The organism is Pseudomonas sp. W15Feb34, from assembly GCF_023127765.1.
Lineage (GTDB): Bacteria > Pseudomonadota > Gammaproteobacteria > Pseudomonadales > Pseudomonadaceae > Aquipseudomonas > Aquipseudomonas synxantha_A.
Genome location: NZ_SPKN01000003.1, coordinates 285,600 through 340,586 on the forward strand (window position 1 = coordinate 285,600; position 54,987 = coordinate 340,586).

The 54,987-nt window shown below is 60.6% G+C and carries 55 protein-coding genes and 1 pseudogene (1 of these 56 cut by a window edge); 28 read left to right on the forward strand and 28 right to left on the reverse strand.

Annotation, left to right across the window (positions count from 1 at the left end; all coding sequences use genetic code 11):
* A protein-coding gene (locus E4O97_RS02010) for a YicC/YloC family endoribonuclease (RefSeq protein WP_005792488.1) crosses the window boundary here: on the reverse strand, positions 1-338 show its 5' portion. Its footprint begins 526 nt before the window's first position; only the first 338 of its 864 coding nucleotides appear in the window; the start codon lies at positions 336-338; its stop codon lies beyond the left edge, outside the window.
* Between the two features lie 214 nt (positions 339-552).
* On the opposite strand from E4O97_RS02010, the gene rph reads away from it, so the two are divergent.
* Positions 553-1,275 (forward strand): ribonuclease PH, encoded by a 723-nt coding sequence (gene rph / locus E4O97_RS02015; protein WP_005792487.1) that lies wholly within the window; start codon positions 553-555, stop codon positions 1,273-1,275.
* Positions 1,276-1,297: 22 nt separating this feature from the next.
* Positions 1,298-1,666 carry a DUF4870 domain-containing protein gene (locus E4O97_RS02020; RefSeq protein ID WP_005792486.1) on the forward strand — a complete coding sequence of 123 codons (369 nt, stop codon included), beginning with the start codon at positions 1,298-1,300 and terminating at the stop codon, positions 1,664-1,666.
* A gap of 59 nt (positions 1,667-1,725) precedes the next feature.
* On the opposite strand, the gene E4O97_RS02025 is transcribed toward E4O97_RS02020, so the two are convergent.
* Entirely contained in the window at positions 1,726-2,505 is a 780-nt protein-coding gene (locus E4O97_RS02025; RefSeq protein ID WP_003195493.1) for an exodeoxyribonuclease III, read from the reverse strand.
* Positions 2,506-2,587: 82 nt separating this feature from the next.
* Here E4O97_RS02025 and pyrE point away from each other — a divergent pair, with 82 nt between their 5' ends.
* Entirely contained in the window at positions 2,588-3,232 is a 645-nt protein-coding gene (gene pyrE, locus E4O97_RS02030) for an orotate phosphoribosyltransferase (protein WP_003195489.1), read from the forward strand.
* Positions 3,233-3,398: 166 nt separating this feature from the next.
* Here pyrE and argB read toward each other — a convergent pair whose 3' ends face one another.
* From argB to coaBC, 4 genes and pseudogenes are all read right to left on the reverse strand, one after another.
* Positions 3,399-4,304 carry an acetylglutamate kinase gene (gene argB / locus E4O97_RS02035; protein WP_003213275.1) on the reverse strand — a complete coding sequence of 302 codons (906 nt, stop codon included), beginning with the start codon at positions 4,302-4,304 and terminating at the stop codon, positions 3,399-3,401.
* Positions 4,305-4,324: 20 nt separating this feature from the next.
* Positions 4,325-5,737, reverse strand: a pseudogene (locus E4O97_RS02040) (phosphomannomutase/phosphoglucomutase); the annotation flags it as partial.
* Between the two features lie 248 nt (positions 5,738-5,985).
* The gene (gene dut, locus E4O97_RS02045) at positions 5,986-6,441 is read right to left on the reverse strand and encodes a dUTP diphosphatase (protein ID WP_005792483.1); all 456 of its coding nucleotides are present in this window, start codon (positions 6,439-6,441) and stop codon (positions 5,986-5,988) included.
* Between the two features lie 5 nt (positions 6,442-6,446).
* On the reverse strand, positions 6,447-7,655 hold the full coding sequence (gene coaBC / locus E4O97_RS02050; protein WP_015886530.1) for a bifunctional phosphopantothenoylcysteine decarboxylase/phosphopantothenate--cysteine ligase CoaBC: 1,209 nt from the start codon (positions 7,653-7,655) through the stop codon (positions 6,447-6,449).
* 143 nt (positions 7,656-7,798) lie between these two features.
* On the opposite strand from coaBC, the gene radC reads away from it, so the two are divergent.
* Entirely contained in the window at positions 7,799-8,473 is a 675-nt protein-coding gene (gene radC, locus E4O97_RS02055; protein ID WP_216090481.1) for a DNA repair protein RadC, read from the forward strand.
* A 57-nt stretch (positions 8,474-8,530) separates the two neighbouring features.
* Here radC and E4O97_RS02060 read toward each other — a convergent pair whose 3' ends face one another.
* Positions 8,531-10,123, reverse strand: a complete 1,593-nt coding sequence (locus E4O97_RS02060; RefSeq protein WP_248160795.1) for an ABC transporter substrate-binding protein — start codon at positions 10,121-10,123, stop codon at positions 8,531-8,533.
* Between the two features lie 458 nt (positions 10,124-10,581).
* On the opposite strand from E4O97_RS02060, the gene rpmB reads away from it, so the two are divergent.
* Both rpmB and rpmG read left to right on the forward strand, forming a co-directional pair.
* Positions 10,582-10,815: a 50S ribosomal protein L28 gene (gene rpmB, locus E4O97_RS02065; protein ID WP_003176907.1), complete on the forward strand. Its 234-nt coding sequence runs from the start codon at positions 10,582-10,584 to the stop codon at positions 10,813-10,815.
* An 11-nt stretch (positions 10,816-10,826) separates the two neighbouring features.
* A complete protein-coding gene (gene rpmG / locus E4O97_RS02070; protein WP_003176906.1) occupies positions 10,827-10,982 on the forward strand; it encodes a 50S ribosomal protein L33 in 156 nt (51 codons plus the stop codon).
* A 71-nt stretch (positions 10,983-11,053) separates the two neighbouring features.
* Here rpmG and E4O97_RS02075 read toward each other — a convergent pair whose 3' ends face one another.
* Entirely contained in the window at positions 11,054-11,416 is a 363-nt protein-coding gene (locus tag E4O97_RS02075; protein WP_032878723.1) for a cupin domain-containing protein, read from the reverse strand.
* A gap of 230 nt (positions 11,417-11,646) precedes the next feature.
* Here E4O97_RS02075 and E4O97_RS02080 point away from each other — a divergent pair, with 230 nt between their 5' ends.
* A complete protein-coding gene (locus E4O97_RS02080) occupies positions 11,647-13,140 on the forward strand; it encodes an aldehyde dehydrogenase (RefSeq protein WP_032878725.1) in 1,494 nt (497 codons plus the stop codon).
* 150 nt (positions 13,141-13,290) lie between these two features.
* Complete coding sequence (locus E4O97_RS02085; protein WP_032878726.1) at positions 13,291-14,433, forward strand: MFS transporter; 1,143 nt, start codon at positions 13,291-13,293, stop codon at positions 14,431-14,433.
* An 11-nt stretch (positions 14,434-14,444) separates the two neighbouring features.
* Here the strand turns inward: E4O97_RS02085 and E4O97_RS02090 are convergent, their stop codons facing one another.
* The gene (locus tag E4O97_RS02090) at positions 14,445-16,013 is read right to left on the reverse strand and encodes a phospholipase D family protein (RefSeq protein ID WP_081883358.1); all 1,569 of its coding nucleotides are present in this window, start codon (positions 16,011-16,013) and stop codon (positions 14,445-14,447) included.
* Between the two features lie 62 nt (positions 16,014-16,075).
* On the reverse strand, positions 16,076-17,500 hold the full coding sequence (locus E4O97_RS02095; protein ID WP_103734160.1) for a PLP-dependent aminotransferase family protein: 1,425 nt from the start codon (positions 17,498-17,500) through the stop codon (positions 16,076-16,078).
* Between the two features lie 166 nt (positions 17,501-17,666).
* Here E4O97_RS02095 and E4O97_RS02100 point away from each other — a divergent pair, with 166 nt between their 5' ends.
* Positions 17,667-17,891, forward strand: coding sequence for a DUF1127 domain-containing protein (locus tag E4O97_RS02100; protein ID WP_078822630.1), 225 nt, complete (start codon positions 17,667-17,669; stop codon positions 17,889-17,891).
* Here the strand turns inward: E4O97_RS02100 and E4O97_RS02105 are convergent, their stop codons facing one another.
* Positions 17,892-19,184, reverse strand: a complete 1,293-nt coding sequence (locus E4O97_RS02105; RefSeq protein ID WP_216090479.1) for an FAD-binding oxidoreductase — start codon at positions 19,182-19,184, stop codon at positions 17,892-17,894. It abuts the gene before it with no gap.
* A gap of 115 nt (positions 19,185-19,299) precedes the next feature.
* Here E4O97_RS02105 and E4O97_RS02110 point away from each other — a divergent pair, with 115 nt between their 5' ends.
* Complete coding sequence (locus E4O97_RS02110; RefSeq protein WP_005792472.1) at positions 19,300-19,653, forward strand: YkgJ family cysteine cluster protein; 354 nt, start codon at positions 19,300-19,302, stop codon at positions 19,651-19,653.
* A 5-nt stretch (positions 19,654-19,658) separates the two neighbouring features.
* On the opposite strand, the gene E4O97_RS02115 is transcribed toward E4O97_RS02110, so the two are convergent.
* The gene (locus E4O97_RS02115) at positions 19,659-20,147 is read right to left on the reverse strand and encodes an Lrp/AsnC ligand binding domain-containing protein (protein ID WP_003176896.1); all 489 of its coding nucleotides are present in this window, start codon (positions 20,145-20,147) and stop codon (positions 19,659-19,661) included.
* Positions 20,148-20,303: 156 nt separating this feature from the next.
* On the opposite strand from E4O97_RS02115, the gene dadA reads away from it, so the two are divergent.
* From dadA to E4O97_RS02145, 6 genes are all read left to right on the forward strand, one after another.
* A complete protein-coding gene (dadA, locus tag E4O97_RS02120) occupies positions 20,304-21,605 on the forward strand; it encodes a D-amino acid dehydrogenase (protein ID WP_248160796.1) in 1,302 nt (433 codons plus the stop codon).
* Positions 21,577-21,930, forward strand: coding sequence for a RidA family protein (locus tag E4O97_RS02125; protein WP_248160797.1), 354 nt, complete (start codon positions 21,577-21,579; stop codon positions 21,928-21,930). The genes dadA and E4O97_RS02125 overlap by 29 nt, the downstream gene beginning before the upstream one ends.
* Positions 21,931-22,008: 78 nt before the next feature.
* Positions 22,009-23,082: an alanine racemase gene (gene alr, locus E4O97_RS02130; protein WP_005792469.1), complete on the forward strand. Its 1,074-nt coding sequence runs from the start codon at positions 22,009-22,011 to the stop codon at positions 23,080-23,082.
* A gap of 116 nt (positions 23,083-23,198) precedes the next feature.
* The gene (locus E4O97_RS02135; RefSeq protein ID WP_005792468.1) at positions 23,199-23,747 is read left to right on the forward strand and encodes a cupin domain-containing protein; all 549 of its coding nucleotides are present in this window, start codon (positions 23,199-23,201) and stop codon (positions 23,745-23,747) included.
* A 181-nt stretch (positions 23,748-23,928) separates the two neighbouring features.
* Entirely contained in the window at positions 23,929-24,339 is a 411-nt protein-coding gene (locus tag E4O97_RS02140; protein WP_032878737.1) for a c-type cytochrome, read from the forward strand.
* Between the two features lie 138 nt (positions 24,340-24,477).
* Positions 24,478-26,400: an acetyl-CoA hydrolase/transferase C-terminal domain-containing protein gene (locus E4O97_RS02145; RefSeq protein WP_248160798.1), complete on the forward strand. Its 1,923-nt coding sequence runs from the start codon at positions 24,478-24,480 to the stop codon at positions 26,398-26,400.
* A gap of 147 nt (positions 26,401-26,547) precedes the next feature.
* On the opposite strand, the gene E4O97_RS02150 is transcribed toward E4O97_RS02145, so the two are convergent.
* On the reverse strand, positions 26,548-27,120 hold the full coding sequence (locus E4O97_RS02150; protein ID WP_043046890.1) for a xanthine phosphoribosyltransferase: 573 nt from the start codon (positions 27,118-27,120) through the stop codon (positions 26,548-26,550).
* A gap of 58 nt (positions 27,121-27,178) precedes the next feature.
* The gene (rep, locus tag E4O97_RS02155; protein WP_032878742.1) at positions 27,179-29,188 is read right to left on the reverse strand and encodes a DNA helicase Rep; all 2,010 of its coding nucleotides are present in this window, start codon (positions 29,186-29,188) and stop codon (positions 27,179-27,181) included.
* Positions 29,189-29,453: 265 nt separating this feature from the next.
* Here rep and E4O97_RS02160 point away from each other — a divergent pair, with 265 nt between their 5' ends.
* The gene (locus E4O97_RS02160; RefSeq protein WP_005792463.1) at positions 29,454-31,118 is read left to right on the forward strand and encodes a bifunctional diguanylate cyclase/phosphodiesterase; all 1,665 of its coding nucleotides are present in this window, start codon (positions 29,454-29,456) and stop codon (positions 31,116-31,118) included.
* Between the two features lie 139 nt (positions 31,119-31,257).
* On the opposite strand, the gene E4O97_RS02165 is transcribed toward E4O97_RS02160, so the two are convergent.
* Positions 31,258-32,661, reverse strand: coding sequence for a NorM family multidrug efflux MATE transporter (locus E4O97_RS02165; RefSeq protein ID WP_248160799.1), 1,404 nt, complete (start codon positions 32,659-32,661; stop codon positions 31,258-31,260).
* 151 nt (positions 32,662-32,812) lie between these two features.
* On the opposite strand from E4O97_RS02165, the gene E4O97_RS02170 reads away from it, so the two are divergent.
* Together E4O97_RS02170 and E4O97_RS02175 are read left to right on the forward strand one after the other, a co-directional pair.
* Positions 32,813-33,733 carry a LysR substrate-binding domain-containing protein gene (locus tag E4O97_RS02170; protein ID WP_248160800.1) on the forward strand — a complete coding sequence of 307 codons (921 nt, stop codon included), beginning with the start codon at positions 32,813-32,815 and terminating at the stop codon, positions 33,731-33,733.
* Between the two features lie 177 nt (positions 33,734-33,910).
* A complete protein-coding gene (locus E4O97_RS02175) occupies positions 33,911-35,887 on the forward strand; it encodes a methyl-accepting chemotaxis protein (RefSeq protein ID WP_248160801.1) in 1,977 nt (658 codons plus the stop codon).
* 3 nt (positions 35,888-35,890) lie between these two features.
* On the opposite strand, the gene E4O97_RS02180 is transcribed toward E4O97_RS02175, so the two are convergent.
* Entirely contained in the window at positions 35,891-36,805 is a 915-nt protein-coding gene (locus E4O97_RS02180; RefSeq protein WP_179119857.1) for an ABC transporter six-transmembrane domain-containing protein, read from the reverse strand.
* 112 nt (positions 36,806-36,917) lie between these two features.
* On the opposite strand from E4O97_RS02180, the gene E4O97_RS02185 reads away from it, so the two are divergent.
* The gene (locus E4O97_RS02185; RefSeq protein ID WP_032878749.1) at positions 36,918-37,493 is read left to right on the forward strand and encodes a TetR family transcriptional regulator C-terminal domain-containing protein; all 576 of its coding nucleotides are present in this window, start codon (positions 36,918-36,920) and stop codon (positions 37,491-37,493) included.
* A gap of 6 nt (positions 37,494-37,499) precedes the next feature.
* On the opposite strand, the gene E4O97_RS02190 is transcribed toward E4O97_RS02185, so the two are convergent.
* Both E4O97_RS02190 and E4O97_RS02195 read right to left on the reverse strand, forming a co-directional pair.
* On the reverse strand, positions 37,500-38,996 hold the full coding sequence (locus E4O97_RS02190; protein ID WP_005792457.1) for a YifB family Mg chelatase-like AAA ATPase: 1,497 nt from the start codon (positions 38,994-38,996) through the stop codon (positions 37,500-37,502).
* Between the two features lie 215 nt (positions 38,997-39,211).
* A complete protein-coding gene (locus E4O97_RS02195) occupies positions 39,212-39,475 on the reverse strand; it encodes an accessory factor UbiK family protein (protein WP_005792456.1) in 264 nt (87 codons plus the stop codon).
* Between the two features lie 422 nt (positions 39,476-39,897).
* Here E4O97_RS02195 and glnK point away from each other — a divergent pair, with 422 nt between their 5' ends.
* The 4 genes from glnK (at position 39,898) to sutA (ending at position 42,678) form a co-directional block, all read left to right on the forward strand.
* Positions 39,898-40,236, forward strand: coding sequence for a P-II family nitrogen regulator (gene glnK, locus E4O97_RS02200; RefSeq protein ID WP_002555808.1), 339 nt, complete (start codon positions 39,898-39,900; stop codon positions 40,234-40,236).
* 34 nt (positions 40,237-40,270) lie between these two features.
* Complete coding sequence (locus E4O97_RS02205) at positions 40,271-41,608, forward strand: ammonium transporter (RefSeq protein WP_032878752.1); 1,338 nt, start codon at positions 40,271-40,273, stop codon at positions 41,606-41,608.
* Between the two features lie 209 nt (positions 41,609-41,817).
* Positions 41,818-42,243, forward strand: a complete 426-nt coding sequence (locus E4O97_RS02210) for a secondary thiamine-phosphate synthase enzyme YjbQ (RefSeq protein ID WP_005792453.1) — start codon at positions 41,818-41,820, stop codon at positions 42,241-42,243.
* 102 nt (positions 42,244-42,345) lie between these two features.
* The gene (sutA, locus tag E4O97_RS02215) at positions 42,346-42,678 is read left to right on the forward strand and encodes a transcriptional regulator SutA (RefSeq protein WP_032878753.1); all 333 of its coding nucleotides are present in this window, start codon (positions 42,346-42,348) and stop codon (positions 42,676-42,678) included.
* A gap of 194 nt (positions 42,679-42,872) precedes the next feature.
* On the opposite strand, the gene E4O97_RS02220 is transcribed toward sutA, so the two are convergent.
* The 6 genes from E4O97_RS02220 to E4O97_RS02245 are packed head-to-tail and all read right to left on the reverse strand — an operon-like array spanning position 42,873 to position 47,455.
* Positions 42,873-43,568, reverse strand: a complete 696-nt coding sequence (locus E4O97_RS02220; RefSeq protein ID WP_248160802.1) for an HAD-IA family hydrolase — start codon at positions 43,566-43,568, stop codon at positions 42,873-42,875.
* Positions 43,565-44,464, reverse strand: coding sequence for a tyrosine recombinase XerC (xerC, locus tag E4O97_RS02225; RefSeq protein WP_032878757.1), 900 nt, complete (start codon positions 44,462-44,464; stop codon positions 43,565-43,567). Before xerC ends, E4O97_RS02220 begins: the two co-directional genes overlap by 4 nt.
* A gap of 2 nt (positions 44,465-44,466) precedes the next feature.
* Positions 44,467-45,183 (reverse strand): DUF484 family protein, encoded by a 717-nt coding sequence (locus E4O97_RS02230; protein WP_005792447.1) that lies wholly within the window; start codon positions 45,181-45,183, stop codon positions 44,467-44,469.
* Positions 45,184-45,196: 13 nt separating this feature from the next.
* On the reverse strand, positions 45,197-46,027 hold the full coding sequence (dapF, locus tag E4O97_RS02235) for a diaminopimelate epimerase (protein WP_078822621.1): 831 nt from the start codon (positions 46,025-46,027) through the stop codon (positions 45,197-45,199).
* 3 nt (positions 46,028-46,030) lie between these two features.
* Positions 46,031-47,278 carry a diaminopimelate decarboxylase gene (gene lysA / locus E4O97_RS02240; protein ID WP_032878765.1) on the reverse strand — a complete coding sequence of 416 codons (1,248 nt, stop codon included), beginning with the start codon at positions 47,276-47,278 and terminating at the stop codon, positions 46,031-46,033.
* 9 nt (positions 47,279-47,287) lie between these two features.
* On the reverse strand, positions 47,288-47,455 hold the full coding sequence (locus E4O97_RS02245; protein WP_003195417.1) for a lipoprotein: 168 nt from the start codon (positions 47,453-47,455) through the stop codon (positions 47,288-47,290).
* 238 nt (positions 47,456-47,693) lie between these two features.
* On the opposite strand from E4O97_RS02245, the gene cyaY reads away from it, so the two are divergent.
* The 3 genes from cyaY to rnk all read left to right on the forward strand — a co-directional run bounded on the left by cyaY (position 47,694) and on the right by rnk (position 48,789).
* A complete protein-coding gene (gene cyaY, locus E4O97_RS02250; protein ID WP_032878767.1) occupies positions 47,694-48,026 on the forward strand; it encodes an iron donor protein CyaY in 333 nt (110 codons plus the stop codon).
* Between the two features lie 2 nt (positions 48,027-48,028).
* A complete protein-coding gene (locus tag E4O97_RS02255) occupies positions 48,029-48,247 on the forward strand; it encodes a DUF1289 domain-containing protein (RefSeq protein WP_248133151.1) in 219 nt (72 codons plus the stop codon).
* Between the two features lie 131 nt (positions 48,248-48,378).
* Positions 48,379-48,789: a nucleoside diphosphate kinase regulator gene (rnk, locus tag E4O97_RS02260; RefSeq protein ID WP_005792442.1), complete on the forward strand. Its 411-nt coding sequence runs from the start codon at positions 48,379-48,381 to the stop codon at positions 48,787-48,789.
* Here the strand turns inward: rnk and E4O97_RS02265 are convergent.
* From E4O97_RS02265 to E4O97_RS02275, 3 genes are all read right to left on the reverse strand, one after another.
* Positions 48,786-51,626, reverse strand: coding sequence for a class I adenylate cyclase (locus E4O97_RS02265; RefSeq protein ID WP_078822618.1), 2,841 nt, complete (start codon positions 51,624-51,626; stop codon positions 48,786-48,788). The two genes, rnk and E4O97_RS02265, sit on opposite strands and share 4 nt — an antisense overlap.
* Positions 51,627-51,794: 168 nt before the next feature.
* On the reverse strand, positions 51,795-52,049 hold the full coding sequence (locus E4O97_RS02270; RefSeq protein WP_003195403.1) for a TIGR02647 family protein: 255 nt from the start codon (positions 52,047-52,049) through the stop codon (positions 51,795-51,797).
* Between the two features lie 95 nt (positions 52,050-52,144).
* A complete protein-coding gene (locus E4O97_RS02275; RefSeq protein ID WP_032878776.1) occupies positions 52,145-52,429 on the reverse strand; it encodes a hypothetical protein in 285 nt (94 codons plus the stop codon).
* Between the two features lie 126 nt (positions 52,430-52,555).
* On the opposite strand from E4O97_RS02275, the gene E4O97_RS02280 reads away from it, so the two are divergent.
* The gene (locus E4O97_RS02280) at positions 52,556-53,215 is read left to right on the forward strand and encodes a glutathione S-transferase (protein WP_248160803.1); all 660 of its coding nucleotides are present in this window, start codon (positions 52,556-52,558) and stop codon (positions 53,213-53,215) included.
* Between the two features lie 97 nt (positions 53,216-53,312).
* On the opposite strand, the gene argH is transcribed toward E4O97_RS02280, so the two are convergent.
* Positions 53,313-54,707, reverse strand: a complete 1,395-nt coding sequence (gene argH / locus E4O97_RS02285; protein ID WP_005792438.1) for an argininosuccinate lyase — start codon at positions 54,705-54,707, stop codon at positions 53,313-53,315.
* Between the last annotated feature and the right edge of the window lie 280 nt (positions 54,708-54,987).

Consider the following 54,987-nt stretch of genomic DNA (forward strand, 5'->3'; position numbering starts at 1 on the left):
GGCCAGGCCAGGACTTCCAGAGGGTTCAGCGCGGCCGGTTGCTTGATCAGGCCGGCGATGGTTTCGGCGGCGGCAACCAGTTGTGCGGCGCGGTCGCGGTCCAGCTGCAGCGGTTTACCGGTGGTTTCTTCGGTAAAACGCAGGGTGCATTCCAGCTTGCCACGGGAAATGCCCTGGCGCAGCGCTTCACGAACGGCGCCTTCGAGGTCGCGGAACGACTCGGGCAGGCGCAGGTGTGGCTCCAGGTAACGGCTGTTGACCGAGCGCAATTCCCAGCTGAGGGTGCCTTGAACCCCGGCTTTTTCGACACGGGCGAAGGCGGTCATGCTGTGCACCATGGAGGTACCTCGTGTTGGATAGATAGAGATTGGCCAGGCCGACCTGTAGGAGCGAGCAAGCTCGCTCCTACGGTCGAGAGGCGCAGGATTGTAGCGCAGTGCGCAGGAGGCGCCCAAACATGCGCATTCGTAACCGAATTTTTAGAAGTGCCCCGAATCGGCTCGCGGCTCTATAATGCTCGGCAGTTTTTCGTCCTCAGTACAGGTATCCCCTATGAAACGTCCAAGTGGTCGCGCTGCCGATCAGCTCCGCTCGATCCGCATCACCCGCAACTACACCAAACACGCCGAGGGATCCGTACTGGTCGAGTTTGGCGATACCAAGGTGATTTGCACCGTCAGCGTCGAAAACGGCGTGCCGCGCTTCCTCAAGGGCCAGGGCCAGGGCTGGTTGACCGCAGAGTACGGCATGTTGCCGCGCGCCACCGGTGAGCGTAACCAGCGTGAAGCCAGCCGTGGCAAGCAAGGCGGGCGTACCCTGGAAATCCAGCGCCTGATTGGCCGTTCCCTGCGTGCCGCGCTGGACATGTCCAAATTGGGCGACGTGACCCTTTACGTCGACTGCGACGTGATCCAGGCTGATGGCGGTACCCGTACTGCATCCATCACTGGCGCCATGGTAGCCCTGGTCGACGCATTGAAAGTGATCAAGAAGCGCGGCGGCCTCAAGGCGGGTGACCCGCTCAAGCAGATGATCGCAGCTGTGTCGGTCGGCATGTACCAGGGCGAGCCTGTGCTGGACCTGGATTACCTGGAAGACTCGGCCGCCGAGACCGATCTGAACGTGGTCATGACCAGCACCGGTGGTTTCATCGAAGTGCAGGGCACCGCCGAAGGCGCGCCATTCCAGCCGGCTGAGCTGAACGCGATGCTGGCCCTGGCCCAGAAGGGCATGACCGAAATCTTTGCACTGCAAACCGCTGCACTCGCTGACTAAGCCCGCCCCAAGGAGAAGCGCCATGAATGACAGCCAATTGCCGGTTCCGGCACCGTCCAAGGAAGTACGCCAGTTGGCAATGCTGTGTCATTTCGCGGCGTTTGCAGGGTTGGTGTTCCCCTTCGGCAGCGTGTTGGGGCCGCTGATCCTGTGGCAGTTCAAGAAGGATGTGGACCCGCTTATCGATGATCAGGGCAAGGAAGCCCTGAATTTTCAGATCACCGTGGCCATCGCCTGGTTGGTGTGTCTGGTGCTGGGCTTCGTGGTGGTCGGCTTTTTGCTGATGACCGTACTGGTGATAGGGGCGTTGATACTGACGATCATTGCCGGGATCAAGGCCAACAAGGGCATTGCCTATCGCTATCCGTGGACTTGGCGTCTGGTCAAGTAACCGAGCGGCCACAAAAAAACCGACATTGCTGTCGGTTTTTTTGTGCCTGGAAAAAGACCTCAGATGGTCAAGGTCCAGTCGTAGTCGACGATCAGCGGCGCGTGCTGCGAGAAGCGCGGCTGGCGTGGCAGGCGAGCGCTGCGTACGAACCGGCGCAGGCCCGGGGTCAGCAGCTGATAGTCGAAACGCCAGCCCAGGTTGAGCATCTCGGCCTGTTCGTTATCCGGCCACCAGCTGTACTGATCGCCTTCGCGGCTGACTTCGCGCAGGGCATCAACATAGCCCATGTTGCCGACAATCTCGTCCATCCAGGCCCGTTCCGGCGCCAGGAAGCCCGGTGATTGCTGGCTGTCGCGCCAGTTCTTGATATCCAGCTTCTGTTGCGCCACGTACAGCGAGCCACAATAAATGTACTCGCGACGTTTGCGTCGCTGTTTATCCAGGTAACGGGCGAAGTCGTCCATTAGCTTGAACTTCTGGTTCAAGTCTTCATCGCCGTTCTGCCCCGAAGGAAGCAGCAAGGTCGCGATGCTGACCTTGTCGAAATCGGCTTGCAGGTAGCGCCCGTAGCGGTCGGCTGTCTCGAAGCCGAGGCCGCTGATGACCGCCTTGGGTTGCAACCGCGAGTACAAAGCCACGCCACCTTGGGTGGGCACTTCGGCATCGCAGGCATAAAGGAAGTAGCCATCCAGTTGGAAGGCTGGGTCGTCCAGTTCAAAGGCGGAGGCGCGGGTGTCCTGCAGGCAGATGACGTCGGCATTCTGGGCTTGCAGCCAACTGAGCAAACCACGCTCGACTGCAGCCTGAATACCATTAACGTTCACACTGATGATCCGCATAAATGGCCCCAAAAATCGCGTGCGTGTATGATACACGCCGTCCACCTAATTAGCTAAATCCGTGGTATCTGAGGCTTTTTTCATGCAGGCGTATCAACGCGATTTCATTCGTTTTGCCATCGATCGCGGCGTTTTACGCTTCGGTGAGTTCACTCTCAAGTCCGGGCGCACCAGCCCGTACTTCTTCAATGCAGGCTTGTTCAACTCGGGTTCGGCCCTGGCTCAGTTGGGTCGTTTCTACGCGGCAGCCATCGTTGAAAGCGGTATTTCCTTTGATGTGCTTTTTGGTCCGGCCTACAAGGGTATTCCCCTGGCAGCGGCGACGGCGGTCGCCCTGGCGGAGCATCACGGGCAGGACTTGCCGTGGTGTTTCAACCGTAAGGAAGCCAAGGCCCATGGTGAAGGTGGCAGCCTGGTCGGCGCGCCATTGACCGGCGATGTGCTGATCATCGATGACGTGATCACCGCAGGCACCGCGATCCGTGAAGTGATGCAGATCATCGCTTCCCAGGACGGCGCAAAAGCTGCTGGTGTGCTGATCGCCTTGAACCGCCAGGAGCGCGGCAACGGTGAGTTGTCGGCGATCCAGGAAGTGGAGCGTGACTTCGGCATCCCGGTGGTGAGCATCGTGTCGTTGAACCAGGTGTTGCAGTTCCTGGAAGATGACCCGCAGCTCAAGCAGCATTTGCCGGCGGTGCGTGCCTACCGCGAGCAGTTTGGCGTCTGACACTGAATCCTGTGGGAGCGGGCTTGCCCGCGATAGCGGTGTGTCAGGCGGTGCATTTTTGCATGTACTGCCGTCATCGCAGGCAAGCCAGCTCCCACATGTGAACTGTGTACAAACAAAAGGCCCCGTTCGATTGGATCGAGCGGGGCCTTTTTATTTGCAGCGGTTAAGGACGCTTGCGGTTACTGATCAGCGTGCCCACACCGGTATCAGTGAAGATTTCCAGCAGGATTGCATTCGGCACACGGCCATCCAGGATCAGCGAGCTGCCTACACCACCTTGCACTGCTTCCAGCGCGCAACGGATCTTCGGCAACATGCCGCCGTAGATGGTGCCGTCGGCGATCAGGTCGTCTACCTGCTGGGTGGTCAGGCCGGTGAGTACCTTGCCTTCCTTGTCCATCAAACCGGCGATATTGGTCAGTAGCATCAGCTTTTCAGCCTTCAGTGCTTCCGCCACCTTACCGGCTACCAGATCGGCGTTGATGTTATAGGACTCGCCATTGGCGCCCACGCCGATCGGCGCAATCACCGGGATGAAGTCGCCCTTGACCAGCAGGTTGAGCAAATCGGTGTTGATGCCGATCACTTCGCCCACCTGGCCGATGTCGATGATTTCCGGCTGGGTCATCTCCGGCGTCTTGCGGGTCACGGTAAGTTTCTTGGCGCGGATCAGCTCCGCATCCTTGCCGGTCAGGCCGATGGCGCTGCCGCCGTGGCGGTTGATCAGGTTGACGATGTCTTTGTTGACCTGGCCGCCGAGGACCATCTCCACCACGTCCATGGTCTGCGCGTCAGTGACACGCATACCATCGATGAAGTGACTCTCGATCGACAGACGCTTGAGCAGGTCGCCGATTTGCGGGCCGCCACCGTGGACGACCACCGGGTTGATCCCCACGGCTTTCATCAGCACGATGTCGCGGGCAAAGCCGGTTTTCAGCTCGTCGCTTTCCATGGCATTGCCGCCGTACTTGATCACCAGCGTCTTGCCGACGTAGCGTCGAATATAAGGCAACGCTTCGGACAGGACCTTGGCGGTGTTGGCAGCGGCTTCGCGTTCGAGGGTCATTCAGGGCTCCGGGCAAAAAATCAGAACGGTAATTGGAGATCAGGGGCAACACGTTTCAACTGGGCGTGGAACACGTCCTTGATGCGCTGCAACTCGGCCTCGGTATCCGCCTCGAAACGCAGGACCAGCACCGGTGTGGTGTTGGACGCGCGAACCAGGCCCCAGCCTTTGGCGTAATCGACTCGCACACCATCAATGGAGGTCAGGTTGGCGCCTTCACCCCATTGCGCATCGTGCAATGCGTCAATGATGCTGAATTTGCTCTCCTCGGTCACATGGATATTGATCTCTGGCGTAGAAATATCATTCGGGAAGGTCTGAAACAGTTCTTCGGCGGTGGATTTTTCCTTGCTGAGGATCTCCAGCAGACGAGCGGCGCTGTAAATGCCGTCGTCAAACCCGAACCAGCGCTCCTTGAAGAACACGTGGCCGCTCATTTCGCCGGCCAATAGTGCGCCGGTTTCCTTCATTTTCTTTTTGATCAACGAATGACCGGTCTTCCACATTAGCGGGCGACCGCCGTACTCCTTGATCAGTGGCGTCAGGCGGCGGGTGCATTTCACGTCGAAGATGATCTCGGCGTTGGGGTTGCGCGCCACGACGTCACGGGCAAACAGCATCAGCAGGCGGTCGGGGAATACGATCTCGCCGGTTTCGGTCACCACGCCTACGCGGTCACCGTCGCCATCGAAGGCCAGGCCGACGTCGGCGCCCACTTCCTTGACCTTGGCGATCAGGTCCTCCAGGTTTTCCGGCTTGCCCGGGTCCGGGTGGTGGTTGGGGAAGTTGCCGTCGACGTCGCAGAACAGCGGGATTACTTCGCAGTTCAGCGCTTCGAGCAATTGCGGGGCTATCACGCCAGCCGCGCCGTTTCCGCAATCCACCACCACTTTGAGGCGGCGCGCGAGTTTGACGTCGCGGGTGATTTCATCGGAGTAGCGCTGCAGGATGTCGACCTTGGTGATGGTGCCGGTGCCGCTGGTCAGGTCGTTGGTTTTCAGGCGGGTGTGCAGGGCCTGGATCTGTTCATTGGCCAGCGTATCGCCAGCGATGACGATCTTGAAGCCGTTGTAGTCCGAAGGGTTATGGCTGCCGGTGAGCATCACCCCGGATTTACCGGCCAGTACGTTGGCCGCGTAGTACAACGCGGGTGTCGGCACCAGGCCGACGTCGCTGACGTGGCAACCGCTGTCGGCCAGCCCCTGGATCAGTTGCTCGACCAGCTCGGGGCCGGACAAACGGCCGTCACGACCCACCGAGACGTTGGGTTCGCCCTGGGCAAGGCTCTGCGAACCGATGGCGCGGCCGATCCAGTAGGCGGTTTCGGCGGTCAGGGTCTTGGGTACCACGCCACGAATGTCATAGGCGCGAAAAATGCTGTCGGGAAAGGTCGGGGCTACGCGGGCTGCGGTACTCATCGCGGGGGAAACTCCATCTGAAAGGGGGCAAGGCGGGCCTGATGTGGCTGGCCGGCAGGCTCAAACTGAAGGGTATGACGGCGTTTTCGGCAGAGAGTTCGTGGTGTAAAAATGCCATCGGCGCATTGGCGCTAGCATTATTTTTACGTAGTCCTTTGATTTCATTGGAGAAATCTCGATGATTATTTCCGCGCATTCTTCATCCTGAAAAGCCGGGCGGTGGCGCGTGGCCGGACGATTGCATCCGGCCACGTTCAGCTTAGTCAGTGACTGCCGGAATGCCCAAAACCGCCTGCGCCGCGCTGGGTTTCGTCGAATTCCTGCACCAATTCAAAATGCGCCTGCACCACCGGCACCAGGACCAGTTGGGCGATGCGCTCGCCGACGGCGATGTTGAAAGCAGTCTGGCCACGGTTCCAGCACGACACCATCAGCTCGCCCTGGTAGTCGGAGTCGATCAGGCCGACCAGGTTGCCGAGCACGATGCCGTGTTTGTGGCCCAGGCCGGAGCGCGGCAGGATCAGCGCCGCCAGGCCCGGGTCGCCGACATAGATCGACAGGCCGGTCGGGATCAGGATGGTCTGGCCCGGCTCAAGGATGGTGTCTTCCTTGAGCATGGCGCGCAGGTCCAGGCCGGCGGAGCCTGGTGTGGCGTAGGCCGGCAGGGGGAATTCGTTGCCGATGCGGGGGTCGAGGATCTTGGCTTGCAAAGCGTGCATGAAAATTAAACCTGGTTCAGCCGTTGGGCGATAAAAGAGATCAGTTGGCGGGCAATCTTGCCCTTGCTGGTCTGGGCGAAAAGGGTGGCGTGCAGCTCGCGGTCGATCACGCTGCAGGCATTTTCCTCGCTGTTGAAGCCGATGCTCGGGTTGGCGACATCATTGGCAACGATCAAGTCGAGGTTTTTGTCTTTCAGTTTGCGCGCGGCGTAGTCCAGAAGGTGCTCGGTCTCGGCAGCGAAACCGACACTGAACGGACGGTCCGGACGGGTGGCGATGGTGGCCAGAATGTCCGGGTTGCGCACCATTTGCAGGAGCAGGCCGTCGCCGCTTGTAGGGTCTTTCTTGAGCTTTTGCGGGGCTACGACTTCCGGGCGGTAATCCGCCACCGCTGCCGAGGCGATGAACAGGTCACAGGGAATGGCGGCTTCACAGGCCGCCAGCATGTCCCGGGCGCTGACTACGTCGATTCGCGTGACGCGATCAGGGGTCGGCAAATGCACGGGGCCTGTGATCAGGGTCACCCGTGCGCCTGCCTCGACCGCAGCTTCTGCCAACGCAAAGCCCATTTTTCCTGAGCTATGGTTGGTGATGTAGCGCACCGGGTCGATGTTTTCCTGGGTCGGGCCTGCGGTGATCAGCACGTGCTTGCCGGTCAGGGCCAGGTGCTGGAAGCACTCGGCGGCGCATAGCGCAAGGTCGGTGGCTTCGAGCATCCGGCCCATGCCGACGTCGCCACAGGCCTGGCTGCCGGATGCGGGGCCAAACACCTTGAGGCCGCGGCTTTGCAGGAGTTGGGTATTGGCTTGGGTGGCCGGGTCGCGCCACATGGCCTGGTTCATGGCCGGGGCGATCGCGACGGTGGCGTCGGTGGCCAATACCAGGGTGGTCAGCAGGTCATCGGCGATGCCCTGGGCCAGGCGGGCGATCAGGTCGGCGGTGGCCGGGGCGATCAGCACCAGGTCGGCCCATTTGGCCAGTTCGATATGGCCCATGGCGGCTTCGGCCGCCGGGTCCAGCAGGTCGAGGTGAACCGGGTGGCCGGACAGGGCCTGCATGGTCAACGGGGTGATGAACTCACTGCCACCACGGGTCATGACCACGCGCACTTCCGCGCCCTGGTCCAGGAGCCTGCGAACCAACTCTGCGCTCTTGTAGGCGGCAATGCCGCCGCCGACGCCGAGAACGATGCGTTTCCGATACAGACGCTGCATTGGTTTGCCTTTCCAGTTCAGTGATGCCAGTTCAGTGACGCCTGCGATGACCCCTCCCCAGGTGAAATCGCATGCAAAAAAGAGGGCCTACGATAACACAGCGTCTGCCGCGCAACAGCGCAGCAGATACAGACGGAGGTGGGATGAGTATTCGTGATTGGCCCGTGGCGGAGCGTCCACGGGAGAAGCTGTTGGAAGGTGGCGCGGCGAGCCTGTCCGATGCCGAATTGTTGGCGATCTTCCTGCGTACTGGCGTTTCCGGTCGAAGTGCGGTGGATCTGGCGCGTGATCTGCTGGTGCAGTTTGGCGGCCTGCGCCCGCTGTTGGAGGCCAGCCAGGCGCTGTTCAGCCAGCATATGGGGCTGGGGCCGGCGAAGTTCGCCCAATTGCAGGCGGTGCTGGAAATGTCCCGGCGCCATCTGGCCGAACGCTTGCGCGACGACTCGGTAGTGGAGAGCCCGCTGGCTGTGCGTCAATACCTCAAGGCGCTGTTGCGCCATGAGCCTCATGAGATATTCGGCTGTCTGTTCCTGGACTCAAAGCATCGTGTACTGGGGTTCGAGGCGTTGTTTCAGGGCACCATCGACACTGCGATTGTTTACCCGCGGCAGGTGGTCAAGCGTGCCTTGGCTCATAACGCGGCAGCGGTGATTTTGTGCCACAACCATCCCTCCGGGAATGCGGAGCCCAGTGCATCTGATCGCAGATTGACCAAAATGCTGCAAAAGGCGTTGGAAGTGGTGGATGTGCGGGTGCTGGATCACATCATTGTGGGAGATGGTGATCCGCTGTCGATGGCTGAATACGGATGGGTATAGCCACCTCTGTTCCTGTAGGAGCGAACAAGCTCGTTCCTACAGGGAAGGGGTTGCGCCCTAGGGCTTGAGGCTGATTTTCGAATAATCCTGGCGGCCGAACGGGCTTACCTGGTAACCCTCGACATTCTTGCGCGTCAATGCAAACGCCGTCGGGTGCGCCAGCGGCAGCCACAGCGCCTGCTGCTGGATCTGCGCCTGGGCCTGCTGGTACAGCTTGGTGCGTACGCCTTGCTCGCTGGTGGTCTTGCCGGCGCTGATCAACTTATCCAGAGCGGGGTCGCAGTAGCGGGCGAAGTTGGTGCCGGATTTCAGCGCTGCGCAGGAAAATTGCGGGGTCAGGAAGTTGTCCGGGTCGCCGTTGTCGCCGGCCCAGCCCATGAACAGGAGGTCGTGTTCGCCGGCCTTGGCGCGGCGAATCAATTCGCCCCATTCGATCACACGAATTTCAGCCTGGATGCCAACCTTGGCCAGGTCGGCCTGTAGCAGTTGGGCGCCGAGGTTCGGGTTGGGGTTCAGCAGGCTGCCGGTAGGGCGCGTCCATATTGTGGTCTTGAAACCGTCCTTGAGCCCGGCACGTTCCAGCAGCGCCTTGGCCTTGGCCAGATCCTGTGGGTAGCCTGGCAAATCCTTGGCATAGCTCCAGGTATTGGGCGGGTACACACCGTTGGCTGCTTCGGCGGTGCCCTCGAAGACGGCCTTGAGGTAGCTAATCTTGTCAAAGGCCAGGTTGATCGCCTGGCGTACTTCGGGTTTGTCCAGCGGTGGGTGCTGGCTGTTGATGGCGACGAAAGCGGTCATGAAGGCAGCGGTTTTTTCCACCTTCAGCGCCGGGTCTTTTTCGGCTTCGCCTACATCCAGGGGCTTGGGCGACAGGGCAATCTGACATTCGTTGCGATGCAGTTTCTGCAACCGTACGTTGGCGTCCGGGGTGATGGCAAAGATCAAGTTATCCACAGCCGGTTTGCCCGCGAAATAGTCCGGGTTGGCCTTGTAGCGCACCACGGCATCTTTCTGGAAGCGCATGAATACGAACGGGCCGGTGCCGATGGGCTGACTGTTGAGTTTCTCAGGCGTGCCGGCCTTGAGTAGTTTGTCGGCATATTCAGCCGGGTAGATCGAGGCAAAGCCCATGCTCAACGCCGGGAGAAAGGTGGAGTCGGCGTGGTCGAGGGTGAAACGCACCGTCAGCGGATCGAGGGCATCGATCTTCTTGACCAGTGCCGGCAATTGCAGGGACTGGGCGTGGGGGAAGCCGCTCTGGGCGATCTTGTGCCACGGGTTGGCCGGATCGAGCATGCGCTCGAAGCTGAAGCGCACGTCTTCGGCGGTCAGCGTGCGGCTTGGGCTGAAATAATCGGTACGGTGAAATTTCACGCCCGGGTGCAGCTTGAAGGTGTAGGTCAGACCATCGGGGGAAACTTCCCAACTGTCTGCCAGGCTCGGTACCAGCTTGCCGCTGGCCGCATCAAAGTCCACCAGGCGGTTCATCAGCACGTCCGCCGAGGCGTTGGTGGTGGTCAGCGAGTTGTACTGCACCACATCGAACCCTTCGGGGCTGGCCTCGGTGCAGACGCTCAAGTTGGTGGCTGCAACGGCCATCGGTGCGATAAAGAAGGGGGCAAGCAGTAGTGGTAGGGCAGCGAGGCGCATATTCGGTTTCCTGTGCAGATCGAAGGCCCATCTGCGAGTGCAGTCTGGAAAAAGACTACCGTAGAGGTCTGATTGATAAATGACTAGCCCATTTTTGCCTGTGCTTTTGGCCAAAATGCTGTTTTGATGGCGCCTCAGCGCGTTTCGCCGTGCACTTCTCTGTGCCTGCGAGCGCTGTAAATCATTCTGTGCGACGAGCGGTCGGCTGTTACAGCGGCCCCTCCTGGCAGCGGTTCGGGCGTCCGGCACCAAGATTTACGCTGGTAAAAACACACGGGCTGTTGTTGCACTGGGGTCTTTCTGGTATAAAGCAGCGCTCTTTTCTAGGGGCCCGGTTCCTTCGCTTGTAGGTGTAGCCGGTAAGACCCTAAAGAAACGCGGCGCCTGGCGCCAAATGACTGAGAGATTAAGCGGCCAACCCATGCCGGGTTGGGCATGTGGTTTTAGAGGGCTGAGGCATGTCGAGAGTCTGTCAAGTTACCGGTAAGGGTCCGGTGACTGGGAATAACATTTCCCACGCAAATAACAAAACCCGTCGTCGTTTCCTGCCGAACCTGCAGCATCACCGCTTCTGGGTTGAAGAAGAGAAACGTTTTGTTCGCCTGCGTGTATCTGCCAAAGGCATGCGTATTATCGACAAGCGTGGCATCACTGTCGTGCTGGCCGAAATCCGCGCCGCTGGCAAGATCTAAGGAGCTCTATCATGCGTGAATTGATTCGAATGATCTCTAGCGCCGGTACTGGTCACTTCTACACTACCGACAAGAACAAGCGTACTACCCCGGACAAGCTCGAAAAGAAAATGTTCGACCCGCGCGTTCGCAAGCACGTGATCTACAAAGAAGGCAAAATCAAGTAACTGATTTTCTTCCTTGTGAAAAAAAGCCCGTATCTCACGATGCGGGCTTTTTTTTGCCTGGGATTTGCTGATCAGGCTTTCTGCTCGAACACCACGTAGATCTTGCGGCACGCTTCCAGCACTTCCCAGGTGCCCTTGAAGCCAGCGGGGATCACGAAGCGGTCGCCGGCGCGCAAGGTCTTGGCGTTGCCTTCGGCGTCACGCAGTACGGAAACCCCCTGCACAATCTCGCAGTATTCATGCTCGGTATAGCTGACCGTCCACTGCCCGACCTCACCTTCCCATACCCCTGCATTCATCTGGCCGCACGGGCTGTTGTAGTGGTTGTAGATCGTTTGCTCGGGATCGCCCTTGAGGATTTTTTCTGCGGCAGGGCGGTAGCGTTCGGGGGCCGTGTTGGCTTGGCTGAAGTCGACGATATCCTGGATGCTCATGTGCGTGTCCCGTCTGGCCTGCGGTTGGAGAGCCCAAAGTCTATGTTTATTAAAATGAACATCGCAAGGGCGTTTACCGCCGTTATGTCAAATATATTGAAACATCCCCAGCCGCTGGTTTAGGGTGGCAGTTGCCTTGCGCCGAACAGCTGGCTGGCGGGCAAGAATTCTTTGAGGCTGCCGGGGGGACACCCGCCTGGCCCTCTATTCAATAAGAGGAGGACACTCGCATGACCACCCTGACCCGTGCCGACTGGGAACAACGCGCCAAGGATCTGAAGATCGAAGGCCGCGCCTACATCAATGGCGAATACACCGCCGCCGTTTCCGGTGACACCTTCGAATGCATCAGCCCGGTCGACGGTCGTCTGCTGGCCACTGTCGCCAGCTGTGACGCGGCTGACGCCCAGCGCGCCGTGGAAAACGCCCGCGCCACCTTCAATTCCGGCGTCTGGTCGCGCCTGGCGCCGGCCAAGCGCAAAGCCACCATGATCCGTTTCGCCGCGCTGCTCAAGGCCAATGCCGAAGAGTTGGCACTGCTTGAAACCCTGGACATGGGCAAGCCGATCAGCGACTCCCTGAACATCGACGTTCCCGGTGCGGCAAATGCCCTGAGCTGGAGCGGTGAGGCAATCGACAAGATCTACGACGAAGTCGCGGCCACCCCTCATGATCAACTGGGCCTGGTGACCCGCGAGCCAGTCGGCGTGGTCGGCGCCATCGTGCCGTGGAACTTCCCATTGATGATGGCCTGCTGGAAACTCGGCCCGGCGTTGTCCACCGGTAACTCGGTGATCCTCAAACCGTCCGAAAAATCCCCGCTGACCGCCATCCGTATCGCCGCCCTGGCCGTCGAAGCCGGCATTCCAAAAGGCGTGTTCAACGTATTGCCAGGCTATGGCCACACGGTGGGTAACGCCCTGGCGGTGCATATGGACGTGGATACGTTGGTGTTCACTGGCTCCACCAAGATCGCCAAGCAACTGCTGATCCGCTCCGGCGAATCGAACATGAAGCGTGTGTGGCTGGAGGCGGGCGGCAAGAGCCCTAATATCGTGTTTGCCGATGCGCCGGATCTGCAAGCCGCCGCCGAATCTGCGGCCAGTGCCATCGCCTTCAACCAGGGTGAAGTCTGCACTGCCGGTTCGCGCCTGCTCGTGGAGCGTTCCATCAAGGACACCTTCCTGCCGCTGGTGATCGAGGCGCTCAAAGGCTGGAAGCCGGGCAACCCACTGGACCCAGCCACCAACGTGGGTGCGCTGGTGGATACGCAGCAGATGAACAACGTGCTGTCCTACATTGAGTCCGGTCATGCCGACGGTGCCAAACTGGTCGCTGGCGGTAAGCGCACACTGGAAGAAACCGGTGGCACCTACGTCGAGCCAACTATTTTCGATGGCGTGACCAATGCCATGAAGATCGCTCAGGAAGAGATCTTTGGCCCGGTCCTGTCGGTGCTCACTTTCGACAGCGCCGAAGAAGCCATCGCCATTGCCAACGACACCCAATACGGCCTGGCCGCAGCGGTATGGACGGCGGATATCTCCAAGGCGCACCTGACGGCCAAGGCCCTGCGTGCCGGCAGCGTCTGGGTTAACCAGTACGACGGCGGCGACATGACCGCACCGTTTGGTGGTTTCAAGCAGTCGGGTAATGGCCGCGACAAGTCGCTGCATGCGTTCGACAAGTACACCGAGCTGAAGGCGACCTGGATCAAACTCTAAGCAGCACTGCAGGCCAAATGTGGGAGGGGGCTTGCCCCCGATAGCTGGGTGTCAGCCACTGCATGTGGTGACTGGCCCACCGTTATCGGGAGCAAGCCCCCTCCCACACTGTTTTGTGCGACCCCGTAAATTATCCACAGGAGCGTGGCAATGCGTTGGGCGACTTATTTCGCCGTGCTGGCATCGGTACTCAGCGTTGGCCTGGCCTTGGGCGTGAGTATGCCGTTGGTATCCCTGCGTCTTGAAGGCTGGGGCTACGGCAGCTTCGCCATTGGCGTGATGGCGGCGATGCCGGCATTCGGCGTATTGCTGGGTGCCAAGGTCTCCAGCCGAATGGCGTCCTGGCTCGGCACTGCCAACCTGATGCGCCTGTGCCTGTGGGCCGGGGCGCTGTCTATCGGTTTGCTGGCGATCCTGCCCAGCTACCCGGTGTGGCTGGTGCTGCGGTTGATGATCGGGGTGATCCTGACCATCGTATTTATCCTGGGTGAAAGCTGGATCAACCAACTGGTGATCGAGCAGTGGCGCGGCCGCCTGGTGGCGCTGTATGGCTGCACTTATGCCTTGAGCCAGCTGTCGGGACCCTTGCTGCTGGGCCTGATGGGCACCGATCATGATTACGGGTTCTGGGTGGGCGTCGGCCTTTTGGTAGTGGCGCCGCTGCTGTTGCTGGGGCGATCCGGGGCGCCGACGGCTGATGCGTTCAGCGTCACGTTCAGCGAGCTGTGGCGCTTTTGCCTGAGCTTGCCGGCGATTGCCTGGGCGGTGGCGTTATTCGCCGCATTCGAAGCGATGATTCTGACGCTGTTGCCGGTGTACTGCCTGCAACAGGGCTTCACTGCCGAGATTGCCTTGGCGATGGTCAGCACAGTGGTCGTGGGTGATGCGCTGCTGCAATTGCCCATTGGCGCCCTGGCCGATTACTTGCCGCGCCGCACGTTGTTCCTGGGGTGTGCGCTGCTGTTGCTGGCGTCGAGCCTGGCGGTGCCGTTGTTGATGCACACACTGCTGATCTGGCCGGTGTGGGTGCTGTTCGGCGCCAGCGCGGGTGGGTTGTTTACCCTGTCGCTGATTTTGATTGGCGAGCGCTACCGTGATGATGCGTTGGTGCGTGCCAACGCCCACGTGGCGCAGCTGTGGGGCATTGGCTGCCTGATCGGGCCGCTGGTGGCGGGTGCGGGCAGCCAATGGGTCAGCGGTCATGCACTGCCATTGCTGATGGCGGCGGGGGCGTTGGGGCTGGTGGTGCTGTTGCTGCGCCAAGGGGCGTTTGGAGCAGCGCAGCCTGCCTGAACTTCTTTGGCTTAAAGCATACGTTCCAGGCCAACTGACGTGGCGAACCAAGCATTGAAACGGCGCCACCAACTGCCGGGCTCGCGGGTCAGGGTGTGCAATTGCCCGTTGTCCTCGGTGACCCACACCACATTGCCATCCTGCAATTTCGCCTCGTAGCTCAGCGTCGGCGCCATACCTTCCAGCGCCAGGTTGCGCACATGCTCCGCCAGTTCAGGGCTGTCCACCAGCACGCCGACTTCGGTGTTCCACAGCACCGAGCGCGGGTCGAAATTGAACGAGCCGATAAATGACTTCTCGCGATCGAAGATCATTGCCTTGCTGTGCAGGCTCGAATCGGAGCCGTAGAGGCTGCCTCGACGAAACAGGTGCGGGCCACTGCTGGCACTGGGGTCGCCTGGTTGTCGGCGCAGCTCATAAAGTTTGACCCCATGCTCCAGCAGTGCCTTGCGATAGGGCGCGTAACCGCCGTGCACGGCCGGTACGTCAGTGGCTTCAAGGGAATTGGTCAGCAGGCTCACTGACACCCCTGCGTCGGCCCGACCTGTCAGGTACACCAGCCCGGGCGACCCCGGAACGAAGTACGCCGAAATCATGATCAGTTCACGGCTGACCCCTTCCAGCTCCGGGGCCAGTTGGGTGGTGAGCAGCAACTGCGGGTCCGGATCAGCCTTGGCCAGCACCTTGCTCGGTGCGTCCCACAGCGCCTGATTCCAGGCCCAGATCAGCTCACGGCGCCAGATGTCCATACGTGGTCGGGTCTGGTAGGTACGCAGGCGGTTATACAGGGCGTGGTTCTGCTGACGCGATTGCGCCAATGAAGCTTCCAGGCGCCCGCGGGCGACGGCCAGATCGATTTTGGAGGGCATCTTCGAGACAAACTCATCAATAGGTTTGCTCAGTGCGCTGTTCCAGTACTGATCGAAACTGTGACCCAGTTGCTCTGCCACCGGTCCGACGCTGAGCATGTCGATATCGGTGAAGTTCAGGTTGGGCTCGGCGTCGAAATATTCGTCCCCCAGATTGCGCCCGCCCACAATGGCCACGCTGTTATCCGCCAGCCACAGTTTGTTGTGCATGCGCCGATGTTGCAGCGACAGGTTGAATACACGGCCCATGGCGCGTGTAACGCCGGTGCTGCGGCCCAAATGCAGGGGGTTGAACAGGCGAATTTCGATTTTGGGGTGGGCGGCGAGGGTGGCGATGATTTGGTCGAGGCCGTCGCTGGTGGTGTCGTCCAGCAGGATGCGCACACGCACACCGCGGTCGGCGGCCTTGAGCAGTTCGTCCACAAGCATACGCGTGCTGATGCCGTCGTGAACGATGTAGTACTGCAAATCGAGGCTGGATTGGGCGTTGCGGATCAGCTCGGCGCGAGCCATGAAGGCTTCACTGCTGTTGGGCAGCAAGCGAAAACCCGAGCGCCCTTGGTGCGGCGCCGCCTGGGCCTGGATCGAGCGACCGAACGAGGAGCCGTTCGCCGGCAGGGCATCGCTGGGAATACGCGGTGTGTCGACCGTGGCGCAGCCGCCCAGGGCCAAGGTGCCCAACAGCAAAAACGGTAATAGCCGTCGAATTATCAAGGGAGCTGCTTCCAGGTCAGGGCGGTTATCGATATATGACGGCCTTTTCCGGCGAAAGGTCAGTGCAGCGTCTCTGCCAGCATCTTGAGCGCGGCGGCGCCGACCTTGCGCACCGCTTCTTCAATCTGCGGGGTTGGCTTGGCGGCGTAGTTCATACGCAGGCAGTTACGGTATTTGCCGGAGGCAGAGAAGATGCTGCCTACGGCCACTTGTACGCCTTGTTCCACCAACACGCGATTGAGCTTCAAGGTGTCGAAGCCCTCCGGCAGTTCGATCCACAGCAGGAAGCTGCCTTGGGGCCGACTGGCGCGCGTGCCTGCCGGGAAGTAGCGGCTCACCCAGTCGAGCATCAAGTCGCGATTGCGCTGGTATTGCGTGCGCATCCGGCGCAAATGCGGTTCGAAATGGCCGTTTTTGAGAAATTCGGCAATCGCAATCTGTGGCTGGGTGGCGGTAGAGCCGGTGCTGATGTATTTCATGTGCAACACCCGGTCCAGATAGCGCCCCGGCGCCACCCAGCCAATACGTAACCCGGGTGCCAGGGTTTTCGAGAATGAGCTGCAGAGCAGCACGCGGCCATCGTCATCGAAGGATTTAATGGTGCGCGGGCGTGGGTAGCTGTAGGCCAGTTCGCCATACACATCGTCTTCGATGATTGCCACGTCATAGCGCTGCGCGAGTGTCAGCAGTGCGCGTTTGCGCGCCTCCGGCATGATGTAGCCCAACGGGTTGTTGCAGTTGGGCGTGAGCTGGATGACTTTGATCGGCCACTGTTCCAGCGCCAGTTCCAGCGCTTCCAGGCTAATGCCGGTGATCGGGTCGGTGGGGATTTCCAGGGCTTTCATGCCCAGGCCCTTGAGGGTCTGCATGGCGCCGTGGAAGCTGGGCGAGTCCACCGCAACAATATCGCCGGGCTCGCAGATCGCCCGGATGCTGGCCGACAGCGCCTCATGGCAGCCGGTGGTGATCACAATGTCTTCAGCGGTCAGTTGGCAGCCGGAGTCCAGCGACAGTCGAGCGATTTGCTCGCGCAATTCCATACAGCCAAGGATGTTGTCGTAATACAGGCCCGGCAGATCCTGGCGACGACTCACCCGCGCCAGGCTGCGCAGCAAAGGTTTCAGGGTGGGTGACAATACATCTGGCATACCACGGCCCATCTGTATGACGTCTTTGCGGGGTACCGCGCGAATCAGCTCAAGCACCTGGTCCCACTGGGAGATCTCTACCGGCCGTTGGGCCGGGCGGCCTACCTCGGGCAGGGCCGGCAGCTCGCGACCGGCGGGTACAAAGTAACCGGACTTGGGCTTGGGCATTGCCAGGCCGTTGTCTTCCAGCAACCGATAGGCCTGCTGCACGGTACTCAGGCTGACCCCGTGCTCCACGCTCAAGGCTCGCACCGAGGGCAAGCGATCGCCGGGGCGATAGAAGCCTTGTTCGATGCGAGTGCCGAGCAATTCAGCGAGGTTGACGTAAAGGGTCATGGCGGCCGCTCCTGATAGACCAGTACAGATAGAGTGAAAATACAGGATTCAGCCATCCATAGGCAGTATCTGTATGGATTTAATAAAAACAGGCTGGATCTGTAATGGTTTTGCCCGTGCCCCCATCCTAGTCACTCAAGGCAACAAGCCAACGAGGGGCAGCAAAATGAACGGCATGAGCGATGTGCGGCTGGCGCTACACAGCCAAGAACTGGAAGCAGGGCAGCAGCGGGCAACGACTGCGCCTGTCGGCAGCCGCTGGAGCCTGTTCTGGCACCGTCGTCACACGCGCAAGGCGTTGCTTACGCTGACCCGCGAGCAGCTGCTGGACGTGGGTTTGACCGCTGAACAGGCGCGCCAGGAAGGCCTGAAGCCGTTCTGGCGCAGTTGATCACACCAGTTCTTTGAGGCGGTGCCAGAGCATCCCCAGCGCCAGCAGCGGTGAACGCAAGTGTTTGCCACCGGGGAAGGTGATGTGCGGCACCTGAGCGAACAGGTCGAAACGCCCCTGCTGCTGGCCGCTGATGGCTTCGCCGAGCAACCTGCCCGCAAGGTGTGTGGCATTCAGGCCATGACCCGCGTAAGCCTGGGCGTAATACACATTGGGTTGATCCGCCAACCGGCCGATCTGCGGCAGGCGGTTGGCGCCGATGCCGATCATGCCGCCCCATTGGTAGTCGATCTTCACGTCGGCCAGTTGCGGGAATACCTGCAACATTTTCGGTCGCATATAGGCGCCGATATCCTTGGGGTCGCGTCCGGAATAGTGGCAGGCGCCGCCGAACAACAGGCGGCGGTCGGCGGACAGGCGGAAGTAGTCCACCGTCACGCGCTGGTCACACACGGCCATGTTCTGCGGCAGCAGGCGGGTCGCTTGGGCTTCACTCAAGGGCTCGGTGGCGATGATGTAGCTGCCGGCCGGTAGGACCTTGCCACTCAACTGCGGGTTGAGCCCATTCAGGTAGGCGTTGCAGCACAGCACCAGGGTCTTGGCACGTACGTGGCCCTGGGCGGTGTGCACCTTGACTTCGGGGCCGTAGTCGATGCGCGTCACTTCAGACTGCTCGAACAACTTCACGCCCAACTGCTGCGCGGCGGCCGCCTCGCCCAGCGCCAGGTTCAGTGGGTGCAGGTGACCAGAGCCCATGTCGATCATGCCACCCACATAGCGCTCGGAGCCGATCACGCTGCTCATCTGGCTGGCTTGCAGCAGGCGTACCTCGTGGCGGTAGCCCAGGCTGCGCAGTTCTTCGGCATCTTGCGCCAGGCCCTGCAAATCACGGGGTTTGTTGGCCAGGTCGCAGTAGCCCCAGGTCAGGTCGCAGGGGATCTGGAAGCGTTCTACGCGGTCACGCACGATCTCCACGGCTTCCAGCCCCATCAGCTTCATCTGGCGCACGCCGTCACTGCCGATCACGGACGCGAACTGATCCAGCCCGTGGCCGACGCCGCGAATCAACTGGCCGCCATTACGCCCGCTGGCGCCCCAGCCAACCCTGCGCGCTTCCAGCACCACCACGCTGAAGCCGCGCTCGGCCAGCTCCAAAGCCGTGTTGAGCCCGGAATACCCCGCGCCAATCACGCATACATCGGCGCGCAGCTCGCCTGTCAACGCCGGGTACTCGGGGTGCGGCACGCTGCTGGCGGCGTAGTAGGACGCGGTATGCCGGGCGCTGGCGGTCATGGGGAGCCTCCCTGTTTGGAAAATTTGACGCAGGATACAGCGGTCCGATGAAGCTGTCTGCGCGCTGCGTTTTGCGTCAGAATCCACGCCTATTCGCCGTTGGGTATGTGTATCGATGAGTTGCAACAGTCAGAAAGTCAGCGCGCTGCGCAGACAGATTCCTTCATTTGAATGTGTTCCGGGTTGCCATGACTGCTGTGGGCCGGTGACCACTTCGCCTGAGGAAATGTCGCGCCTGCCACGCAAGACGGCCGCCGAGCAGGAGGCCGCCATGGATGAGCTGAACTGCGTGCACCTGGGGCCCCATGGGTGCACGGTGTATGACGAGCGGCCACTGATCTGTCGCCTGTTCGGCACCACCAAGACCTTGCCATGCCCCAATGGGCGCCGACCGGTTGAGCTGATTCATCCGCGGGTCGAGAAGCAGATCCATGAGTACATGGCGAGTACCCGGCAAGTGCTGGTCTGACTGAGTCAATCGGGGATCGGCAGGTTCAGGCTCTCCTTCACCTCTTCCATCACGATATAGCTCTTGGATTCGCGCACATGGGGCAACTTGAGCAGGATATCGCCGAGCAACTTGCGGTACGAAGCCATCTCCGAGATACGCGCTTTCACCAGGTAGTCGAAGTCCCCTGATACCAAGTGGCACTCCAGCACATGAGGCAGTTTCAGCACGGCGCGGCGAAATTCCTCAAAGGTGTCGCCAGACTTGTAATCCAGGCTGATCTCGACAAATACCAGCAGGCTGCCTTTCAAATGCTGCGGGTTGAGCCGCGCGTTGTAGCCCATGATGATCCCTTCGCGCTCCAGGCGCCGCACCCGCTCGGTACAGGGAGTGGTGGACAGCCCGACCTTTTCCCCCAGCTCTGTGAACGAAATGCGCCCGTCGGTTTGCAGGATGCGCAGGATATTGCGGTCGATCTTGTCCAGCTCCCGCTTGGTCTGGGTGTTGGTACGCATAGGGGATACGCCTCTGTGAAAAGGGTTTTTGCCAAGAATTGTCGCCAAATATAGGCATTTATATAGTGAAATGCACTGGTGATTGTTTTTTACACTGCGTCCATCATTGCTCGAATAACACACGTCAGCGGCTAAGCCCGTGATGAGGATATAAAAATGCGCGTTCTGGTCTTGGGTAGCGGTGTCATTGGGGTGACCAGTGCCTACTATTTGGCGCGGGCCGGCTTCGATGTCGTGGTGGTCGACCGTCAGCCTGCCGCTGCCATGGAAACCAGTTTCGCCAACGCCGGCCAGGTGTCCCCTGGCTACGCCTCGCCATGGGCCGCGCCGGGTGTGCCGCTCAAGGCTATCAAGTGGTTGCTGCAGCGCCACGCGCCGCTGGCGATCAAGGCAACCGCCGATGTCGATCAATATCTGTGGATGGCGCAGATGCTGCGCAACTGCACGGCCAGCCGCTATGCCGTGAACAAGGAGCGCATGGTGCGCCTGTCCGAGTACAGCCGCGACTGCCTCGACGAATTGCGTGCCGAGACCGGCATTGCCTACGAAGGCCGCAGCCTCGGTACGACCCAGCTGTTCCGCACCCAGGCCCAACTTGACGGTGCCGCCAAGGATATCGCGGTGTTGAAAGAGTCCGGCGTGCCGTTCGAATTGCTCGATCGCGCTGGTATTGCCCGTGTTGAACCGGCCCTGGCCAGCGTTACGGATATCCTCGCCGGTGCTTTGCGGCTGCCGAATGACCAGACGGGCGACTGCCAGATGTTCACCACGTGCCTGGCCGAGATGTGCAAGCAGTTGGGCGTGGAGTTCCGTTTCGAGCAGGACATCCAGCGCCTCGATTACGCCGGTGATCGCATTAACGGCGTGTGGATCGACGGCAAGCTGGAAACCGCCGACCGCTATGTACTGGCCCTCGGCAGTTACTCGCCGAAGCTGCTCAAGCCCCTGGGGATCAAGGCACCGGTTTACCCGCTCAAGGGCTACTCGCTGACCGTGCCGATCACCAACCCGGCAATGGCGCCCACCTCGACCATTCTCGATGAGACCTACAAGGTCGCGATCACCCGTTTCGACAACCGTATTCGTGTCGGCGGCATGGCTGAAATAGCCGGTTTTGACCTGTCGCTGAATCCACGTCGACGTGAAACTCTGGAGATGATCGTCAACGACCTTTATCCTCAGGGCGGCGATTTGGCCCAAGCCAGTTTCTGGACCGGTCTGCGTCCGACCACACCCGACGGCACGCCGATTGTCGGTGCTACCCCATTCAAGAACCTGTTCCTGAATACCGGTCACGGCACGCTCGGCTGGACCATGGCCTGTGGCTCTGGCCGCTTGCTGGCCGACCTGATGGCAAAGAAAACGCCGCAGATCAGCGCCGCCGGCCTCGATATTTCCCGTTATGGCAATCACCAGGAGTCTGCACAACATGTCAATCCAGCGCCAGCTCACCAATGAGCGCATGAGCCAGATCGTGGTTCACAGCGGTACCGTGTATCTGGCCGGGCAAGTCGGCGACGACCTGAGTGCCGGGATTGAACAGCAGACCCGTGAAACCCTGGTCAATATCGAGCGTTTACTGGACCTGGCCGGTACCGACAAGTCCAGGTTGCTGTCGGTGACCATCTACCTGAAGGATATTGACGCCGACTTCGCCGGCATGAACGCGGTGTGGCACAAGTGGCTGCCCAAAGGCGTCGCTCCGGCCCGTGCCACGGTTGAAGCCAAATTGTGCGAGCCGCAAATCCTGGTAGAGCTGTCCGTCGTGGCGGCGCTGCCTTAGCAACGATCCCTCTCCCGGCGCCGACGTTGTTGGTCGGCACCGGTTTTTCTTCACCTTGCTGCCTAGAAGCCTGCCGCCATGCGTCCAGCCCGTGCCCTGATCGACCTTCAAGCCCTGCGCCACAACTACCAATTGGCCCGTGAAGTCACGGGGGCCAAGGCGCTCGCCGTGATCAAGGCCGATGCCTACGGCCATGGTGCCGTGCGTGTGGCCCAGGCACTGGAAACCGAAGCCGACGGGTTTGCCGTGGCGTGCATCGAGGAAGCCCTGGAACTGCGTGCCGCCGGCATTCGCGCGCCGGTGCTGTTGCTGGAAGGCTTTTTTGAGGCGGACGAGTTGCCGCTGATCATCGAACAGGATTTGTGGTGTGTTGTGCATTCGTTGTGGCAGCTTGAGGCCATCGAACAGGCCAAACTGAGCAAACCGCTGACCGTGTGGCTCAAGCTGGACTCGGGCATGCACCGTGTCGGCTTGCATCCCAAGGATTATCAAGAGGCGTACCAGCGTCTGCTGGCCAGCGGCAAAGTCGCGAAGATCGTGTTGATGAGCCATTTTGCCCGCGCCGATGAGCTCGATTGCGTCAGCAGCAACGAACAAGTCACGGTATTCGAAGCAGCTCGCCAAGGCTTGGCTGCCGAAGTCAGCCTGCGTAACTCCCCGTCTGTATTAGGCTGGCCAGGCGTGGCCAGCGATTGGGTACGCCCAGGCATCATGCTCTACGGCGCAACGCCATTTGGCGAAGACCAGGCCTTTGCCGCACGATTGCAGCCGGTGATGACCCTGGAGTCCAAAATCATTTGTGTACGCGAACTGCCGGCTGGCGAACCCGTGGGCTATGGCGCCAGGTTTGTCACGCCCAAGCCGATGCGCATCGGAGTGGTTGCCATGGGCTATGCCGACGGTTACCCCCGCCACGCGCCAACCGGTACGCCGGTGCTGGTGGCGGGCCAGCGCAGCCAACTGCTGGGGCGCGTGTCCATGGACATGCTGTGTGTCGACCTCACCGACTTACCCCAGGCGGGCCTTGGTTCAACCGTGGAGTTGTGGGGCAAGAACATCCTCGCCAGTGACGTCGCCACTGCTGCCGATACCATTCCCTACCAGATTTTCTGCAACCTGCGCCGGGTGCCAAGGCTCTATTGCGGCGCTTGATGGCCGGATACGAATGCAGCTGCCCGGGATTTAGGCCCAAGTGTTGTAAATACTGAACGCTGTCGCCATGATAACGCTCAATTACAACAAAGCCTGAATCCTAGGAGGCTCCTGCATTGGACGTCGGCGAACGACTGCAATCCATCCGTAAACTCAAAGGTCTTTCCCAGCGCGAGCTTGCCAAGCGCGCGGGCGTCACCAACAGCACCATTTCGATGATCGAGAAAAACAGCGTCAGCCCCTCGATCAGCTCCCTGCGCAAGGTGTTGGGCGGTATCCCCATGTCCATGGTCGAGTTCTTTTCCGAGGAGATCCTCCAGGAAATACCGACGCAGATCGTCTATAAAGCCAATGAGCTGATCGACATCTCTGACGGTGCCGTCACCATGAAACTGGTGGGCCGGGCGCACCCGAGCCGGGCCATCGCCTTTCTCAACGAAATTTACCCGCCGGGCGCCGACACGGGCGAAGAAATGCTCACCCATGAGGGCGAGGAAACCGGGATTCTGCTGGAAGGTCGCCTGGAATTGGTGGTCGGTCTTGAAACTTTTGTGCTCGAAGCTGGCGATAGCTACTACTTTGAAAGCACCAAGCCCCATCGTTTTCGCAACCCGTTCGATGTGCCGGCGCGACTAATCAGCGCAGCCACGCCCGCGAACTTTTAACAAAAGAGGCGCCCTGCCAGCGTTGCAGAGGCTCCCATAGCTGTATCCGTGTGGCCGTATCTCCCTTTATTTAATAGGGTTGTTTCGGCAGCCCGGGCTAACCGTTATACTTTCGCCGCCTGCGAAACCGTGGCCGCAGGCGTGAATAGCCACCATTGAGGGTGAACGCGTGAACCTAATTATGAAAATGCTGGCTGCACCAGCAACCGTACTGGCCCTATGGGCTGTCAGCGCTCAAGCTGCGACCAATGATGACATTGCCAAGCGCCTGGAGCCTGTGGGCCAGGTTTGCGTCCAGGGCCAGGAATGCAAGGGCATGGAAGTGGCCGTGGCAGCGGGCGGTGGCGGTGCGAAAACACCGGACGAGATTATCGCCAAGCACTGTAACGCGTGCCACGGTACTGGCCTCTTGGGTGCGCCCAAAGTTGGCGACACCGCCGCCTGGAAAGAACGCGCCGACCACCAGGGCGGCCTCGATGGCATCCTGGCCAAGGCCATCACCGGTATCAACGCCATGCCACCCAAAGGCACCTGCGCTGATTGCTCGGATGAAGACCTCAAAGGCGCCATCAAGAAGATGTCCGGCCTGTAATCAGACGATCTTCGCCAAAAATGCCGCTTACGGGCGGCTTTTTTGTGCTCGCGATTTGTGTTTCGACACTGTTCATTGCAGCAAAGACCCGGCAAGCTCGGTCCAACTCCAATTCATGGAATGTTCGGGAGCAGTCCGATGGTGCAGTTGTGTTCAATCGAGCAAGCAGTTGACGACGTACTGGTGCGGTTGCCGGCGCATATCCACATGGGCATGCCGCTGGGTCTTGGCAAGCCCAATCTGTTCGCCAACGCGCTGTACCGGCGTATTGCCAAACTGCCGGAGCGGGCGCTGACGATCTACACCGCGTTGAGCCTGGGCCGCCCGACGATGGGCGATGGCTTGCAGAAGCGCTTTCTCGAACCGTTCATCGAGCGGGTGTTTGGTGACTACCCTGAACTGGACTTCCTCGCCGACCTGCACAAGGACAGCCTGCCGAAAAATATCCAAGTGCAACAGTTTTTCATGCAGCCCGGCAGCCTGCTCCACAGCACTTCGGCGCAGCAGGATTACGTCAGCAGCAACTACAGCCATGCCGCCCGCGACATCAATGCCGCCGGCCTGAACCTGGTGGCGCAACTGGTTGCCAGCAGCGCCGAGCATCCTGATCGCCTGAGCCTGAGCTGCAACCCGGATATCACCCTCGACCTGCTGCCGATGATCGCCAAGCGCCGCGAAGCCGGGGAAACCATCCTCGTTGTCGGCCAGGTCCACAGCGATCTGCCCTACATGCCCGGCGACGCCGAGTTGGGCATGGACGCGTTCGACTACCTGCTCGATGAAAAAGACAGCACCACATTGTTTTCCACGCCGAACATGCCGGTGGGCTTCCAGGATCATTTTATTGGCCTGCACGCCAGCACCCTGGTACGTGACGGCGGCACCTTGCAGATTGGCATTGGCTCCATGGGCGATGCGCTGACCGCCGCCTTGCTGGCGCGCCAGGCCGATAACGAAGCCTATCGATTGCTGCTGACGGACCTGGATGTGTATCAGTGGGCGCCACTGATCAGCCGTGAGGGCGGTGTCGAGCCTTTCGCGCGTGGCCTTTACGGATGCAGCGAGATGTTCGTCAACGGGCTGTTGGTTCTGGCCGATGCGGGGATTGTGCGCCGCAAGGTCTACCCGGATGTGGCGACCCAGACGCAGGCCAACGAAGGCACTCTGGACGATGCGGCGCAACCCGATGGCGTGTCGATCCACGGTGGCTTCTTTCTAGGGCCGCGCAGTTTTTACCAGCGCTTGCAGGAAATGACCCACGCCAAGCGTCTCGAATTCAACATGACTGCCATCAGCTATATCAACGAGCTGTACGGCCAGGAAGAACTCAAGCGGCTGCAGCGCCTGGATGCGCGCTTCATCAACAGCGCAATCATGGTCACATTGCTCGGTGCCGGCGTGGCCGACCAGCTGGAAGACGGTCGCGTGCTCAGCGGTGTGGGCGGGCAATACAATTTCGTTGCCCAGGGGCATGCGCTGGACGGTGCGCGTTCAATCCTGATTTTGCGCAGCTGGCGGGAGTCGGCGGGCGAGGTCAGTTCCAATATTGTCTGGGAGTACGGCCACTGCACCATTCCCCGGCACCTGCGGGATATCGTCATTACCGAGTACGGCATTGCCGACTTGCGCGGGCAGACGGATGCCAAGGTGATCGAAGCGCTGCTCAATATCACCGACTCGCGTTTCCAGGGCGACTTGATTGAGCAGGCACAAAAGGCCGGCAAGCTGCCCAAGGACTTCCAGCTGGATCCGCGCTTTGCGGACAACACGCCGGAACGCCTCCAGGCGATTCAGGCCAAGCATCGACGGTTGTTCCCGGAATACCCGTTGGGCAGTGATTTCACGGATGAGGAGCGGGACTTGTTGCGAGCGCTGAACTGGCTCAAGAGCAAATTCAAGCTGACGGAGATTCTGGAGTTGGGCAAGGCGGCACTGGATGCACCGGAGCCGGAGGCATTTCCCGAGCATTTGAAGCGGATGCGCTTGGATAATCCCGAGGGGTTCAAGGAGGATCTGTATCAGCGCCTGTTACTCGCCGGCCTCCAGGCCACCGCGCACTAACAGGCAATAGAGGGTAAATGTGGGAGGGGGCTTGCTCCCGATAGCAGTGGGTCAGCCAACACATCTGGTGACTGATACACCGCAATCGGGAGCAAGCCCCCTCCCACATTTTAAACTGTGTTCACTTGGTATTTGCTGTGGAGCAAATTACTCGATGAAGGTGACCACACCACCGCTCAAGGACTTCACCCGCGCCAGCGACTCAACCCGATAACCCTGCGCATCCAGCTCCGCACGCCCACCCTGGAACGACTTCTCGATCACGATCCCCAAGCCCGCCACGGTAGCGCCGGCCTGCTTGATGATCGAAATCAGCGCCTGGGACGCTTTGCCGTTGGCCAAAAAGTCATCGATCACCAGCACGCGGTCGCTGCTGGTCAGGTGGCGTGGGGAGATCGCCACGGTGCTTTCGGTTTTCTTGGTGAAGGAATACACCGTTGCCGACAGCAGGTTTTCCGTCAGGGTCAACGACTGCTGCTTACGCGCGAAGATCACCGGTACACCCAGGTTCAGCCCGGTCATGATCGCCGGTGCAATACCTGAGGCTTCGATGGTGACGATCTTGGTGATCCCCGAATCCTTGAACAGCGCGGCGAATTCGTCGCCGATCAGTTTCATCAGTGCCGGGTCGATCTGGTGGTTCAAAAAGGCGTCGACCTTGAGAACCTGATCGGAAAGCACGATGCCTTCTTCGCGAATTTTCTTGTGCAGTGCTTCCACGGAAAGCTTCCTCTGATGGCGCAGCAGGCGCCGAAAGTAGATTGAAAAGTAGTCGATTCTAGCGCTTTAGCATTGCGCGTATATCCGCCAGGGCGGTGTTGCCGCGAACGGCCTTCACCTCGGTGGGGGTGTCGTCATTGCCTTCCCAGGCCAGGTCATCGGGCGGCAGCTCGTCAAGGAACCGGCTGGGGGCACAATCGATGACTTCGCCGTATTGCTTGCGCTTGGCGGCAAAGGTGAAGGCCAGGGTCTGACGTGCGCGGGTGATGCCCACGTAGGCCAGGCGCCGTTCTTCCTCGATGGTGTCGGCTTCGATGCTGGAGCGGTGCGGGAGGATTTCCTCTTCCATGCCCATGATGAACACGTAGGGAAATTCCAGGCCCTTGGAGGCATGCAAGGTCATCATCTGCACGCCTTCGGCGCCGTCTTCCTCTTCCTGCTGGCGCTCAAGCATGTCACGCAACACCAGCTTGCCGATGGCGTCCTCGACGGTCATTTCGCCGTCTTCGTCTTTTTCCAGGGTGTTCTTCAGCGCTTCGATCAGGAACCAGACGTTGCCCATGCGGTAATCCGCGGCCTTGTCGCTGGAACTGTTGGTGCGCAGCCAGTTTTCATAGTCGATGTCCATGACCATGCTGCGCAGGGCGCTGATCGGGTCTTCGCCGGCGCACTGTTCGCGCACCTTGTCCATGAAGCGCTTGAAGCGCGACAGGCGATCTGTGAAGCGCGTGTCCAGGTGTTCGCCCAGGCCGATTTCGTCGGTGGCGGCATACATGGAAATCTTGCGTTCGGTGGCGTAGTTGCCGAGCTTTTCCAGGGTAGTGGAGCCGATTTCCCGGCGCGGTACGTTGATCACCCGCAGGAAGGCGTTGTCGTCGTCCGGGTTCACGATCAGCCGGAAGTAGGCCATCAGGTCTTTTACTTCCTGGCGTCCGAAAAAGCTGTTGCCGCCCGACAGGCGATACGGCACCTGGTGGTGCTGCAGTTTCAGCTCGATCAGCTTGGCCTGGTAGTTGCCGCGATACAGGATCGCAAAGTCGCTGTAGGGCCGGTCGGTGCGCAGGTGCAGGCTGAGGATTTCCACGGCCACGCGTTCGGCTTCGGCGTCTTCGTTGCGGCAGCGGATCACGCGGATCTCATCGCCATGACCCATCTCGCTCCACAGTTGTTTTTCAAACTCGTGGGGGTTGTTGGAGATCAGCACGTTGGCGCAACGCAGGATGCGGCTGGTGGAGCGATAGTTCTGCTCCAGCATCACCACTTTCAGCGACGGGTAGTCTTCCTTGAGCAGCATCAGGTTTTCCGGGCGGGCGCCGCGCCAGGCGTAGATCGACTGGTCGTCGTCGCCCACCACGGTGAACTGGTTGCGCGTACCAATCAGCAACTTCACCAGCAGGTATTGGCTGGCGTTGGTGTCCTGGTATTCGTCCACCAGCAGGTAGCGCACCTTGTTTTGCCACTTCTCCAGGATGTCCTTGTGTTCCTGGAACAGCTTGACCGGCAGCAGGATCAGGTCGTCGAAGTCCACTGCGTTGAACGCCTTGAGTGTGCGCTGGTAGTGGGTGTAGACGATGGCGGCGGTCTGCTCCTTGGGGTTGCGTGCAGCTTCCAGGGCTTCGGCGGGCAGGATCAGGTCGTTTTTCCATGAGCCGATCATGTTCTTGATTTCGTCGACGCCGTCGTCGCCTGCGTATTCCTTCTGCATGATGTCGGTCATCAGGGCCTTGACGTCGGTCTCGTCAAAGATCGAGAAGCCGGGCTTGTAGCCCAGTCGCACATGCTCCTTGCGGATGATGTTCAGGCCCAGATTGTGGAAGGTACACACCGTCAGGCCGCGGCCTTCGCCGCCCTTGAGCAGGGTGCCGACCCGCTCTTTCATTTCCCGCGCCGCCTTGTTGGTAAAGGTCATGGCGACGATGTACTGGGCGCGGATGCCGCAGTTCTGGATCAGGTGCGCGATCTTGCGGGTGATCACGCTGGTCTTGCCGGAGCCGGCGCCGGCGAGCACCAATAGAGGGCCGCCGACGTAGTTCACGGCTTCTTGCTGCCGGGGATTGAGTCGGGACATACGGAGTTTTAGGAGTCGTTGTTCAAAAGGGCGGGCATTTTAACAGGCTGGCAAGATTCTGCTGCCTTAGAACGACGGTGTGACGTACCACTCGATCTAAATTTGCCGGTTTTGCTACTTTGCCGCAGGATGTGGGGAATACTCAGACTATTTTTCACAGTCTGCGTGTTTGATAACACCTATCATTTGTCACGCATTTATCATTGCCAGGCCGCACGTCATAATGCCATCGCTCACGAAATTTAGCAGAGTCTAGGGAGTTAGCTTGTCTACGCCTGTCGAACCCTTGCGTTTGCTGCTGCTGGCCGAAGAGCCTGCATGGGCAGCGTTGTTGCGCGAGTGCCTGGTGCCGATGGGCGAAGGGGCTGTGCTGATCAGTGCACCCAACTGGGACTCGGTGAGTCGTCTGTTCGATGACGATCAGGGCGCCGTGCTATTGACCACACCCAGCCTGCAGCCCGGTCCTGGCCGCTGCAGCTTGCCGTGTGTATTGCTGTTGGAGCAGGAGCCGCTGGTGTCGCCGCTCGGTGTCAGCGACTGGTTGATCCTGAATGGGCTGGACCCTGAAACATTGCGCCGCTGCTTGCGCCATGTGCGCGAGCGCGGCGTTCTGGAGAACACCTTGCAGCGCTTGGCCGAGCAGGACCCGCTCACCGGTATCGCCAACCGCCAGGGCTTCCAGACACTGCTGGCGGCGCGGCTGGCGGACAACGAAGGCCGCGGCCTGGCTCTGGGCCATCTGGACCTGGACAACTTCCGTCATGCCAACGACGCCCTCGGCCACCAGGCCGGCGATCGGTTGATCCTGCAAGTGGTGTCGCGGCTCAAGAGCCAGCTCGAAGCCGGGGACCAGCTGGCGCGGCTGGGCAGCGATGAATTTGCCTTGCTGATCGACACCCGTCGCGCGCCCCAGCGTGCCGAGTGGATGGCCGAGCGCATCACCGAAGTGATGGCCGAGCCTTACTGGGTCGATGGCGAAAGCTTGTTGATCGGCTGCAGCCTGGGCGTGGCACATGCGCGCGCCCGCGCCGGCGCTGACCCGTTGATGTGGCACGCCCATATCGCCATGCAGCAGGCCAAAAGCACCCAGGGCTGCACCTTTCACATCTTCAATGAACGCATCAACCGCAACGCTCGCAGCCTGGCCGACCTGGAAAGTGAACTGCGCCGGGCTTTGCGCCGCGATGAGCTGGAGCTGCATTACCAGCCGCGCCTGGACTTGGACGACGGTCATATCGTCGGCCTCGAAGCCCTGGTGCGCTGGCGCCACGGTGAGCGCGGCTTGTTGCCACCCAGCGAATTCGTGCCGCTGGCCGAGCAGAGTGGCCTGATCGTGCCTTTGGGCTACTGGGTGATTTCCCGGGCCCTGCGCGACATGCAAGACCTGCGCGAACGCGGCCTGCCGCCGCTGCACATGGCCGTCAACCTGTCGTTTCGCCAGTTCCAGGACAGCCAATTGCTCTCCACACTCAGTCGGCTGATTGCCGAGCGTGGCGTGGAAGCGCAATGGCTGGAGTTCGAATTGACTGAAACCGCGGTGATGCGCCGCAGCGATCTGGTCAAGCAGACCATGGACGCCCTGGGCCGCCTCGGCGTGCGGTTCTCCCTGGATGACTTCGGCACCGGGTTTTCGTCATTCGTGCACCTCAACAGCCTGCCGATCGCTTTGTTGAAGATCGACAAAAGTTTTGTCGGCGGCATGGAAGAGCGCGAAGAAAACCGCAAATTGGTACACGCGATGATCAACCTGGCCCACAACCTCAACCTGGAAGTGGTGGCCGAAGGCGTGGAGACACCCGAGCAGCTTGAGCTGTTGCGGTTGTTCGGTTGTGACCAGGCCCAGGGGTACCTGATCAGCAAGCCGTTGCCGTTGGCGGAACTGGTGGAGTACCTGATGTTTGGGCAAAGCCAGCAGGCGCTGTTGGGCTGAGCGATCCAGACGTGCAAATACAATTAAAACTGTGGGAGGGGGCTTGCTCCCGATAGCGGTGCGTCAGTCAGCAAATGCAGTGACTGACACTCAGCAATCGGGAGCAAGCCCCCTCCCACAGTTCTGACCGAGCAGGGCTTTATTCTGTCGGTGCGGCCTGAAAGGCAGGCTGCATTTCAGGCTCCTGCCGGATCATCCGCTTCATCTTCGCCTCAAACGCCCATGTCAGGCTCACCGCCGCGCACGCCAGTCCCAGCGCCAAGCCCCACCATACCCCGGTGGGCCCCCAGCCTAAAGTGAACGCCATCAGCCAGGCCGAGGGCGCACCGATCAGCCAGTAGCAACCCAGGCCGACCAGGAAGGTGGTCTTGGCGTCCTTCAAACCACGGATACAGCCCATGGCAATGGTCTGCACACCGTCGAACAATTCAAACCACGCGGCGACGGCCAGCAGGCTGACGGCCAGAACGATGACGTCATGGAACGCCGGGTTGTCATGGTCGAGGAACAGCCCGATCAACGGGTCGGAAAACAGCCACAACACTACGGCAAATCCCAGCATTACCATGGCACCAAAGCCTATGCCGACCCGACCGGCCATGCGTGCCTGCAACAACTGCCCGGCGCCGTAATGCTGGCCGATGCGCATGGTCACCGCGTAGGACATCCCCGCCGGTACCATGAACGCCACCGAGACAATTTGCAGGGCAATCTGATGCGCGGCCAACTGGGTACTGCCCATGGTGCCCATGCACAACGCCGCAAAGGCAAACAGCCCGACCTCTACTGCATAGGTGCCGCCGATCGGCAGGCCCAGGCGCCACAGCTCGCGCAGGTAGTGGGTATTCAAGCGCAGCAGTCCAGTACCCAGCGGGTAGGCGGCGTAGGCGCGGTTGCTGCGGATGTACCACATCAATGCCAGCGCCATGCCGTTGGCGACGATGGCGGTCACCAGGCCAATGCCCATCAGGCCCAGTTTCGGCAGGCCGAACATGCCTTCGATCAAGGCGTGATTGAGCAGGTAGTTGACCACGGTGCCGCACAGGCTGATCACCATCACCGGCGTCGCCTTGCCGATCGCGCTGGTAAAGCCGCGCAGCGCCATGAAAGTCAGATAGCCGGGCAGGGCGAAAGGCAGGATGGTGAGGAATTGCCCCGCCGCTTGTACGTTGGTTTCGGTCTGGCCGAACATCAGCAGCACCGGCTTCAAGTTCCATAGCAGCAGCGCCGCTGCCAAGGCCATCAACCACGCCAGCCACAGCCCGGCCTGGGTGAGGCGCGTGGCGCCGTCGATATCGTCTGCGCCGTGACGAATGGCGACCAGGGTGCCCACCGCGGCAATCACGCCGATGCAGAAGATCGCCACGAACGAATAGCTCGCCGCGCCCAGGCCGCCGCCGGCCAGGGCTTCGGGGCTCAGGCGCGCCATCATCAGGGTGTCGGTCAGCACCATCAGCATGTGCGCCAACTGTGAGGCAATCAACGGCCCCGACAGCCGCAGAATGGCCCAGAGTTCGGTACGTGCCGGATGTTGCATGATCATCACACTCAAATAGTCAGGAAATGGGGGGAGATTGATTCTCGGCGCTTTGGGCGCTTTGCACAAAAGGATAAAAGCGATCGTTCACATGATTAAAACTCATGCCTGGTTGATTCTGATAGGGTGCCGATATTGCGCCGTCGGAGCTTTCCCAATGTCTCGTCGTCTTCCTCCGCTGTATGCCCTGCGTGCATTTGAAGCCGCTTCCCGGCACAACTCCTTCACCCGTGCGGCGCAGGAACTGTCCATCACCCAAAGTGCGGTCAGCCGGCATATCCGCACCCTCGAGGAGCATTTCGCCTGCCGCCTTTTCCAGCGCAGCGGTCGCAATCTGCAGCTCACCGAAGCCGCGCGCCTGTTGCTGCCCGGCGTGCGCGAAGGCTTCGCTGCGTTGGAGCGCGCCTGTCATACCTTGAATACTGAAGATGACATTCTGCGCATGAAGGCACCGTCCACCTTGACCATGCGCTGGCTATTGGCGCGCCTGAGTCGCTTCCGCGCCTTGCAGCCAGGCAATGAGGTGCAACTGACCAGTGCGTGGATGAGCGTGGATGAAGTGGACTTCAACCAGGAACCCTTCGACTGTGCGGTGTTGTTGAGCGATGGGCGTTTTCCGGCGGACTGGGAGGCCAGTTACCTGTTCCCCGAATTGCTGATCCCCGTGGGCGCGCCGAACCTGCTGGATGATGGGCCTTGGGACGCTGCCCGCCTGGCGAGTGCCGAGTTGTTGCATCCCACGCCTGATCGTCGCGACTGGCGCAACTGGCTGGAGCGCATGGGGTTGTCGTCCCGGGTGTCTCTCAAGGGCGGGCAGGTGTTCGATACCCTTGAGTTGGGCATGATCGCGGCGGCGCGTGGTTATGGCGTGTCCATGGGCGATTTGTTGATGGTGGCCGAAGATGTCGCCCAGGGACGCCTGAGCCTGCCGTGGCCCAGGGCGGTCGCCAGTGGGGAAAGTTACTACCTGGTGTGGCCGAAAACCCGTCCCGGGGGTGAACGCTTGCGACGGCTGGCGGAGTTTCTTCAAGGTGAAGTCAAAGCGATGGAGTTGCCTCAGGTTGAACGTCTGAATTGAGTAGGGGCCGGCGTTTGATGCAATCGTTTGCGGGATACCCCTGTGATTCGCTCAAGTATTACCAAGCGCCGCCGAAGAAGGTGTGTTGGAACCATCGTGCACCAACGTTTCCCACTAGATAATTTGCCGAGCAGCGCTATGAGATCAGGATGATCCTGGCCTCGGCCAGGAGCTGTCATGTCTCAACCTCGTGCCCGGATTGCCTCCCAGTTAGGTCTCGCCCTTGCAGTGATTCTGGCTGTCGTTATCAGCGGCAGCACTGTGTTTGCCCTGCGTTCCCTTGACTCCGCCAACCTCGACACCCGTGAGGAGCACCTGGCCAGCGAGGCGCGTTTGCTCGCCGACCAACTCAATACCTTCCACAGCACCTTGCGCGAGAGTACCCAGCGTTTGAGCGGGCTGTTTGAAAAACGCTTCGGCGCCGGCCTGAGTGTGCGTGCCGACCAACCCGTGGCCGTGGCCGGTGTACAGACGCCGAGCCTGTACCTGGGTAATGAGGTGCTGAACAACAATTTCGAAGAAGTGGATGAGTTCAAGCAAATGTCCGGCGGTGTGGCCACCGTATTCGTGCGCAGCGGCGACGACTTTATCCGCGTGAGCACTTCCCTGACCAAGCAGGACGGCAATCGTGCCATCGGTACCGTGCTTGACCGGCAGGGCGCGGCTTACCAGCGTGTTGCCGATGGCCAGACCTATATCGGCCGTGCGGTATTGTTCGACCGTTCCTACATGACCCAGTACAGCCCGGTACGTGACAGCAACGGCAAGGTCATCGCCGTGCTGTTTATCGGCTTCGATTACACCGACGCGCAGAACGCCCAGTTTGAAAACCTCAAGCGCTTCCGCCTCGGCCAGACCGGCTCCCTGGCGCTGCTGGATGAGCAGAAGCATTGGCTGGTGCCGCCAGCCGGCGTGCAGGCGCCGGACCAGGCCATTGCCGTGATGCTCGACCTGGCAAAGACGCCGGGGGCAGGGCGTTTCTGGAGCGATAATAACGAAGATTTCTACAGCGTTTCGGTGCCGTTCGAAGGCGGCCCCTGGGCGGTGGTGGCGAGTATGCCCAAGGCGGAAATACGCGCCGTGACGTGGGAAGTCGGGATTCGCCTGGTGATCGGCAGCGTGCTGGCGATGTTGCTGGCAGTGGGCGCCACGGTGTGGCTGTTGCGCAGCAAGCTGGCGCCATTGAGTGATTTGGTACGCCAGGCGCAAGCTCTGGGCGCAGGCGACTTGAGCGCACGCCTTAACGTGTCCAGCCATGACGAAATCGGGCAGTTGGCGCGCAGCTTCAATCAGATGGGTGAGGCGCTGTCGACCATGGTTTCGCATATCCGCAGTGCTGCCGAACAGGTCAACAGCCGCGCCCAGGCGCTGTCGGGGCTATCCGGTGGCGCCTACGAAGGCATGGAGCAACAGTCCGGCGAGATCACCAGTATGGCCGGCGCGGTGGAAGAGTTCAGCGCTACCTCGTTGAACATCGCCGACAACATGGGCAACACCGAGCGCCTGGCGCAAGAGAATGCCCAGCAGACCCGGATCGGCCGCACCTCGATGCAAGAGGCGTCATCGTCGCTGGAGCATATTGCCACTGCCCTGAACAGCACAGCCACGGTGATCAACACCTTGGGCCAGCGCTCCCAGGAAATCGGCGGGATCGTCGGTGTGATTACCTCCATCGCCGAACAGACCAACCTGCTGGCGCTCAACGCCGCCATCGAAGCCGCCCGCGCCGGTGAGCAAGGCCGCGGTTTTGCCGTGGTCGCCGACGAAGTGCGCAACCTGGCCTCGCGCACCCGCCAGGCCACCGATGAAATTTCGGCGATGATCCAGAGCATCCAGCAGGAAACCGGCAACGCCATCAGCACCATGGAACACGGCAAGGTATTGATGCAGGACGGCCTGTCGCGCAACGCCGACGTCGCCTCGGCCCTGGCGCGTATCGATGAGCAAAGCCGCTCGGCCGGCCAGCAATTCGCTGCGATCACCACCGCCACCCAGGAGCAGAGCAGCACCGCAACCCTGCTCAGCAGTAACTTGCAGAGCATTGCCCTGGCCAACAGCGAGCAGCGCGAAGTGGTGTCGAACCTGGCAGTCACCGCCAAGGAACTGGAAACCTTGGCGGCAGGCTTGCGTCAGGAGGTGGACCGGTTTCGTTGAGGCTTAGTGGTCGCCCAACCCTGGGTCTACGCGCTTGCCGATGTCCTTGAGCCGCGCCAGTTGGTCGACCATACCTGGCGCTTCATCCATGCTGGTCACGAAGGTCCACAGGTAAGTCATCACCGCGTAGATGTGGCCGGCCTTGACCCCTGGGGACAAGGCCAACTGGCTGATCGCGACCACAAACAGCAAAGCCGCGAGCGTACCGAGAAACAGGTACGCCGCAGCCTCGCGGTCTGAAAGCCAGATGCGCAGGCGCGACAGCACCTGGTAGTGACGTCGCAGGGTCGGCGCGCCGACCTTTTCGACCAGGCCGATTTCTTTCTCCAGGCGGTTATTCAGGCGCTCGTGTAGTTCCTGATTGCGCTGTGCAAAGCGTGGCAACAAGGTCATGCACAGCAGCAGCGCGGCCAGACAGGCCATGCCTACCCATGGCTCAATCACGATCAACATTACCGCCGCGCCCACAATCGACACCAACGCCGTGGCGATGATTGGCACGTGCTTTTCAAAGAAGTCGACAAATTCCCGTGCCAGCACCACCCGTGCCGCTGATTTCGAGGTGCTGTGGTTCTGTTGGCGCTGGTTGAGGATGACTGGCACCGCAAGGTCGGCGTAAATGCGCGTGAACGTGCGTGTATCCAGCGCTCGCCGTGCCGCCCCGACCACCCAGAACGCCATGACCACGGCGGCATAGAACAACGCACTGGTGGCGTCGCCGCGGATAATCGAATCCACCGCGAACCCGGCAAACAGCGGATAGGCCAACAACAGTGCGTTCTCCAGCGCCACCAGCGACAAGGTGCAAGACAGCTTGCCGGGATAGGCTTTGGCAATAGCCTTGAGTGTCTGGCTGGCGGACTGCTGGCCGATTTTCTGGCTTTCTTCGATCAGAATTTGGGGGGTGACGGATGTCATGGGTGCACCAAAGGAGTGATAGACGCTATTATTGAGCGACTGCTCAAGTATCCTTGAGCGATCGCTCAAAAAGCAAGCGCCGCTCATCTACCGGCGCCCGAAGGAATTGCCCATGTCGCGTATCGACCGTAAAGACCAGATCATCGCCGCCGCTCTTGAGCTGTTTCGCAGCAAGGGCTTTGCCGCGGTGTCCACCCGTGACTTGGCCGAACATGCCGGGCTGTCACGCAGTCACGTCTATCACTATTTCAGTGACTGGAATGAACTGCGTCGCGAAGCTTTTGTGCGCTTTGCCAATGAGCAATTGGATGAAGTGCGCGAGCCGTTGGCCGATGCTCCACCGCTGGAGGCGCTAATGGGGTTCTTGCGCGACTGCCTGCCCAGTACCGCTGACGCCGCTTGGGCGCTGTGGCTCGACGCCTGGGACGAAGCCATGCACGACCCGCAAATGGCCCAGGCTTACCTGGTGATCAACGCCCAGTGGCAAGGCATGCTTGCCGAAGTGATCGAGCGGGGCGTTGCCGATGGCGTCTTTCGCTGCGAGTCGTGTCAGCGCGCTGCACGGCAGATCTTCGCCCTGGCGATGGGCTATGCCGATGACCTGATGCTCAAGCCTTCCGCAGAGTCGGCAGAAGCGGTGCTGGAAGAGGTGCTGGAAGTGGCGAGGCTGCTGCTGGATTTTGCCTGACAAGTGCTAGCCATGAGCGGCTGGTCGGTACTGCAACGCCTCCGCCAAATGATGGCGGGCGATGCCTTCCACTTGCTCAAGGTCCGCCAGGGTGCGAGCCACCTTGAGCAACCGATGGGCTGCACGCAGCGATAATGTCAGTCGTTCGCACGCGCTTTCCAGCCAGCTTTCATCGGCTTTGGTCAACTGGCAGTGTTCGCGTAGCCGTGGCAGATCGAGGAATGCATTGGCACAACCCTGGCGCTGGTGCTGGCGTTCACGGGCTTGCGCCACCTGGGCGGACGCTTGCGCGGTGGTGTCACCGGCCTGTTGGGAGGGGCTCAGCGCAGTGACCTCCCGCGCGACTGTCAGGTGCAAATCAATCCGGTCCAGCAGCGGCCCGGATAGCTTGTTGCGATAGCGTTGTATCTGTTCCGGCGTGCACCGACAACGCCCGCTGGGTTCGCCCATGTAGCCGCACGGGCAGGGGTTCATGGCCGCGACCAATTGGAAGCGTGCCGGGAAACTCACCCGGTCCCTGGCTCGGGAGATCACGATATGCCCCGACTCCAATGGCTCGCGCAGCACCTCCAGTACCTTGCGATCAAATTCCGGCAGCTCATCCAGAAACAGCACGCCGTGATGGGCCAGGGTGATTTCCCCCGGCTGCGGCTTCGAGCCGCCACCCACCAGCGCCGGGCCGGATGCCGAGTGGTGCGGCTGGCGAAACGGGCGATTGGGCCAATGGCTCAGGGGGGCCAGGCTGACCACGGATTGGATCGCGGCCACTTCCAGCGCCTCCTGCTCGCTCAGCGGTGGCAGCAAGCCCGGCAGGCGGCTGGCCAACAGGGTTTTGCCGGTACCGGGTGGCCCGCTGAACAGCAGGTTATGTGCGCCGGCCGCCGCAATCAGCAAGGCGCGCTTGGCTGCCAGTTGGCCCTGCACTTCACTCAGGTCCGGGTAAGGCTTGTTCAAGTACAGCAAGCCGTCGGACCTGTAGGGCTCAATCGGCACATGCCCATTAAGGTGCGCCACCACTTGCAGCAGGTGGTCCACCGCAATCACTTTGAGCCCCGACGCCAGGCAGGCTTCCTCGGCATTGGCCCTGGGCACTATCACGGTGCGCCCGGCCTTGCGCGCCGCAAGCGCGGCCGGCAACACACCCTTCACCGCCCGTACCTCGCCCGATAACGCCAACTCACCAAGGCACTCCACGTCATCAAGCATCAAGGCCGGCACTTGCACACTGGCCGCCAGGATCCCCAGGGCAATCGCCAGATCAAAGCGCCCGCCGTCCTTGGGCAGGTCGGCGGGCGCGAGATTGAGGGTGATGCGCCGGGCCGGGTATTGCAGCGCCGAGTTGAGAATGGCGCTGCGAACGCGATCCTTGCTTTCCTTCACTGCAGTTTCCGGCAGGCCCACCAGCGTCAGCGATGGCAAGCCATTGGCCATATGCACTTCAACGGTGACGGCGGGGGCTTCAACGCCGACCTGGGCGCGGCTGTGCACGATAGCGAGGGACATGCTCGTTCCTTGAATGGGTGGGCCGCTTCCTGCGGGTTTTTCAAGGGTAGACGAGGTGGGACGGAGCGGGGCGAGGGAGATTTTACAGAACGTATCCGGGCGGCAATGCAAAACAAATGTGGGAGCTGGCTTGCCTGCGATAGCGGTATGTCAGCAAAGAATCATCCGCTGATGCACCGCCATCGCAGGCAAGACAGCTCCCACACTAACCGTGTTTATTCAGCAGAGGATGGCGCCAACCGTGCTTCAAGTTCAGCCACCTTCGCCTCCAGGCTCTCCAACCGCGCACGCGTGCGGGCCAGCACCACCATCTGGCTGTCAAACTCTTCCCGGCTGACCAGGTCGAGCTTGCTGAAACCACTTTGCAGCAATGCCTTGAACTGGCTTTCGATTTCATTGCGGGGCAGCGGGGTGTCGCCGCTGAACAGGCGAGAGGCGTGGCCGCTCAGGGCGTCGAGGAGGTCTTTGGGCGCGAGCATGGGAAACATTCCGGAAAACAGTTGGCCAGCAGTGTATCACGCAGCGTCTATAGTCTTTTTCATGCCGCGTTGCGCACGGTTTTCGCGCATCAAAGCGGGCGGCTGCGCACCGTTTTGATGCGCATTGCGGCCACACGCACGCCCCGTGGGTGGGCACAAGTGAGCAAGGGACTGATTTCAGTGGTTTTTACGGAGCTGGCAAGGTTTCTGCTTAGACGATCATGACCCATGCACTGATGCAGTCGCTGTGACGAATGCAGTGCGCCGACGGATCAGGGGTACAGGTTTCGTCACCAGTGGATCGCTGGCGTCGCAACGGCAAATGCCGAGGCGACGATGCGTTACAAAGCCAGGCACTGCGCTTAGACTTGAGACGGGTTTGTTTTCCTGGGGCAAGTCCACCAATTCGGGAGAGAGTTTTCATGAAGCTAGTCACTGCCATCATCAAGCCGTTCAAGTTGGACGATGTACGCGAGTCACTGTCCGAGATCGGCGTGCAGGGCATTACCGTTACTGAGGTCAAGGGCTTCGGTCGGCAGAAGGGTCATACCGAGCTGTATCGTGGCGCGGAATACGTAGTCGATTTCCTGCCGAAGGTGAAGATTGATGTCGCCATTGACGACAAGGATCTTGACCGGGTTATCGAGGCGATAACCAAGGCGGCCAACACCGGCAAGATCGGTGACGGCAAGATCTTCGTGGTCAATCTGGAACAGGCTATTCGCATCCGTACCGGCGAAACCGATACCGACGCAATCTAAGCCGCCAAACCCCAACGCCCCAGGAGAAAACACTATGACTCTGCGTAAATTCGCAGGGCTCGGAGCCCTGCTGTCCATCGTAATGCCAAGCCTGGCCATGGCGGCAGACGAAGTGGCTGCTCCAGTCCTCAACTCCGGCGACACCGCCTGGATGCTGACCGCCACCGCTTTGGTGCTGTTCATGACCATCCCTGGCCTGGCGCTGTTCTACGGCGGCATGGTCCGCTCCAAGAATATTCTGTCAGTGATGATGCAGTGCTTTGCCATCACCGGCTTGATCAGCATCCTGTGGGTCGTCTACGGCTACAGCATCGCGTTTGATACCACCGGTATGGAACAGGGTGTGGTCAACTTCAACTCCTTCTTCGGCGGCCTGGGCAAGGCGTTCCTGGCGGGTGTCACCCCGGCCAGCATCACCGGGCCTGCGGCGCTGTTTCCGGAAGCCGTGTTCATCACCTTCCAGATGACCTTCGCCATCATCACCCCGGCGCTGATCGTCGGTGCCTTCGCAGAGCGCATGAAGTTCTCCGCGATGCTGATCTTCATGGCTATCTGGTTCACCCTGGTCTACGCGCCGATCGCGCACATGGTCTGGAGCGGCAACGGTGGCCTGATGTGGGACTGGGGCGTGCTGGACTTCGCCGGCGGCACCGTCGTGCACATCAACGCGGGTGTGGCGGGCCTGGTGGCGTGCATCGTGCTGGGCAAGCGTAAAGGCTTCCCGACTACACCAATGGCACCGCACAACCTGGGTTATACCTTGATCGGCGCGGCCATGCTGTGGATCGGCTGGTTTGGCTTCAACGCCGGCTCCGCTGCGGCGGCCAACGGCACGGCGGGCATGGCGATGCTGGTGACCCAGATTGCCACGGCTGCTGCGGCGCTGGGCTGGATGTTCGCCGAGTGGATCACTCACGGCAAGCCAAGTGCACTGGGCATTGCCTCAGGTGTGGTGGCCGGCCTGGTCGCCGTGACGCCAGCCGCTGGCACCGTGGGCCCGATGGGTGCTCTGGTGATCGGGCTGGTTGCCGGTGTGGTGTGCTTCTTCTGCGCCACCAGCCTCAAGCGCAAGCTGGGCTACGACGACTCCCTGGACGCCTTCGGTGTGCACGGTATCGGCGGTATCGTCGGTGCGATCCTCACCGGTGTGTTTGCAGCCCCGGCACTGGGCGGTTTCGGCACCGTGACCGATATCGCTGCCCAGGTCTGGATCCAGTGCAAAGGCGTAGGCTTCACTGTGATCTATACAGCCATCGTGACCTTCGTCATCCTCAAGGTGCTGGACATGGTCATGGGCCTGCGTGTCACTGAGGAAGAAGAGGCTGTGGGCCTCGACCTGGCGCAACACAACGAGCGCGGCTACAACTTGTAAGTACGCGAAAAAAACATGCCCGGCTTGCCGGGCATTTTTTTGTCTGGTGTTTGTCTTTGGCTAAAGGTGTATGGGTTTTTTATCAACTTTGTGATGGGATCCACACGGCACTTTTCAGAGTGCAAATGTCTTACAGGCATGAAGGCGTATTCGGCACTTTGTTTTTTCCCAGAGCGCGCTAGAATGCGCGCCGATGGGCGGAGAACTGTATGTGGCAACAGACCCTGATTACCCTGCGGGCCAAGCCCCGGGGCTTTCATCTGGTAACGGACGAGTTGCTTGCCGGCTTGCCTGAATTGAAGGCTTGCCGTGTGGGCCTGTTGCATTTGTGGCTGCAGCACACCTCGGCCTCGTTGACCGTCAACGAGAATGCCGACCCGGCGGTTCGCCGTGACTTCGAGCGTTTTTTCAACCTGCTGGTGCCACAGGGCCGCGCAGGGTTTGAACACAACGACGAAGGTCCGGATGATCTGCCGGCGCACTTCAAGGCCAGTCTGCTGGGTTGCCAGCTGAGTTTGCCGGTCAAGGCCGGCCGCTTGGCGATGGGGACCTGGCAAGGTGTTTATCTGGGCGAGCACCGTGATCATGGCGGTGCTCGTAAAGTCCTCGCCACCTTGCACGGTGAAGAGGCATAAGCCACTGGAAATCCGGTGGATGTTGATTTTTTTCCGGCGACCTCGACAGAGGGTGAAGCTGGGCTATAACTAATCTGCTTTTCGCAAGTCATGAGGTAGAACATGAGCGACGATGATCTGGAACAAGACGACCTCGAAGTAGGTGATGAAGACGACACCGAAGAAGGTCTTGAAGTAGCGGCGGAAGACGTTGCTGACGATGCCGAGGATGGCGGTGCCGATGACGCGGCTCCCAAAGCCAAAGGCAAAGCCAAGGCTGCTGTTTCGGTAGACGAGCTGCCAAGCGTTGAAGCCAAGAACAAAGAGCGCGATGCCCTGGCCCGTGCGATGGAAGAGTTCCTCGCTAAAGGCGGCAAAGTGGTCGAAGTCGAGGCTAACGTGGTTGCAGACCCACCGAAGAAGCCGGATAACAAGTACGGCAGCCGACCTATCTAAGGTCTGCCTCCTGCTTGTAAGAAAAAGCCCGCCGTCGCTGCGGGCTTTTTCATGCCTGATGATTTATCCGAGCCTTGTGGTGTTCTAAATGTGGGAGGGGGCTTGCTCCCGATTGCAGTGTGTCAGCCAGTACATTGGGTACCTGATACACCGCAATCGGGAGCAAGCCCCCTCCCACAGTTGGATCTCTAGTGTTACTGCCAGCTGAGGAGCAACTCCGGTAGTGCTGTCAGGCTACGAATCTCTGCATCCGGGCGCTTTGGCGCATCCCACACTTTGCCCGTCGGGTTAAACCACACCGCCCGCAACCCGGCCTGCTGTGCCCCGGCGATATCATCCCCAGGGTGATCGCCCACATGCACGGCCGCACTGGCGTCCACCCCGCCACGCTGCAACGCTTCGTCAAACAGCCGCGCGTCCGGCTTGGCGATGCCGATATCTTCAGCGCGCAAGGCAAAATGGAAGTACTCCGCCAGGCCAACGCGCTGCACATCGGCATTGCCATTGGTGATCACCCCCAGCAGGAAGTGCTGGCGCAGCGCCTTGAGCATCGGCTCGGCTTCCGGGAACACGGTGAGCTGGTGACGTGCATGGATGAACGCTTCGAAGCACACATCCGCCATTTGCGACGCTTCAGGCTGGGGATAGCCGGCCTCTTCGAATGCCAGCATCAACACCCGATGGCGCAGGATGCTGATGCGGTGCTTGAGCTCGGGATGACGCTGCAATACTTGCTGGCGCAGGCTGGCGAAATGCTCCAGGGGTAGGTCCCCGACCTTGGAGGCGTTGAGCGCCAGCCATTCGCGCATCGACGCTTCGGCGCTGATGATGACGGGTACGTTGTCCCAGAGGGTGTCGTCCAGGTCGAAGGTGATCAGCTTGATACTCATGAGTCGCTGCCTTTGATGCGTTTGGCCCGGGGATGGGCGCTGTCGTACACCGTTGCCAGGTGCTGGAAGTCCAGGTGTGTATAGATCTGAGTGGTCTTGATATCGGCGTGGCCGAGCAGTTCCTGTACGGCGCGCAGATCCTGGGAGGACTCCAGCAGGTGGCTGGCGAAGGAATGGCGCAGCATGTGCGGGTGCAGATTCTGCCCCAGCTCCCGCTCGCCGGCGGCCTTGACCCGAAGCTGGATCGCTCGGGGCCCCAGGCGTCGGCCTTGCTGGCTGACGAACACCGCATCGTCCGCCGGGTTGGTCAAAAGGCGCAGTGGCAGCCATAGCTGCAAGGCTTCGCGGGCTTTTCTGCCCACCGGCAGTACGCGGGTCTTGCTGCCTTTGCCGAGCACTTGTATCAGACCATCGGCGAGGTCCAACTGATCGAGGTTCAGGCTTGTCAGCTCCGACAGGCGCAGGCCCGAAGAATAGAACAGCTCAAGGATTGCCTGGTCGCGATGGGCCAGGAAGTCATCCTCTACCGCACCATCGAGCAGCTGCAAGGCACGATCGGTATCCAGGGTCTTGGGCAGGCGCCGCTCGCCTTTGGGCGGGGACAGGCCATTGGCCGGGTCGTGATCGCACAAGCCTTCGCGATTGAGATAGTGATAGAGGCCGCGCACTGCCGACAGCAGGCGAGACAGGCTGCGCGAGGACTGGCCTTGCTGGTGCAACCGGGCGATCAGGCTGCGCAGGGCCTGAATATCCAGGGCTTTCCAGCTACTGACGTGCTGTTTCTCACAATAGGCCAGGACCTTGTTCAAGTCCCGCCGATAGGCTTCAAGGGTGTGGGGCGACACCTGGCGCTCATTGCGCAGGTGAGCGCAGTAGGCGTCCAGTTGCCGCTCCATGGTCAGCGCACCGCGCGCAGTGTGGTGGTGTGGCGCGGCAGGACGCGGCCCAGTACTTCGGCGATGTAGGTCAGGAACAGCGTGCCCACCGAACTTTTGTAGTGCGCAGGGTCACGGCTGGCGATGGCCAGCACGCCGTGCAAGCCTTGATGGCTGACGGCGATGACGGCGGTAGAACCGATCTGCTTGCGCTGCTCGGCGCCAAACAGGAAGTCCAGTTCATGTTCACGCAAGGTGCCGCTGACAGTCTTGCCTTCGGACAGCAAGCCGCCGATGGCTGTCTGTGCTTCACCACCTGTGACCCAGCGACCCACCGGCATCGGGTTGTCGCTGAACAGGATCAGGCTGACAAAGGGCACCTGGAAGTCCTCGCGCAGGCTGTCTTCCACGGCGATCACCGTTTCTTCCAGGCTGGCGGCGTCCATCAGGGTCAGGATCAGGCGGCGGGTCTTGTCGAACAAGCGGTCGTTGTCGCGGGCCACGTCCATCAGGTGGGAAAGCCGATGGCGCATTTCAATATTGCGCTCGCGCAGGATCTTCATCTGTCGTTCCACCAGCGACACGGTATCGCCGCGCTGGTGGGGAATGCGCAAGGCCGGCAGCAGTTCTTCATGCTCGACGAAGAAGTCCGGATTAGCCTCAAGGTACGCCGCGACAGCAGCGGCCTCCAGGCTTTCACTCGGGGTAGCGTGTGCGGGTACTTGAGGCTTATCGGTCATTGGCTTGGCTCACTCATAGACGGACCTGTCCTTCGTATACACGCGAGGCCGGCCCGGTCATCATCACCGGGTGGCCAGGGCCTGCCCATTCGATGGACAAGCGTCCACCGGGCAGGTCGATCAGCAGCGGCGAATCCATCCACCCCTGGCTGATCGCGGCTACGGCAGCGGCACAAGCGCCGGTACCGCAAGCCTGGGTTTCGCCGGCGCCGCGTTCCCAAACGCGCAATTGCGCGCGGGTACGGTCGATCACCTGCAGGAAGCCCACATTGACCCGCGCTGGAAAGCGCGGGTGATGTTCGATCTTCGGCCCCAGTTCGTGCACCGGGGCGTTATTGATGTCGTTGACCCGCAGCACCGCATGGGGGTTGCCCATGGACACGGCGGCGATATCCACGGTTTTGCCATCCACGTCCAACGGGTAACTGAGGGCCTGCTCGGTGGCCTGGAACGGAATATCCGCCGGCACCAGGCGTGGCGCGCCCATGTTGACGCTGATCTGGCCGTCACTGCGAATATCCAGTTCGATCACACCGCCCTTGGTTTCGACGCGAATCTGGCGCTTGGCCGTCAGGCGCTTGTCCAGCACAAAGCGTGCAAAGCAGCGCGCACCGTTGCCGCACTGTTCCACTTCGGAACCGTCGGAATTGAAGATCCGGTAGCGGAAGTCCACCTCCGGGTTGCTCGGCGCCTCCACCAGCAGCAACTGGTCGAAACCGATGCCGGTGTGACGATCGCCCCACTGTTTGGCGTGTTTGGGCAGGATGTGCGCGTGCTGGCTGACCAGGTCCAGAACCATGAAATCATTGCCCAGCCCGTGCATCTTGGTAAAACGCAGCAGCATGGCTTACTCCGGCAGCAGGCTTTCGCCAGCATACAACTGGGCTACCGTCTCGCGGCGACGCACTTCAAATGCTTGATCACCGTCCACCAGCACCTCGGCGGCACGGCCGCGAGTGTTGTAGTTGGAACTCATGACAAACCCATAGGCACCCGCCGAATGCACGGCCAGCAGATCACCTTCTTCCAGGGCCAGCTGACGATCCTTGGCCAGGAAGTCGCCGGTCTCGCAGATCGGGCCGACGATGTCATAGGTGCGTGCTTCGCTTGCGCGAGGCGTCACGGCGGTGACATCCATCCAGGCCTGGTACAGCGCCGGGCGGATCAGGTCGTTCATCGCCGCATCGACGATGGCGAAGTCCTTGTGTTCGGTGTGCTTGAGGTACTCGACCTGGGTCAACAGCACGCCGGCGTTGGCGACAATATAGCGGCCCGGCTCGAACATCAGCGTCAGGTCGCGGCCTTCGATGCGTTCGCGCACGGCCTGGATATAGTCGCTAATCAACGGTGGCTCTTCGTCTCTATAACGTACGCCGACGCCGCCGCCCAGGTCGATGTGCTGCAGGTAGATGCCGCACTCGCCCAAACGATCGATCAAGGCCAGCAGACGGTCAAGGGCATCCAGAAAGGGTGGCAGTGTGGTCAGTTGCGAGCCGATATGGCAGTCGACACCCAGCACTTCCAGGTTCGGCAGTTGCGCGGCGCGGATGTACACCTCTTCGGCGTCGGCGATGGCGATGCCGAACTTGTTCTCTTTGAGACCGGTGGAAATGTACGGGTGGGTGCCGGCGTCGACATCCGGGTTGACGCGCAGGGAGATCGGCGCACGAACGCCCATCTCGGCGGCAACGACTTGCAGGCGCTCCAGCTCGTCGGTGGATTCGACGTTGAAGCAATGCACGCCGACTTCCAGGGCGCGGCGCATGTCTTCGCGGGTCTTGCCGACGCCGGAGAACACGATTTTCTCAGCCTGGCCGCCGGCGGCCAATACGCGTTCGAGCTCGCCACGGGAGACGATGTCGAAACCGGCGCCCATGCGCGCCAGGACATTCAGCACACCCAGGTTGGAGTTGGCCTTGACCGCGTAGCACACCAGATGCGGCACGCCATCGAGGGCGTCAGTGAACGAGCGGTATTGGGCTTCGATATGCGTACGGGAGTACACGTAGGTCGGGGTACCAAAGCGCTGGGCAATCGCGGACAGCGCCACGCCTTCCGCGAACAGCTCGCCGTCCCGGTAGTTAAAAGCGTCCATAAGTTTCCCTTAGTAGGTGTCGTGCTTATGCGCTTTTGACGGCTTTTGCGACGATTGCGCCTGTTCATTCGGATCTTTGCTGTCATCCGGCAGGTACAACGGGCCTTTCTGGCCACAGGCACTAACGAGGCAAGCGACCGCGACGAGCGCAGCAAGGGAAGAGATCAGGCGCTTCATGGCGAAATCCTTGAATATGCATTAATTGCGCCCGAGTATACCGACCACCCGGCAGCTTGCCTATGCGCCGCACTACCCGTCCGGCGGGGCTTTGCCGAGGAGCACAAGAAGCGGGCTACGCTACTTGATGATATTTCGTACTGCCATCTGTTATGAAATCGGTATCCTTTGCAATCGGCGAAGCGCGTCCGTATTGTGCCCCGCTTGAGCAAAACCAGACACTTTTGAGGTTGCCACAATGAGTTTGACCGAAGCCCGTTTTCACGACCTGGTGGATGCCACCCAGGAGAAGCTGGAAGATATTTTCGACGACAGCGACCTGGATGTGGATCTGGAAAACTCGGCTGGTGTGCTGACCGTCAAGTTCGAGAGCGGCCCGCAACTGATCTTCAGTCGCCAGGAGCCGCTGCGTCAGCTGTGGCTGGCTGCGCGCTCCGGTGGCGTTCACTTCGACTACGACGAAGAAAGCGGCAAATGGCAGTGCGACAAAAGTGAAGAGTTGCTGGGCGAAATGCTCGCGCGCCTCGTCGAGGAATATACCGGCGCCGAGCTGGATTTCGAAGAGATCTGACCGTGACCCAGCCTGTACCTGTACGCACGCCCAAGCCGCTGTTCAGCAATGTCAGCCCGGCGGTGCCGTCACCTTGTATCAGTTTGTGTCGCCTGGACGAGCAGAAAGTCTGCCTCGGCTGCTTCCGCCACGTGGAAGACATCCGTGAATGGCGCTCCGCCGACGATGCGCGGCGCCGGGTGATCTGCGCGCAAGCTGAGCAGCGCAAGGCCCAAGCCTGACAGCATCTTGTTTATTTGTGACGCTGTGGTAGTGTCCGGGTACACCTCAACTCATCGAGGTCCGTGAGAACCCCGCCTTTTTCTGGCGGGGTTTTGCTTTTTTGTGCAGAAAAAAGGAGTCTGCCTGAATCATGACCGCACCTTCCATCATTCTTACCCGTCTTGACGTGCAGCGTCTTGAGCAACTGATCGACCGCTTGGGCGACGAGTTTCCCGGCGTCGAAGCGTTGCAAGCCGAACTCGACCGCGCCGAAGACGTGGTCGGTCACGATGAAGTGACTGCGGGTGTCGTGACCATGAACTCCAGCGTGCATTGCCGTGAGCAAAGCAGTGGCAAGGACTATCACCTGACGCTGGTCTACCCCAAGGACGCGAACGCCGACGAAGGCAAGATCTCGATCCTGGCTCCGGTAGGCAGTGCTTTGCTGGGGCTGCAAGTGGGCCAGCATATCGACTGGCCTGCACCGGGTGGCAAAACGCTCAAGCTGGAATTGCTCAGTGTCGAAGGCCAGCCCAAGGATGGCGGGGCTTTCTCGCTCTAAATCTGGCCCAGTGCGGCATTGAGGGACTGTTCCAGTTCGGCTTTGTAGCGCAGGTACAAATTGCTCGGGCTTTGCACATCACCGAGCAGTCCTGACAAGTCCAGATCAGTGATGTAGCAACGGTAACGTTCGGTTTCCCGGCGTTGCCCGACGATCTCCCGGGCGACCACGGCAAACAGTTGGTCGCCAAATTCCAGTTCGCAAAATTCCCGCTGATTGCAGTAAAGGGTGATCCCTACCTGGCCAGGCGCGCCTTTGCCGATAATTGCCTGCACGTCATAAAACGGCTTGTTGGCAGGGGTTTGCGGCGCCGGTCGTGGCTCTACGCCGCGCGCGCGGCTGCTGCCCGATGGCAATAACTGATAGTACAAGGTGTGCACTTCACTCAGGGGCTGTCGGGCATCCAGGGACGACAGCGCTTGGCGGCGATAGAGGATCGATTGCAGGAAGCGTTGCAGCGGTGCCAGCAAGCTTTGTTCATCATGAAACGGTAAGCGCTGCTGCCAAAGCGCGTTGAATTCGTCGAGTACATACAGCTGGGCGAAGTGTTCATTGACTCGATAGAACACTTGCACGCAGTCGGCCTGGCCCATAGGCAGGAGCAGCGCCAGGTCATGGTCTTCCAGGGCCATGACGTCAAGGTGCCAAGGGCTGTAGCTGGCCAGTTCCTCGCTGAGGTAGGCAATCAGCGCGTCCTGGGTTGGCAGTGACACATGATTGGCCTGGCCCGGTGTCAGTTCCATGACGTGATAATGCTGTTGCACCTGCAACAGGTAACGATGATTGCCTTGGCCAAGCAGCAGGTGTTGTGCGGTGTCGAACACCTCTTCTACACGCTGGGCAATGAACTGCGCACGGTTGTGACAGAAGCAGCGCACCCGCAGCCGTGGCAGATGCCCCGGCGGTAGTTGGTTGAGGTAGTCGCGCAGGCAGTCGAGCAGGGCGTGGGGCCCGTCGTAGCGGCTGACCATTACCTCGTTCCAGCTGTTGAGCATGACCTGGTCCAGGGTCAGCACCAGGTTTTCGCGTACACCGGCGTAGCTCAGGGAGTCGGTGCGCTCGGTGGTCATCAGGATATTCAGGTCGCGATGATGCTTGAGCGGGTCAACCCCGACGTTGATCAGCAACAGCACCTCTTCGGGCACTGCCGGGCGCAGCAAGCGGCTCTCATCGACACTGGCCAGGGGCAGGGCGATGGTCTGTTGCAGGCTGCCCAGCAGGTTGAACAACTCGAACTCGGTCATGTCGCTGACACCGGGGTGCAGCGCCAGGCGGGTACTGCTGTCGATCACGCCGTTGCGATGGCACCAGGTGAGCATTTCCAGCAGGTCCCGGCTGCGTTTGATCGGCGCGAAGTGCTCCCATTCCAAGGCTGTCAGGTTGCCGTTATACAAACCCCAATGGTGCTGGCCCGGCTCCTTGCGGTTGGGAGACTGCACCAGGGTCAGGGTGTCTTCGGCCAGGTCCGGGGCGATGCCTGGGTTAATGAACTCAACCTTGCCGGCCTTGCGTTCGAACGCCGCATAGAGGCGCCGGCCCAGTACATTGAGGTCGCGTTTGTTGATCAGGCTGGCAGTCTGTTCGCTGCGGGCGAACTGGGTGAGGAAACGGTAGCTGTAGTTCAGTTCATTGACCAGGGCGCGGCGCTCGGAAGCAACCTGACGCACTTTCCACTGGCTGCGACTGTCCAGCAGGGCCAGTTGGCGCTGGTCCCAACCCCATTCCTGGGCCAGGCGTTCCAGCAGCAGTCGCTGCCAAGTGGCGGTGCGCTGGCCGGCGCTGAGCTTGCGGTTGATCTTCAGGTACAGGCTGCGTCGTACCAGTTCCAGGCGATCCGGCTCGTTGCGGGCCTTGAGGTACTCCTCGATGCGGCGGTAGACCATGATGTAAGGGTCCAGCTCATCCAGATCGACCTGATTGGCGAACACCGCCCGTTTAAAACGCAGGCTCAGGCATTGCACGTGCGGATGTTCGCTGGCGTAGACCTCGGTCAGCAGCAGCTTGAGCACCGATTTGTACGGGGACTCGATGCCCTTGAACAATTGCCACAGCCCGGCACCTATGAACTCGCCCGGCGGGATATGGGCCAGGTGACCCAGGTCGAGGGTTTCATCGGCGCGGATAAACCGCTTGGAAATCAGGGCGTGGGTAAATTCGGCGTAGCGCTTTTCTTCGTAGACCGGCACCAGCCACCAGATCGGCGTGCGCCCGGCCAGCCAGATGGCTGTGCGGTAGAACTCGTCCAGCAGCAGGTAGTGCTGGGTAGTACCGCAATCGTCGGAGCTTAGTTGCGTATCGCGTTCACCCAGGACAAAGCGCGTAGGTTCGATCAGGAAAAAATGCGCCTCGGCGCCCATGCTCAAGGCCCAGGCTTCCAGCAGTTGGCACTTCTTGCGCAGCTCTGCCAGTTCGCTTTCGTCCAGGTCGGGGGCGTGGCACACCCACACGTCCATATCGCTTTGATCGGCCTGGGCCAGCGTGCCGAGGCTGCCCATCAGGAACAGGCCGTGGATGGGGCGGGGCGGGTTGCCATGGCGCGGTTTATAGGAGAACGAGCGGGTCAGGCGTTGGGCTTCGGCCAGGGCCTGGGCGTCAGGTTCGAAATTCGACAGCCCCGCCGGGGTGCTGCTGGAGACATAGCCCGGCAACAGTGGGTGATTGACGTGGAAAAACAGCGGCAACAAAGTCAGCACGCCTTGTTGGCGTGGTGTCAGCCCCTCGACAGCCCGGGCCATGCGGCCCTCATTGAGGGCCATGAAACGCGCGCGCAACTGGGTCAGCACCTTGCGGTCGATGCCTTCGTCCAGATCGGGGCGGATTTCGTGGGTGCGGGTCATGTCGAACTCGGTGGCTCGCTGGGCCCGACGTGGGCAGCCATGCAGGAGTCTACAGACAGTAGCGTAGGAGTTTTAGAGGGAAGTGGCTTTTTGGCGTCAGAATTTTTGCGCCACACAACAGCGCCCTCGGAGTCCGCAACGGGCGGACCCCATGGGCGGGATCAGGTGTCAGGCAGCTTCTTTGGTGCTGGCAGTGGTCAGAATGGTCAGCAGGGTTTGAGCCTGCTCTGCAGCATCCCGGCCAAGGCTCGTCAGGTAGCCCCCGTCCGGCTGATCGATCAGTCCTTTCGCATGGAGGCGCTTGGCAGCGGCGATGGCGGTAGGAGCGGCGGTCTGATGGACTTTCAAGCCCTCCTTGGTGCTGTCCAAGGGGAAGAGTACAAGGATTTCCAGTTCGGCAACCAACTCAGGGGTATACGACATAAGGACTCCAGACTTTCTAAAATTTATTAGAGGCTAGCAGGCCATAAGGTGAACGCACTTTGCCGAACTGTCCAGCGTGTTGCTGCGTACTGGGGTTATTCCTTTTCAGGCGGCAACTCCGGCAATGCTCGCAGCGCTGTTTCATACCATTGGGTATCGAATGCACGGTCTTCGTCCAGCATGGCATCAATCTCGAAGGCCAGCACGTGAGCCATCAGATTCAGGATGTCGTCGCGCTCGTAGCCCACCAGGGTCAGTTTGTTGAACGTTGCCTTGGCCGCTGGCGGGTTGTCGCTTTCGATCTGGTTTTCGATGGCTTCGATCAGCGTGGTTTCGGTGAATTCTTCTTCGTCATTGTCGATATCGGTCGGCTCGCTCATGGCAGGCTCCTCAAGGAAAGGGTGCCAGTCTACCGCCATTCAGGCAGGTGATGCTGCTGGTCAGGCCGGGCGCCTGGAACTATAACTCTTGCAGCCAACCCCACACCCGGCCTGGAGGCATCTGCAATGCTCAAGCTCTACGGATTTTCAGTCAGTAACTACTACAACATGGTCAAGCTTGCACTTCTGGAGAAAGGGCTGGCTTTCGAGGAGGTGCCTTTTTATGCAGGCCAGACACCCGAAGCCTTGGCGGTGAGCCCGCGAGGCAAAGTGCCGGCGCTGGGCGTCAAGCAAGGGTTTATCAATGAAACCAGCGTGATTCTGGAGTACATCGAACACACTCAGGAAGGCCCTTCATTGCTGCCGGCCGACCCTTTTCAGCGGGCTCAGGTGCTGGCGCTGTGCCGTGAAATCGAGCTCTACATCGAACTGCCTGCGCGAGCGTGTTTCGCCGAGGCTTTTTTCGGCATGACGGTGCCGGAGGCGATCAAGGAGAAATCCAGGGCCGAGCTGCTGCTTGGGATCGGTACGTTAGGTCGGCACGGTAAGTTCGCGCCTTATGTGGCTGGGGAGCACTTCACCATTGCGGATTTGTATTTCATGTACAGCCTGAACCTGGCGTGCGGCGTGGGCGAGAAGCTGTTCGGGCTGGACCTGCTGGAGCAGTTGCCGCAGGCGAAGGCCTTGCTGGGGCGCCTGAATGAAATGCCCAACGCGCAGAAGGTCGAGGCGGACAGGCAGGCGGCGATGCCTGCATTCATGGCGATGATTGCGGCCAAAAGGTGAGCAAATGTGGGAGGGGGCTTGCTCCCGATGGTGGTGTATCAGGTAAGAAAATCTTAGCTGATACACCACCATCGGGAGCAAGCCCCCTCCCAAAGTTTTAGCGGCTGGCGAGCAATTCTTTGCCGCGCACGACCGCTGCCTTGACCTGTGCCGGCGCAGTGCCGCCCACATGGTTGCGGGCATTTACCGAGCCTTCCAGGGTCAGCACGGCAAACACATCCTGTTCGATCTGGTCGCTGAACTGGCGCAGTTCTTCCAGGCTCATTTCCGCCAGGTCCTTGCCGGTGTCCACCCCGTATTTCACCGCGTGGCCGACGATTTCGTGGCAGTCACGGAACGGCAGGCCACGGCGCACCAAGTAGTCCGCCAGGTCGGTTGCCGTGGAGAAACCACGCAGGGCTGCTTCACGCATGATCGCGTGTTTGGGCTTGATCGCGGGGATCATGTCGGCAAAGGCGCGCAGCGAATCACGCAGGGTGTCCGCGGCGTCGAACAGCGGTTCCTTGTCTTCCTGGTTGTCCTTGTTGTAGGCCAGTGGTTGGCCTTTCATCAGGGTCAACAGGCCCATCAGCGCGCCGAATACACGGCCGCTCTTGCCGCGCACCAACTCAGGCACGTCAGGGTTTTTCTTTTGCGGCATGATCGAGCTGCCGGTGCAGAAGCGGTCCGGCAGGTCGATGAACTGGAATTGGGCACTGGTCCATAGCACCAGCTCTTCGGAGAAGCGCGACAGGTGCATCATCGCGATGCTGGCAGCGGCGCAGAATTCGATGGCGAAGTCCCGGTCCGAAACGCCGTCCAGGGAGTTGCCGCCCACGGCGTCAAAGCCCAGCAGTTGTGCGGTGTACTCGCGGTCGATCGGGTAGGTGGTGCCAGCCAGCGCAGCGCTGCCCAACGGCATACGGTTGGCGCGCTTGCGGCAATCGACCAGGCGCTCGTAATCGCGACTGAGCATTTCGAACCAGGCCAGCAGATGGTGGCCGAAGGTCACTGGCTGTGCGGTCTGCAAGTGAGTGAAGCCGGGCATGATGGTGTCCGATTCACGCTCGGCCTGCTCCAGCAGACCTTTTTGCAGGCGGGTGATTTCGGCCAGGATCAGGTCGATTTCATCGCGCAGCCACAGGCGAATATCGGTAGCTACCTGATCGTTACGGCTGCGGCCGGTGTGCAGTTTCTTGCCGGTCACGCCGATGCGATCGGTCAGGCGTGCCTCGATGTTCATGTGCACGTCTTCCAGATCGACGCGCCAGTCGAACGTGCCTGCCTCGATTTCACCGCGGATGGTGGTCAGGCCGTCGATGATGCTGTCACGCTCGGCGTCGGTCAGCACGCCGACCTTGGCCAGCATCGTGGCATGGGCGATGGAGCCCATGATGTCGTGGCGGTACAGGCGCTGGTCGAAGGTGACGGAGGCGGTGAAGCGCGCGACGAAGGCGTCGACGGGTTCACTGAAGCGGCCGCCCCAGGACTGGTTGGTCTTGTCGGTGCTCATGGATTCGCTCGTGATCTGCTTGAAAGAGGCATGAAGGTGTACCGGCGATAATAACAGGGTTGCCCGTGAAGGCGGTGCCGCGGGTGATCGGCAATTTTATTTGTGTCGTAGATGGCTAAGTGCCTTGCCGCCGAACGCATCCGGGACGAGACTGGAGATACGTACTTATTGAAACGATATTTGACGATTGAGCAATATCGTCTCAGTGAGCGTCTACAGTTGGACTGCTAGTGTGTGAATGCACCAAAGTCTGGTGATGCGGTCATAACCAGACTATCCA

What these genes read in the sequence shown, in the direction of transcription:
- rpmG (WP_003176906.1), top strand. Translation starts at nt 10,827, where the DNA reads ATGCGTGAATTGATTCGAATGATCTCTAGCGCCGGTACTGGTCACTTC.
- E4O97_RS02075 (WP_032878723.1), bottom strand. Translation starts at nt 11,416, where the DNA reads ATGAGCATCCAGGATATCGTCGACTTCAGCCAAGCCAACACGGCCCCC.
- dut (WP_005792483.1), bottom strand. Translation starts at nt 6,441, where the DNA reads ATGCACGCTTTGCAAGCCAAGATCCTCGACCCCCGCATCGGCAACGAA.
- E4O97_RS02205 (WP_032878752.1), top strand. Translation starts at nt 40,271, where the DNA reads ATGACTCTGCGTAAATTCGCAGGGCTCGGAGCCCTGCTGTCCATCGTA.
- E4O97_RS02195 (WP_005792456.1), bottom strand. Translation starts at nt 39,475, where the DNA reads ATGCTCGCGCCCAAAGACCTCCTCGACGCCCTGAGCGGCCACGCCTCT.
- pyrE (WP_003195489.1), top strand. Translation starts at nt 2,588, where the DNA reads ATGCAGGCGTATCAACGCGATTTCATTCGTTTTGCCATCGATCGCGGC.
- argH (WP_005792438.1), bottom strand. Translation starts at nt 54,707, where the DNA reads ATGAGCACCGACAAGACCAACCAGTCCTGGGGCGGCCGCTTCAGTGAA.
- coaBC (WP_015886530.1), bottom strand. Translation starts at nt 7,655, where the DNA reads ATGCAGCGTCTGTATCGGAAACGCATCGTTCTCGGCGTCGGCGGCGGC.
- E4O97_RS02245 (WP_003195417.1), bottom strand. Translation starts at nt 47,455, where the DNA reads ATGAAGCGCCTGATCTCTTCCCTTGCTGCGCTCGTCGCGGTCGCTTGC.
- E4O97_RS02110 (WP_005792472.1), top strand. Translation starts at nt 19,300, where the DNA reads ATGAGTTGCAACAGTCAGAAAGTCAGCGCGCTGCGCAGACAGATTCCT.
- E4O97_RS02020 (WP_005792486.1), top strand. Translation starts at nt 1,298, where the DNA reads ATGAATGACAGCCAATTGCCGGTTCCGGCACCGTCCAAGGAAGTACGC.
- rep (WP_032878742.1), bottom strand. Translation starts at nt 29,188, where the DNA reads ATGTCCCGACTCAATCCCCGGCAGCAAGAAGCCGTGAACTACGTCGGC.
- E4O97_RS02125 (WP_248160797.1), top strand. Translation starts at nt 21,577, where the DNA reads ATGTCAATCCAGCGCCAGCTCACCAATGAGCGCATGAGCCAGATCGTG.
- E4O97_RS02100 (WP_078822630.1), top strand. Translation starts at nt 17,667, where the DNA reads ATGAACGGCATGAGCGATGTGCGGCTGGCGCTACACAGCCAAGAACTG.
- E4O97_RS02210 (WP_005792453.1), top strand. Translation starts at nt 41,818, where the DNA reads ATGTGGCAACAGACCCTGATTACCCTGCGGGCCAAGCCCCGGGGCTTT.
- radC (WP_216090481.1), top strand. Translation starts at nt 7,799, where the DNA reads ATGAGTATTCGTGATTGGCCCGTGGCGGAGCGTCCACGGGAGAAGCTG.
- E4O97_RS02140 (WP_032878737.1), top strand. Translation starts at nt 23,929, where the DNA reads ATGAAAATGCTGGCTGCACCAGCAACCGTACTGGCCCTATGGGCTGTC.
- E4O97_RS02180 (WP_179119857.1), bottom strand. Translation starts at nt 36,805, where the DNA reads ATGACATCCGTCACCCCCCAAATTCTGATCGAAGAAAGCCAGAAAATC.
- E4O97_RS02190 (WP_005792457.1), bottom strand. Translation starts at nt 38,996, where the DNA reads ATGTCCCTCGCTATCGTGCACAGCCGCGCCCAGGTCGGCGTTGAAGCC.
- E4O97_RS02165 (WP_248160799.1), bottom strand. Translation starts at nt 32,661, where the DNA reads ATGATCATGCAACATCCGGCACGTACCGAACTCTGGGCCATTCTGCGG.
- rph (WP_005792487.1), top strand. Translation starts at nt 553, where the DNA reads ATGAAACGTCCAAGTGGTCGCGCTGCCGATCAGCTCCGCTCGATCCGC.
- xerC (WP_032878757.1), bottom strand. Translation starts at nt 44,464, where the DNA reads ATGGAGCGGCAACTGGACGCCTACTGCGCTCACCTGCGCAATGAGCGC.
- E4O97_RS02275 (WP_032878776.1), bottom strand. Translation starts at nt 52,429, where the DNA reads ATGAGCGAGCCGACCGATATCGACAATGACGAAGAAGAATTCACCGAA.
- E4O97_RS02170 (WP_248160800.1), top strand. Translation starts at nt 32,813, where the DNA reads ATGTCTCGTCGTCTTCCTCCGCTGTATGCCCTGCGTGCATTTGAAGCC.
- E4O97_RS02060 (WP_248160795.1), bottom strand. Translation starts at nt 10,123, where the DNA reads ATGCGCCTCGCTGCCCTACCACTACTGCTTGCCCCCTTCTTTATCGCA.
- dapF (WP_078822621.1), bottom strand. Translation starts at nt 46,027, where the DNA reads ATGCTGCTGCGTTTTACCAAGATGCACGGGCTGGGCAATGATTTCATG.
- E4O97_RS02185 (WP_032878749.1), top strand. Translation starts at nt 36,918, where the DNA reads ATGTCGCGTATCGACCGTAAAGACCAGATCATCGCCGCCGCTCTTGAG.
- rnk (WP_005792442.1), top strand. Translation starts at nt 48,379, where the DNA reads ATGACCGCACCTTCCATCATTCTTACCCGTCTTGACGTGCAGCGTCTT.
- lysA (WP_032878765.1), bottom strand. Translation starts at nt 47,278, where the DNA reads ATGGACGCTTTTAACTACCGGGACGGCGAGCTGTTCGCGGAAGGCGTG.
- argB (WP_003213275.1), bottom strand. Translation starts at nt 4,304, where the DNA reads ATGACCCTCGAACGCGAAGCCGCTGCCAACACCGCCAAGGTCCTGTCC.
- dadA (WP_248160796.1), top strand. Translation starts at nt 20,304, where the DNA reads ATGCGCGTTCTGGTCTTGGGTAGCGGTGTCATTGGGGTGACCAGTGCC.
- E4O97_RS02105 (WP_216090479.1), bottom strand. Translation starts at nt 19,184, where the DNA reads ATGACCGCCAGCGCCCGGCATACCGCGTCCTACTACGCCGCCAGCAGC.
- rpmB (WP_003176907.1), top strand. Translation starts at nt 10,582, where the DNA reads ATGTCGAGAGTCTGTCAAGTTACCGGTAAGGGTCCGGTGACTGGGAAT.
- E4O97_RS02270 (WP_003195403.1), bottom strand. Translation starts at nt 52,049, where the DNA reads ATGTCGTATACCCCTGAGTTGGTTGCCGAACTGGAAATCCTTGTACTC.
- E4O97_RS02230 (WP_005792447.1), bottom strand. Translation starts at nt 45,183, where the DNA reads ATGACCGATAAGCCTCAAGTACCCGCACACGCTACCCCGAGTGAAAGC.
- E4O97_RS02025 (WP_003195493.1), bottom strand. Translation starts at nt 2,505, where the DNA reads ATGCGGATCATCAGTGTGAACGTTAATGGTATTCAGGCTGCAGTCGAG.
- E4O97_RS02280 (WP_248160803.1), top strand. Translation starts at nt 52,556, where the DNA reads ATGCTCAAGCTCTACGGATTTTCAGTCAGTAACTACTACAACATGGTC.
- E4O97_RS02265 (WP_078822618.1), bottom strand. Translation starts at nt 51,626, where the DNA reads ATGACCCGCACCCACGAAATCCGCCCCGATCTGGACGAAGGCATCGAC.
- E4O97_RS02115 (WP_003176896.1), bottom strand. Translation starts at nt 20,147, where the DNA reads ATGCGTACCAACACCCAGACCAAGCGGGAGCTGGACAAGATCGACCGC.
- E4O97_RS02095 (WP_103734160.1), bottom strand. Translation starts at nt 17,500, where the DNA reads ATGACCCTTTACGTCAACCTCGCTGAATTGCTCGGCACTCGCATCGAA.
- E4O97_RS02175 (WP_248160801.1), top strand. Translation starts at nt 33,911, where the DNA reads ATGTCTCAACCTCGTGCCCGGATTGCCTCCCAGTTAGGTCTCGCCCTT.
- E4O97_RS02145 (WP_248160798.1), top strand. Translation starts at nt 24,478, where the DNA reads ATGGTGCAGTTGTGTTCAATCGAGCAAGCAGTTGACGACGTACTGGTG.
- cyaY (WP_032878767.1), top strand. Translation starts at nt 47,694, where the DNA reads ATGAGTTTGACCGAAGCCCGTTTTCACGACCTGGTGGATGCCACCCAG.
- E4O97_RS02080 (WP_032878725.1), top strand. Translation starts at nt 11,647, where the DNA reads ATGACCACCCTGACCCGTGCCGACTGGGAACAACGCGCCAAGGATCTG.
- E4O97_RS02085 (WP_032878726.1), top strand. Translation starts at nt 13,291, where the DNA reads ATGCGTTGGGCGACTTATTTCGCCGTGCTGGCATCGGTACTCAGCGTT.
- E4O97_RS02220 (WP_248160802.1), bottom strand. Translation starts at nt 43,568, where the DNA reads ATGAGTATCAAGCTGATCACCTTCGACCTGGACGACACCCTCTGGGAC.
- glnK (WP_002555808.1), top strand. Translation starts at nt 39,898, where the DNA reads ATGAAGCTAGTCACTGCCATCATCAAGCCGTTCAAGTTGGACGATGTA.
- alr (WP_005792469.1), top strand. Translation starts at nt 22,009, where the DNA reads ATGCGTCCAGCCCGTGCCCTGATCGACCTTCAAGCCCTGCGCCACAAC.
- sutA (WP_032878753.1), top strand. Translation starts at nt 42,346, where the DNA reads ATGAGCGACGATGATCTGGAACAAGACGACCTCGAAGTAGGTGATGAA.